Annotated in this window: 51 protein-coding genes (1 of these 51 cut by a window edge); 32 read left to right on the plus strand and 19 right to left on the minus strand. The window is 71.7% G+C overall.

Features of this window, described 5'->3' with window-relative positions; all coding sequences use genetic code 11:
• The first annotated feature begins 459 nt into the window (after nucleotides 1–459).
• Together cysC and A5481_RS08765 are read left to right on the plus strand one after the other, a co-directional pair.
• Nucleotides 460–1035 (plus strand): adenylyl-sulfate kinase, encoded by a 576-nt coding sequence (gene cysC, locus A5481_RS08760; RefSeq protein ID WP_048433900.1) that lies wholly within the window; start codon nucleotides 460–462, stop codon nucleotides 1033–1035.
• 109 nt (nucleotides 1036–1144) lie between these two features.
• On the plus strand, nucleotides 1145–1360 hold the full coding sequence (locus tag A5481_RS08765) for a hypothetical protein (protein ID WP_048433899.1): 216 nt from the start codon (nucleotides 1145–1147) through the stop codon (nucleotides 1358–1360).
• A gap of 15 nt (nucleotides 1361–1375) precedes the next feature.
• Here A5481_RS08765 and A5481_RS08770 read toward each other — a convergent pair whose 3' ends face one another.
• A complete protein-coding gene (locus tag A5481_RS08770; RefSeq protein WP_048433898.1) occupies nucleotides 1376–1624 on the minus strand; it encodes a hypothetical protein in 249 nt (82 codons plus the stop codon).
• A 401-nt stretch (nucleotides 1625–2025) separates the two neighbouring features.
• Between A5481_RS08770 and A5481_RS08775 the strand changes: the two genes are divergently transcribed.
• The 7 genes from A5481_RS08775 to A5481_RS08805 all read left to right on the plus strand — a co-directional run bounded on the left by A5481_RS08775 (nucleotide 2026) and on the right by A5481_RS08805 (nucleotide 9853).
• Nucleotides 2026–3528 (plus strand): ABC transporter substrate-binding protein, encoded by a 1503-nt coding sequence (locus tag A5481_RS08775; protein ID WP_048433897.1) that lies wholly within the window; start codon nucleotides 2026–2028, stop codon nucleotides 3526–3528.
• Entirely contained in the window at nucleotides 3528–4472 is a 945-nt protein-coding gene (locus A5481_RS08780) for an ABC transporter permease (RefSeq protein WP_048433896.1), read from the plus strand. Before A5481_RS08775 ends, A5481_RS08780 begins: the two co-directional genes overlap by 1 nt.
• On the plus strand, nucleotides 4469–5374 hold the full coding sequence (locus tag A5481_RS08785; protein WP_082173114.1) for an ABC transporter permease: 906 nt from the start codon (nucleotides 4469–4471) through the stop codon (nucleotides 5372–5374). The genes A5481_RS08780 and A5481_RS08785 overlap by 4 nt, the downstream gene beginning before the upstream one ends.
• Entirely contained in the window at nucleotides 5371–6387 is a 1017-nt protein-coding gene (locus A5481_RS08790; RefSeq protein WP_048433895.1) for an ABC transporter ATP-binding protein, read from the plus strand. The genes A5481_RS08785 and A5481_RS08790 overlap by 4 nt, the downstream gene beginning before the upstream one ends.
• Nucleotides 6384–7307: an ABC transporter ATP-binding protein gene (locus A5481_RS08795; RefSeq protein ID WP_048433894.1), complete on the plus strand. Its 924-nt coding sequence runs from the start codon at nucleotides 6384–6386 to the stop codon at nucleotides 7305–7307. Before A5481_RS08790 ends, A5481_RS08795 begins: the two co-directional genes overlap by 4 nt.
• Before the next feature lie 205 nt (nucleotides 7308–7512).
• Complete coding sequence (locus A5481_RS08800; protein ID WP_048433893.1) at nucleotides 7513–9090, plus strand: gamma-glutamyltransferase family protein; 1578 nt, start codon at nucleotides 7513–7515, stop codon at nucleotides 9088–9090.
• 7 nt (nucleotides 9091–9097) lie between these two features.
• Nucleotides 9098–9853 carry a 2-keto-4-pentenoate hydratase gene (locus A5481_RS08805; RefSeq protein WP_048433906.1) on the plus strand — a complete coding sequence of 252 codons (756 nt, stop codon included), beginning with the start codon at nucleotides 9098–9100 and terminating at the stop codon, nucleotides 9851–9853.
• A 437-nt stretch (nucleotides 9854–10290) separates the two neighbouring features.
• Here A5481_RS08805 and A5481_RS08810 read toward each other — a convergent pair whose 3' ends face one another.
• Together A5481_RS08810 and A5481_RS08815 are read right to left on the minus strand one after the other, a co-directional pair.
• A complete protein-coding gene (locus tag A5481_RS08810) occupies nucleotides 10291–11733 on the minus strand; it encodes a phosphatidylinositol-specific phospholipase C domain-containing protein (RefSeq protein WP_048433892.1) in 1443 nt (480 codons plus the stop codon).
• A 215-nt stretch (nucleotides 11734–11948) separates the two neighbouring features.
• Complete coding sequence (locus tag A5481_RS08815; protein ID WP_156311836.1) at nucleotides 11949–14354, minus strand: EAL domain-containing protein; 2406 nt, start codon at nucleotides 14352–14354, stop codon at nucleotides 11949–11951.
• A 285-nt stretch (nucleotides 14355–14639) separates the two neighbouring features.
• Here A5481_RS08815 and A5481_RS08820 point away from each other — a divergent pair, with 285 nt between their 5' ends.
• From A5481_RS08820 to A5481_RS08845, 6 genes are all read left to right on the plus strand, one after another.
• The gene (locus A5481_RS08820) at nucleotides 14640–15851 is read left to right on the plus strand and encodes an ABC transporter substrate-binding protein (RefSeq protein ID WP_048433891.1); all 1212 of its coding nucleotides are present in this window, start codon (nucleotides 14640–14642) and stop codon (nucleotides 15849–15851) included.
• Nucleotides 15848–17119, plus strand: coding sequence for a cytochrome P450 (locus tag A5481_RS08825; protein WP_048433890.1), 1272 nt, complete (start codon nucleotides 15848–15850; stop codon nucleotides 17117–17119). The genes A5481_RS08820 and A5481_RS08825 overlap by 4 nt, the downstream gene beginning before the upstream one ends.
• A gap of 115 nt (nucleotides 17120–17234) precedes the next feature.
• The gene (locus A5481_RS08830) at nucleotides 17235–18155 is read left to right on the plus strand and encodes an aldo/keto reductase (RefSeq protein ID WP_048433889.1); all 921 of its coding nucleotides are present in this window, start codon (nucleotides 17235–17237) and stop codon (nucleotides 18153–18155) included.
• Nucleotides 18145–18870, plus strand: a complete 726-nt coding sequence (locus A5481_RS08835) for an NADPH-dependent F420 reductase (RefSeq protein ID WP_048433888.1) — start codon at nucleotides 18145–18147, stop codon at nucleotides 18868–18870. The genes A5481_RS08830 and A5481_RS08835 overlap by 11 nt, the downstream gene beginning before the upstream one ends.
• Nucleotides 18867–20210: an NTP/NDP exchange transporter gene (locus A5481_RS08840; protein ID WP_048433887.1), complete on the plus strand. Its 1344-nt coding sequence runs from the start codon at nucleotides 18867–18869 to the stop codon at nucleotides 20208–20210. The genes A5481_RS08835 and A5481_RS08840 overlap by 4 nt, the downstream gene beginning before the upstream one ends.
• Entirely contained in the window at nucleotides 20203–20862 is a 660-nt protein-coding gene (locus A5481_RS08845; RefSeq protein WP_048433886.1) for a class II aldolase/adducin family protein, read from the plus strand. Before A5481_RS08840 ends, A5481_RS08845 begins: the two co-directional genes overlap by 8 nt.
• Nucleotides 20863–20889: 27 nt before the next feature.
• On the opposite strand, the gene A5481_RS08850 is transcribed toward A5481_RS08845, so the two are convergent.
• Both A5481_RS08850 and A5481_RS08855 read right to left on the minus strand, forming a co-directional pair.
• Nucleotides 20890–21114 (minus strand): hypothetical protein, encoded by a 225-nt coding sequence (locus A5481_RS08850; protein WP_048433885.1) that lies wholly within the window; start codon nucleotides 21112–21114, stop codon nucleotides 20890–20892.
• Nucleotides 21115–21350: 236 nt separating this feature from the next.
• Nucleotides 21351–22334, minus strand: coding sequence for an MBL fold metallo-hydrolase (locus A5481_RS08855; protein WP_156311835.1), 984 nt, complete (start codon nucleotides 22332–22334; stop codon nucleotides 21351–21353).
• A gap of 302 nt (nucleotides 22335–22636) precedes the next feature.
• On the opposite strand from A5481_RS08855, the gene hydA reads away from it, so the two are divergent.
• On the plus strand, nucleotides 22637–24133 hold the full coding sequence (gene hydA, locus A5481_RS08860) for a dihydropyrimidinase (protein ID WP_048433884.1): 1497 nt from the start codon (nucleotides 22637–22639) through the stop codon (nucleotides 24131–24133).
• A 58-nt stretch (nucleotides 24134–24191) separates the two neighbouring features.
• Nucleotides 24192–24596, plus strand: a complete 405-nt coding sequence (locus A5481_RS08865; protein ID WP_048433883.1) for a carboxymuconolactone decarboxylase family protein — start codon at nucleotides 24192–24194, stop codon at nucleotides 24594–24596.
• Nucleotides 24597–24745: 149 nt separating this feature from the next.
• Here A5481_RS08865 and A5481_RS08870 read toward each other — a convergent pair whose 3' ends face one another.
• Both A5481_RS08870 and A5481_RS08875 read right to left on the minus strand, forming a co-directional pair.
• Entirely contained in the window at nucleotides 24746–26068 is a 1323-nt protein-coding gene (locus A5481_RS08870; RefSeq protein WP_156311834.1) for an MFS transporter, read from the minus strand.
• Nucleotides 26069–26254: 186 nt separating this feature from the next.
• The gene (locus A5481_RS08875; protein ID WP_048433882.1) at nucleotides 26255–27610 is read right to left on the minus strand and encodes an NAD(P)H-dependent oxidoreductase; all 1356 of its coding nucleotides are present in this window, start codon (nucleotides 27608–27610) and stop codon (nucleotides 26255–26257) included.
• A gap of 136 nt (nucleotides 27611–27746) precedes the next feature.
• Here A5481_RS08875 and A5481_RS08880 point away from each other — a divergent pair, with 136 nt between their 5' ends.
• Nucleotides 27747–28187, plus strand: coding sequence for a bleomycin resistance protein (locus A5481_RS08880; RefSeq protein WP_048433881.1), 441 nt, complete (start codon nucleotides 27747–27749; stop codon nucleotides 28185–28187).
• A gap of 12 nt (nucleotides 28188–28199) precedes the next feature.
• Here the strand turns inward: A5481_RS08880 and A5481_RS08885 are convergent, their stop codons facing one another.
• Nucleotides 28200–30050, minus strand: a complete 1851-nt coding sequence (locus A5481_RS08885) for a potassium transporter Kup (RefSeq protein ID WP_245238802.1) — start codon at nucleotides 30048–30050, stop codon at nucleotides 28200–28202.
• Between the two features lie 421 nt (nucleotides 30051–30471).
• Here A5481_RS08885 and A5481_RS08890 point away from each other — a divergent pair, with 421 nt between their 5' ends.
• Entirely contained in the window at nucleotides 30472–32853 is a 2382-nt protein-coding gene (locus A5481_RS08890; protein WP_053082363.1) for a methyl-accepting chemotaxis protein, read from the plus strand.
• A 106-nt stretch (nucleotides 32854–32959) separates the two neighbouring features.
• On the opposite strand, the gene A5481_RS08895 is transcribed toward A5481_RS08890, so the two are convergent.
• From A5481_RS08895 to A5481_RS08915, 5 genes are all read right to left on the minus strand, one after another.
• Nucleotides 32960–33496 (minus strand): hypothetical protein, encoded by a 537-nt coding sequence (locus A5481_RS08895; protein ID WP_156311833.1) that lies wholly within the window; start codon nucleotides 33494–33496, stop codon nucleotides 32960–32962.
• 292 nt (nucleotides 33497–33788) lie between these two features.
• Entirely contained in the window at nucleotides 33789–34136 is a 348-nt protein-coding gene (locus A5481_RS08900) for a hypothetical protein (RefSeq protein WP_053082362.1), read from the minus strand.
• Between the two features lie 29 nt (nucleotides 34137–34165).
• Entirely contained in the window at nucleotides 34166–34435 is a 270-nt protein-coding gene (locus tag A5481_RS08905; RefSeq protein ID WP_053082361.1) for a hypothetical protein, read from the minus strand.
• A gap of 69 nt (nucleotides 34436–34504) precedes the next feature.
• Nucleotides 34505–35284: a 2-keto-4-pentenoate hydratase gene (locus A5481_RS08910; RefSeq protein WP_048433879.1), complete on the minus strand. Its 780-nt coding sequence runs from the start codon at nucleotides 35282–35284 to the stop codon at nucleotides 34505–34507.
• Nucleotides 35281–36099 (minus strand): SDR family NAD(P)-dependent oxidoreductase, encoded by an 819-nt coding sequence (locus A5481_RS08915; protein WP_048433878.1) that lies wholly within the window; start codon nucleotides 36097–36099, stop codon nucleotides 35281–35283. The genes A5481_RS08910 and A5481_RS08915 overlap by 4 nt, the downstream gene beginning before the upstream one ends.
• 159 nt (nucleotides 36100–36258) lie before the next feature.
• On the opposite strand from A5481_RS08915, the gene A5481_RS08920 reads away from it, so the two are divergent.
• A complete protein-coding gene (locus A5481_RS08920) occupies nucleotides 36259–36930 on the plus strand; it encodes an RraA family protein (RefSeq protein ID WP_048433877.1) in 672 nt (223 codons plus the stop codon).
• Here A5481_RS08920 and A5481_RS08925 read toward each other — a convergent pair.
• Entirely contained in the window at nucleotides 36927–37562 is a 636-nt protein-coding gene (locus tag A5481_RS08925) for a flavin reductase family protein (protein WP_048433876.1), read from the minus strand. The genes A5481_RS08920 and A5481_RS08925 overlap by 4 nt on opposite strands.
• Before the next feature lie 398 nt (nucleotides 37563–37960).
• On the opposite strand from A5481_RS08925, the gene A5481_RS33380 reads away from it, so the two are divergent.
• Nucleotides 37961–39250, plus strand: coding sequence for a BAR domain-containing protein (locus A5481_RS33380; RefSeq protein ID WP_156311831.1), 1290 nt, complete (start codon nucleotides 37961–37963; stop codon nucleotides 39248–39250).
• Here the strand turns inward: A5481_RS33380 and A5481_RS08930 are convergent.
• Complete coding sequence (locus A5481_RS08930) at nucleotides 39148–40104, minus strand: acetamidase/formamidase family protein (RefSeq protein WP_048433875.1); 957 nt, start codon at nucleotides 40102–40104, stop codon at nucleotides 39148–39150. The two genes, A5481_RS33380 and A5481_RS08930, sit on opposite strands and share 103 nt — an antisense overlap.
• A 122-nt stretch (nucleotides 40105–40226) precedes the next feature.
• On the opposite strand from A5481_RS08930, the gene A5481_RS08935 reads away from it, so the two are divergent.
• A complete protein-coding gene (locus A5481_RS08935; protein ID WP_064503886.1) occupies nucleotides 40227–41108 on the plus strand; it encodes a beta-keto acid cleavage family enzyme in 882 nt (293 codons plus the stop codon).
• A 10-nt stretch (nucleotides 41109–41118) separates the two neighbouring features.
• Here the strand turns inward: A5481_RS08935 and A5481_RS08940 are convergent, their stop codons facing one another.
• The 4 genes from A5481_RS08940 to dctA all read right to left on the minus strand — a co-directional run bounded on the left by A5481_RS08940 (nucleotide 41119) and on the right by dctA (nucleotide 47163).
• Complete coding sequence (locus tag A5481_RS08940; RefSeq protein WP_064503887.1) at nucleotides 41119–43959, minus strand: ATP-binding protein; 2841 nt, start codon at nucleotides 43957–43959, stop codon at nucleotides 41119–41121.
• Nucleotides 43960–44098: 139 nt separating this feature from the next.
• A complete protein-coding gene (locus tag A5481_RS08945) occupies nucleotides 44099–44512 on the minus strand; it encodes a DUF3830 family protein (protein WP_048436207.1) in 414 nt (137 codons plus the stop codon).
• Nucleotides 44513–44551: 39 nt separating this feature from the next.
• The gene (locus tag A5481_RS08950; RefSeq protein WP_048436208.1) at nucleotides 44552–45811 is read right to left on the minus strand and encodes an allantoate amidohydrolase; all 1260 of its coding nucleotides are present in this window, start codon (nucleotides 45809–45811) and stop codon (nucleotides 44552–44554) included.
• Nucleotides 45812–45828: 17 nt separating this feature from the next.
• A complete protein-coding gene (dctA, locus tag A5481_RS08955) occupies nucleotides 45829–47163 on the minus strand; it encodes a C4-dicarboxylate transporter DctA (RefSeq protein WP_048436209.1) in 1335 nt (444 codons plus the stop codon).
• Between the two features lie 181 nt (nucleotides 47164–47344).
• Here dctA and A5481_RS08960 point away from each other — a divergent pair, with 181 nt between their 5' ends.
• The 10 genes from A5481_RS08960 to A5481_RS09005 all read left to right on the plus strand — a co-directional run.
• On the plus strand, nucleotides 47345–48274 hold the full coding sequence (locus tag A5481_RS08960) for a LysR family transcriptional regulator (protein WP_156312041.1): 930 nt from the start codon (nucleotides 47345–47347) through the stop codon (nucleotides 48272–48274).
• 98 nt (nucleotides 48275–48372) lie between these two features.
• Nucleotides 48373–49500 (plus strand): D-alanine--D-alanine ligase family protein, encoded by a 1128-nt coding sequence (locus tag A5481_RS08965; RefSeq protein WP_048436211.1) that lies wholly within the window; start codon nucleotides 48373–48375, stop codon nucleotides 49498–49500.
• A 93-nt stretch (nucleotides 49501–49593) separates the two neighbouring features.
• A complete protein-coding gene (locus A5481_RS08970; protein ID WP_048436212.1) occupies nucleotides 49594–50496 on the plus strand; it encodes a PhzF family phenazine biosynthesis protein in 903 nt (300 codons plus the stop codon).
• Nucleotides 50493–51194, plus strand: coding sequence for an NUDIX hydrolase (locus A5481_RS08975; RefSeq protein ID WP_245239090.1), 702 nt, complete (start codon nucleotides 50493–50495; stop codon nucleotides 51192–51194). Before A5481_RS08970 ends, A5481_RS08975 begins: the two co-directional genes overlap by 4 nt.
• Nucleotides 51195–51297: 103 nt before the next feature.
• Nucleotides 51298–53256: an alpha/beta hydrolase domain-containing protein gene (locus tag A5481_RS08980; RefSeq protein ID WP_082984909.1), complete on the plus strand. Its 1959-nt coding sequence runs from the start codon at nucleotides 51298–51300 to the stop codon at nucleotides 53254–53256.
• Nucleotides 53257–53318: 62 nt separating this feature from the next.
• The gene (locus A5481_RS08985; protein WP_048435598.1) at nucleotides 53319–53702 is read left to right on the plus strand and encodes a hypothetical protein; all 384 of its coding nucleotides are present in this window, start codon (nucleotides 53319–53321) and stop codon (nucleotides 53700–53702) included.
• Nucleotides 53703–54356: 654 nt separating this feature from the next.
• Entirely contained in the window at nucleotides 54357–54671 is a 315-nt protein-coding gene (locus A5481_RS08990) for an ArsR/SmtB family transcription factor (RefSeq protein WP_048435599.1), read from the plus strand.
• The gene (locus A5481_RS08995; protein ID WP_048435600.1) at nucleotides 54668–55024 is read left to right on the plus strand and encodes an SRPBCC family protein; all 357 of its coding nucleotides are present in this window, start codon (nucleotides 54668–54670) and stop codon (nucleotides 55022–55024) included. The genes A5481_RS08990 and A5481_RS08995 overlap by 4 nt, the downstream gene beginning before the upstream one ends.
• 62 nt (nucleotides 55025–55086) lie before the next feature.
• A complete protein-coding gene (locus A5481_RS09000; protein ID WP_048435601.1) occupies nucleotides 55087–55707 on the plus strand; it encodes an ATP-dependent Clp protease proteolytic subunit in 621 nt (206 codons plus the stop codon).
• A 64-nt stretch (nucleotides 55708–55771) separates the two neighbouring features.
• Nucleotides 55772–56539, plus strand: partial view of an alpha/beta fold hydrolase gene (locus tag A5481_RS09005; RefSeq protein WP_048435602.1) — the 5' portion only. Its footprint extends 102 nt past the window's final position; the window shows 768 of its 870 coding nt (coding positions 1–768); it begins with the start codon at nucleotides 55772–55774; its stop codon lies beyond the right edge, outside the window.

The following is a 56539-nucleotide window of genomic DNA, read 5'->3' on the forward strand; positions in this document are numbered from 1 at the left end:
CCCGGCCGAAACCGGGGTATCGTCGGCGACAACGGGACCAGCGCCTGACCAAGGTCAGGCTCGCCGGCCCGGACTGTCTCGAAGATGGCTCAGCGCCCGGGCCGCTGTCGCGGCCGGCGCCGATGGGTGGTCGTATAGGCCCCGCGTTTCGGCCCGTCAACCGGTTTGTGAAGCCCTCGCGACAGCGGCATCGAGCAAGGAGGCCGGTGTCGGCCGGAACCGCGCGAGGTCCACAGCCAGCGCCTTGCGTCCGGTTCAGACGCGGCTCGGGCGACCACCGCCCGTCGGGTTCTTGACGGACGAACACAACTTCCCGATGAACACGCACGACTCTGCTGAACGGATTAAGCCGGACGGCCTGTTTTCCGCGCGAGAAAGTTTCCCGATCGAATGGCCCGCCCCGGAGACACCCCTCTCTCCCCGCCGTCCGGTGCTCCGGCGATCCAGCGGACCGTCCCCATGCTCGGGAAGCGCGCACGGGCCGAGCTGAAAGGCCAGAAGCCCCTGATCCTCTGGATGACCGGCCTGTCCGGCGCGGGCAAGTCGACGATCGCGGGCCGGGTCGAGGAGGCGCTGTGGCGCTGCGGCCATCATACCATGCGGCTCGACGGCGACGACCTGCGCTTCGGGCTCAACAAGGACCTGACCTTCACCGACGCGGCGCGGATCGAGAATATCCGCCGGACCGCCGAGGTCGCCAAGCTGATGCTGGAGGCCGGCCTGATCGTGATCTGCTCGCTGATCTCGCCGTTCCGGCGCGAGCGGATGCTGGCACGGCAACTGGTCGAGGCGGACGAATTCCTCGAGGTCTTCGTCGATACGCCCCTGGCGGAATGCATGCGCCGCGATCCGAAAGGGCTCTATGCCCGCGCGGTCGCCGGCCAGATCCCCCATTTCACCGGTCTCACCTCGCCCTACGAGCCGCCGGAGGCGCCCGAGATCCATCTGCGGACCGATGCGCACGACGCCGACGCGCTGGCCGGCCAGGTGCTCGAGGCGCTGCGGCAGCGCGGCGCGATCGCCTGCGCACCCTGAGGCCGCGACCGCCCGCACCGCATGAGGCGGATGCGCGGCGAGCGCTGGTCGGCGCCGCCCCCGGCGTCTATGTTGCAGTGCAGCATAGACGCCGGAGTGGAGCGGAGAGATGGTCGAGCTGGTACCCATGGCCGAGGCGGCCGGATTCACGGCGGGATGCTTCGTCCTCCACGCGGCCCGGGCCTCGGCCGAGGTCCTGACGCCGATCCTGGCCTACCTGGTCTTCGCCCTGGCGGTCTGCCTGCTGATCGTCGCGGGCATCCAGCACGCATCCGATCCGGACCAGCTCGTGGCGATGATGACCCAGGCCATGGCCACGTATTGAGATGACGTCGCGCGGTCAGGTGGAAGGGGGCGACGCCGCGGCCTTTCCCTCGTCGGCGCTCTTGGTCTCCTCCTTGGCCTCCTCGGCGCATTTGAGGCAGAGCTGACGCTTGGCGAGCAGGGCGGCGACGGCGTTCGCGCCCTCGAAGCTGACGACGTGGCCGCATTCGAGAACGTTGAGCACGCGCTGATCGGGATCGTCGCGCTCGCCGGACGGATAGCAGCGGATCGCCGTCACGCGGCGCATCGGGATCTCAGCCTGCATGGCGATGCCCTGGAACCTCGTCTCGAAGCACGACCGGAGCGGCCGCGCCGTGGCGCCCCGGCTCGCGTGCCGGGGTCGCGCCCGGGGCTCCATAGCACGGACGAGGACGGCACGCATGGGGCCGCCCCCGCGTCACGTCGCGGGGACCGTCCCCCCGGATGCAACGCTCGCGGCACCGGGACGCCCGGACGTGAAGATCTTACACCACGCCGCGCGCCCGGCATTGCGCCGCTCCCGGGAGCGGGCGCAGAGTAGCGGCGACGACCGTGCAGGCACAGGCGGGGCGGCTGGCACGGATACTGCCTGCCCGTAGGCGCGTCCCGGCCGGGGGAGGATCGAGCGTCGTGTTCCCGAGATCCTCGCGTCGAGATCCTCACCACGATCCTGCAGAAGGAAGCGCGATGCCGCGTCTGTTCACCGCCTGCCTGCTCGCGGGCCTCGCCCTCGCCGCCGCCCCGACGGCGGGGGCTCAGGCCCAGACCCTGCGCTTCGGCCTGATGGAGGATCCGGACGCCCTCGATCCGACGCTCGCCCGCACCTTCGCCGGCCGCATGGTGTTCGCGGCGCTCTGCGACAAGCTGGTCGATATCGGGCCCGACCTGAAGCCGGTGCCGCAGCTCGCGACCCGCTGGACCTGGTCGGACGACCAGAAGACCCTGACGCTCACCCTGCGGCCGGGCGTGCGCTTCCACGACGGCGAGCCGATGAACGCCGCGGCGGTGAAGTACTCGCTCGAGCGCCACCTGAAGCTGCCGGGCTCGCAGCGCCGCGGCGAGATCGCGCCGATCGACAGGGTCGAGGCGGTCGACGACCTGACCGTCCGGATCACCCTGAAGACGCCGTTCGCACCGCTGCTGGCGCAGTTCACCGACCGGGCCGGCATGATCGTCTCGCCCAAGGCCGCCGAGCGGCTGGGCGACAAGTTCGCCACCGCGCCGGTCTGCGCCGGGCCGTACCGGTTCGTCGAGCGGGTGCCGCAGGACCGCATCGTCGTGGAAAAATTCGACGAGTACTGGAACAAGGACGCGATCCAGATCAAGCGGATCGAGTTCCGGCCGATCCCCGATACGACGGTGCGGCTGACGAACCTGCGGGCCGGCCAGCTCGACCTGATCGAGCGCCTCGCCCCCACCGATCTGGCGCAGGTCAAGCGCGACCCCAAGCTGAAGGTGGGCCAGGCCTACGAGCTCGGCTTCTCCGGCATCGTGTTCAATACCGCCCGCGAAGGCTCGCCGGTGGCCGACCCGCGGGTGCGCGCCGCCTTCGAGGCCGCGATCGACCGCAACGCGATCACGCAGGTGGTCTATAACGGCGAGTACCTGGCCGGGAACCAGTGGGTCTCGCCGAAGAACCCGAACTACGTCGCCGAGTATCCGGTGCCGAAGCGCGACGTCGCCAAGGCCAAGGCGCTCCTGAAGGAGGCCGGGGTCGAGAAGCCCTCGATCACCATGATGGTCTACGCCAACAACGACGCGCCGCAGGTCGGCCAGGTGATCCAGGCGATGACCCGCGAGGCCGGCTTCGACGTGAAGCTCCAGGCCACCGACTTCACCACCTCGCTCGACCAGGCCGACAAGGGCAGTTTCGAGGCCTACCTCTACAACTGGAGCGGCCGGCCCGACCCGGACGGCAACACCTACAGCTTCCTCGCCTGCAAGACGCCGCTCAACTACTCGCGCTACTGCAACCAGGAGGCCGATTCGGCGATGAACGCCGAACGGCTCACCACCGATGCGGCCCAGCGCAAGGCGGCGTGGAAGCGGCTGGCCGACCGCGTGCTCACCGACAAGCCGCTGGTCTACCTCTTCCACCGCCGGCTGCTCTGGGCCTACTCGCAGAGGCTCACCGGGTTCGGCGAGTATCCGGACGGGCTGGTGCGCTTCACCGGCCTGAAGCTCGACTGATGCTGCGGTTCCTCGCGCGACGCCTGGCGCTGGCGGTCCCGACCCTGGTGCTGGCCTCGATGATCATCTTCGCCCTGCAGCAATTGCTGCCGGGCGACACCGCCACCGCCCTCTCGGGCGAGGAGCGCGACCCGGAGGTGATCGCCTTCATCCGCGCCAAGTACCACCTCGATCGGTCGCTGCCGGTCCGCTACGCCTACTGGGCGACCGGGGTGCTGCAGGGCGATCTCGGCGAGTCGATCCGGCTGCAGAAGCCGGTGATCGAGCTCATCCGCGAGAAGCTGCCGGTGACCCTGGAGCTTGCCTGCCTGGCGATGCTCGTGGCCCTCGTCATCGGGGTTCCGATGGGGATCCTCTCGGCGGTCCGGCCCGGGACCTGGATCGACGGGCTCGCTAACGGGGTCGCGCTCTGGGGCCTGTCGGTGCCGAATTTCTGGCTCGGCATCCTGATGATCCTGCTGTTCTCGGTGCAGCTCGGCTGGCTGCCGGCCTCCGGCTACGTCCCGCCGGGCGAGAGCCTGGCGGAGAACCTGCGCTCGATGGCGATGCCGGCCTTCGTGCTCGGCAACGCCATCGCGGCGGTGATGATGCGGCACACGCGGGCGGCGATGCTCGGCGTGCTGCAATCCGACTACGTCCGCACCGCCCGGGCCAAGGGCGTGCCGACCGCCCGGGTGGTCCTGCGCCACGCGCTGCCCAACGCCGCGATCCCGATCATCACGCTCGGTGCGCTCGAATTCGGCCAGCTCCTCTCCGGGGCGGTGCTGACCGAGCAGGTGTTCTCGGTGCCGGGCTTCGGCAAGCTGATGGTGGATGCCGTGTTCAACCGCGACTTCGCGACCGTGCAGGGCGTCGTGATCTGCACCGCCGCGACCTACATCCTGCTCAACCTGGCGGCCGATCTCGCCTCGGCGCTGGTCAACCCGAAGCTCAGGCGCGCATGAGCGAGGCCGGTCTCTCCACCCCGGCCGGGCTGGCCGTGCCGGCCGCCGCGCTGCCGCCGGAGCCGGGGGCCCTTCGCGCGTTCTGGCGCCGCTTCCGCCGCCGCCGCGGCGCGCTCGCCGGCCTCATCGTCGTGGTGCTGCTCAGCCTGCTGGCCCTCGGCGCCGAATGGATCGCGCCCTACGATCCCACCGCCACCGACTGGGGCGCGGTGCGGGCCGCGCCCGACCTCGCCCACCTCTTCGGCACCGACGAGGTCGGGCGCGACGTGCTCTCGCGCATCGTCTTCGGCACAAGGGCCTCGCTCGGGGCCGGCCTGACCTCGGTGGCCCTCGCCGTCGCCCTCGGCCTGCCGCTCGGGATGCTGGCGGGCTATGCCGGCGGCGTCATCGACGGGGCGATCATGCGCCTCACCGACGCGCTGCTCGCCATCCCCTTCCTGATCCTCGCCATCGCGCTCGCCGCCTTCCTGGGCCCGAGCCTGACGAATGCCATGGTGGCGATCGGGCTCTCGGCGACCTCGATCTTCGTGCGGTTGACCCGCGCCCAGGTGCAGGCGGTGGCGGCGGAGGAGTTCGTCGAGGCGGCGCGCGCCGTCGGCAACCCGCCCTGGCGGATCGCGCTCCACCACATCCTGCCCAACATCGTGCCGGCGATCCTGGTCCAGGCCACCCTCACCATCGCGGCGGCGATCATCGCCGAGGCGAGCCTGTCCTTCCTCGGCCTCGGCCAGCAGCCGCCCGAACCGTCCTGGGGCTCGATGCTCAACACCGCCAAGAACTTCCTCGACCAGGCGCCCTGGATGGCGATCTGGCCCGGGGTGTCGATCTTCCTCGCGGTGCTCGCCTTCAACCTCGTCGGCGACGGGTTGCGCGATGCCCTCGATCCGCGGGAGCGGCGATGACCGGGTCCCCTCCCCTGCTGGATGTCCGCGACCTCGCCGTCGCCTTCGACAGCGACGGCGGCACCGTCCACGCGGTCAACGGCGTGAGTTACGGCTTGCGCGAGGGCGAGACCCTCGGGATCGTCGGCGAATCGGGCTCAGGGAAAAGCGTCCACGTGCTCGCCATGCTCGGGCTGGTCCCGCGCCCGCCGGGCCGGATCACCGGCGGTCAGGTTCTCTTCGAAGGCCGCGACCTGCTGGCGCTGCCGGAGCGGTTCTTGCGCCGGGTGCGGGGCCTTGAGATCGGCATGGTGTTCCAGGACCCGATGAGCTCGCTCAACCCGGCGATGACCGTCGGCGCCCAGATCGCCGAGCCGCTGCGTCTGCACCGCGGGCTCGACGCGCGCGAGGCGAAGGCGCGCGCCCGCGACCTCCTCGACCTCGTACGCATCCCCGACGCCGCCCGGCGCCTGGACCAGTACCCGCACGAATTCTCCGGCGGCCAGCGCCAGCGGGTGATGATCGCGATCGGGCTCGCCTGCCGGCCGAAACTCCTGATCGCCGACGAGGCGACCACCGCCCTCGACGTCACCGTGCAGGCCGAGATCGTCGCCCTGGTGCAGGAACTCAAGCGCGAGATCGGCATGGCGATCATCTGGATCACCCACGATCTCGGCGTGGTGGCGGGCATCGCCGACACCGTGCAGGTGATGTATGCCGGCCGCATCGTCGAGCGCGGGCCGGTCGACGCAGTGTTCTCCGATCCGCGCAACGCCTACACGCTCGGGCTGCTGCGCTCCCTGCCGGATCTCAGCCGCGGCCGGGCCGGGCGAGGGCGCCTGCGCCAGATCGAGGGCAGCCCGCCCGACATGCGTCATCCCCCGCCGGGCGATCCGTTCGCGCCCCGCAACCCCTACGCCACCCCGCGCTGCCGGGCCGAGGCGCCGCCGCTGGCGCAGGTGGCGGGCAGCGTGCCGGGCCACCTCGCGGCCGCCTGGTACGACCTGCCGGCGCTGCTGGGAGCCGGGCGATGAAGCCGGTGAAGCCCGAGCCGCTGCTCTCGGTGAAGAACCTGAGCAAGCATTATCCCTTGCGCCACTGGTGGGGTGGCCGGTCGTCCGTCTTCCGCGCGGTCGAGGGCGTGAGCTTCGACATCGCGCCCGGCGAGACGCTCGGCCTCGTCGGCGAATCGGGCTCCGGCAAGTCGACGATCGGCCGGGCGGTGACGATGCTGAACCCGCCGAGCGCCGGCACCGTCGCGTTCGAGGGCATCGACCTGCGCACCCTGCCGGCGCCGGAGATGCGGCGGATGCGCCGGCGCATCCAGGTGATCTTCCAGGACCCCTACGCCGCCCTCAATCCGCGGATGAGCGCCGGCGCCTACGTCGCCGAGCCGTTCCGGCTCCACCGGTCCGAGATGGGCTCGTCCGAGCGTCGCGACGCGGTGGCCGGCCTGTTCCAGCGGGTCGGGCTCGATCCGCGCTTTTCCGGGCGCTACCCGCACCAGTTCTCCGGCGGCCAGCGCCAGCGGCTCTGCATCGCCCGGGCGATCGCGCTCAAGCCCAGCTTCATCGTCGCCGACGAGCCGATCGCGGCGCTCGACGTGTCGATCCAGGCCCAGGTGGTCAACCTGCTGCAGGACCTCCAGGAGGAGCTGGGGCTGTCCTACCTCTTCATCTCCCACGACCTCAGGATGGTGCGCTACCTCTGCCACCGGGTCGCGGTGCTGCGCCGCGGGCGCATCGTGGAACTGGCCGACAGCGACACCCTGTACGAGGATCCGCGCCATCCCTACACCCGGGCGCTGCTCGGCGCGGTGCCGGTGCCCGATCCGGCGGCCGAGCGGGCCCGCCTGCAGGCGACGCGCGCGGCGCCGGCCGCCGTCATCCCGGAGGCCGGGGCGCTGGAGGAGGTCGCCCCCGGGCATTGGGTGGCGCGGGCGGCGGATGCGTAAGAGCTTGCCTGGTGCGTTGCCGGATTTCATACCCGCGTTGGTGTTCCGCACGGGAGGCTGCGCGCATGCCGTCGCTCCCGTCCCCGCGCCGCCGCCTGTGTCGTGTCCCGTGGTCATTCCGGGGTCGCGAAAGCAGAGCCCGGAATGACGGGGAAGCTGTCAATTTCGTCGATCGACCCGATCGACCTCATGAGGAAACGTCACGGTGAGGGATTACTCCAGGCCCGGGCGCTCGCCCGTCTACGCCGCCAACGCCGCCGTTGCGACGTCGCACCCGCTCTCGACCCTCGCGGCGATCGAGGTGCTGCGCTCGGGCGGCAACGCGGTCGATGCCGGCATCGCCGCGGTGGCGGTGCAATGCGTGGTCGATCCGCTGATGACCGGCATCGGCGGCGATTGCTTCGCCCTCTACGCGCCGAAGGGCGCCAAGGCCCCGATCGCCCTCAACGGTTCCGGCCGCAGCCCGGCCGCGGCGCACGATGCCTGGTTCCTGGAACGCGGCATCACGCTCGAGCCCACCTCGCCCCACGCCGTCACGGTGCCCGGCGCGGTCGCCGCCTGGGGCAAGCTGCTTCAGGATCACGGCACCCGCAGCCTCGGCGAGGTGCTGCAGCCGGCGATCCGCTACGCGGAGCACGGCTACCCGGTGCAGCCGCGCGTCGCCCTCGACTGGTCGCGCAGCGTCGAGCGGGTCGCCGGCGATCCGGCCTCCGCCGCGACCTACCTGATCGACGGGCAGGCGCCGGGCGTCGGCACGATCATGCGCCACCCGAAGCTCGCCGCCACGCTCAAGCGCATCGCGGCCGAGGGCCCGCGCGGCTTCTACGAGGGGCCGGTGGCCGAGGACATCGTCGCGCGCCTGCGCGATCTCGGCGGCCTGCACACGCTCGACGACTTCGCCACGGCGGCGCCCGAGGTCGTGACCCCGGTCACCACCCGCTATCGCGGCTACGACGTCTACGAGTGCCCGCCGAGCGGCCAGGGCCTCGCGGTGCTGATGATGCTCAACGTGCTGACGCATTACGACATCGCGGCCCTCTCGGAGCTCGACCGGGTCCACCTCTTCGCGGAAGCCTGCAAGCAGGCCTATCACCACCGCGACGCGCTGTTCGCCGATCCGGTGCTCAACCGGGTGCCGGTGGAGCACCTTCTGTCGGAGGCCTGGCGGGCGAGCGCCCACGGTGCCATCGACATGACCCGCGCCCAGGAGCCGGTGATCTGGCCCGAACTGCTCCACAAGGACACGGTGTATCTCAGCGTCGTCGACCGCGACGGCAACGCGCTCTCGCTGATCAACTCGATCTTCCAGGGCTTCGGCAGCGGCATCACCGCGCCGGAGAGCGGCGTGCTGCTGCACAATCGCGGCCTGTCCTTCCGCGTCGATCCCGGCCACCCGAACACGATCGGGCCGAGGAAGCGGCCGATGCACACCATCATCCCCGGCATGCTGATGCGGGACGGCGAGACGGTGGCGCCGTTCGGCGTGATGGGCGGGCATTACCAGGCGATGGGCCATGTCGAGCTCTTGACCGGCATCATCGACCGCGGCCTCGACGTGCAGGAGGCCCTCGATGCCCCGCGCAGCTTCGCCTATGGCGGCGGCATCGAGATGGAGCCGGGTTTCCCGGACGGCGTCGTCGCCGGGCTCGAGGCGCGCGGCCACCGCATCATCCCGGCCTCCGGCCCGATCGGCGGCGGCCAGATCATCTGGATCGACCGGGCGCGCGGGGTGCTCGCCGCGGGCTCCGACCCGCGCAAGGACGGCAGCGCGCTCGGCTATTGAGGTGACCATGCCCCCCTTCGACATCGACGCTGCCGTCGCAGCACTCCTCGACGCCCGCCGCACGGGCACCCGCCTCGACGTCCTCCCCGAGGGCGCCCGGCCGGGCAGCGAGGCGCAGGCCTACGCGGTCCAGGACGCGGTCGTGCGCGCGCTCGGCCCGGTCGCCGGCTGGAAGGTGGGGGCGCCGAGCGCTACCGCAACCCCGGCCCGGGCCGCGCTCAACGCCGACACCATCTTCGAGACCGAGACCCTGCCGGCCTCGCTGTTCCACCTGATCGGGGCGGAGGCCGAGATCGCCTACCGCTTCGGCCGCGACCTCCCCCCGGAGGCCGGCCCCTACGACCGGGACGCGGTGCTGGCGGCGGTGGAGACCCTGCACCCGGCGATCGAGATCGCCGATACCCGCTTCACCGTGTTCGGCGCGGTCGATCCCCACAGCCAGCGCGCCGACCAGCAGAACCACGGCGTCCTGGTGCTCGGGCCCGGGCTGCGGGACTGGCGCCACCTCGACCCGGTGACGCAAGCGGTGCGGCTCGCCATCGACGGAACCGTTCTCCACGAGAAGGTCGGCGGCAACTCGGCGGTCGACCCCGTGCGCCTGCTGGTCTGGCTCGCCAACGAGGGCGCGCGGTCGCTCGGTGGCCTCAAGGCCGGCCAAGTCGTCACCACCGGCTCCTGCACGGGCACGGATTTCGTCACGGCACCGACGCGGATCGCGGCGGAGTTCCCGGGATTGGGGAGCGTGGCGCTGGCGATCGGGTGAGCGTGGACGGCCGCTTGCGGCAGGGGGGCCGGAACACGGTGCTGGTCGATCGAGCGCCGCGCCCGCCCTCCACCGGCGTCGCCAGCGCGGGCGCGCCCACGGGGCGATGGCGGTCGTCATGGGTTCCCGGCCGGGTACGTCGCAATGCGGCACCCGGTTTCGCAACGTGATGACTCGCCACGTGATGAAATCCGGGAGGAGACTTCCGGATTTCCTCTCATGACGGTTTCCGGCTGATCGCTTCGCGATGCGGAAACCGGCTTCGCTCAGGCGTGCGAAGCCCGCGGCTTCACCGCGCGGGCCGATGCACCGGACGCATCCGAAGGCGCGGCGGTATCATCCAGGGTCGATCCATCGCCCGATGGCCGAATGGACGATCTCCCTGCGCCGGCCGACGGGCACGCGACTCCGCCCTGCTCGCGCCGCAACATCCATCGTCAGAACAGCGGAAGGTCGTTATTCGCTCGATACCCCTTGAGCAAGTTCATCGGGACGGCGCTGATCAAGGCCGAGAAATTCGGTATGTCCGTCTCAAGCTGAAGTGGCGTCGAATTGACTCTGTTCCACCAGTCGGTCGAGATGACATTTGCGCGAAGGCCGTTTTTGCCAGCAAAGAAATTAGAAATCTCTACAGGAGCATTTGCAGGCATACCGGGTCCAGGGGCATAATAATTATATTGTGACATCAATGCCCAAACATGATCCCGGGGCTTTGCCAGCGCGTCCAATTGCTGCTGCATATATCCTGCGATCGTACCCCACTTGGCGACACTCGTGCCCGCCCAGTATTGCTCGACGGCGTCGGCCCAGAAGGTCGTGTTGTCGCGCAACCAGGCGCGCACGCCGTCGGTGATGGCGCCGCCGGAATGCTGCCCCATGCCGACGACGACCCGGCCGGGCTGACCGAGGAGTTCCGACACCGTGTGAGCGCTGGCAGAGCGCGGGATCTGCAAGTCGCCGATCATCGCCTGCGTCAGCGCCGCCAGATCGTGGAAATCGGCCTCGCTCCAATCGCCCTCGAACCGGTGATAATCCAGGATGACGAGTTCGCTGCGTACCTCCGCCAGGAAGCCCAGGACCTGACCGAGACCGTCCTTGTACGAGAGATTGGTCAGGTAATCGCCATGACAGAACTGGAACCTGTCAGTGCCGCTGCCGTCGATGCGCAACCGGATGTCGAGCGCCCGGATTCCCTGCTCCAGTTGCTCCTGCAGGCTGAGGTACTGGGTCTGCACCCACTGCTGCGATACGCCGGTGGCCGCATAGGTGCCGGCATCGTGCGTTCCCGGCAGGGTGAGCTCGGGGATTGTGAGATTCTGCAGGCAGACGGAATACGCCTCCATCCAGTTCTTCGACCAATGCTTGACGGATGACCGCAGAGCGGACCAATCCGACGTCGTTCCGTCCGGGCCGTAGACGGGGACCGGGTACGCGGATAAGGGCTTCTGCTCGAAGCCGGGAAAGTATCCGATTGCGATCGTGACGACACCATCGTGTATCCACCCGACCGGCGAGTGGTTGCTGCCGTCCCGCGGCGGATAGACGGCGTAGCCCGGGGGAACGCCGACCCATTCCACCGAGAACCCATATCCTGCCTCGGACGGTGGATACGGGCTCGGCAGGTTGTTGACCCCGTTCTTGGCGACGTGAATCCTCACCTCGAAATGTTCGACACCGTCCAGGACATAGATCGCATCGGCAGCATCGTCGATGCTGTATGTGAACGCACCCTGATCGAATTCACTATAGAATTGCGCAAAATCGTTCGCCCTGACGCGATCGACGGGAGCCCACCCCATCTGATATTTTGACTGTCCGATCAACTTGAGATCATGTGGCGTTGCGTTGACGATCTGAAGAGAAAATCCAGTGGTTGTCACACTATGGCTCCGAATCTCGAATCACCGGGATCAAGTCGGAATGTATATTCTATCGCCCCTGCGTCAATGCATGACGGCAGCACGCGATCGAGAAGATGATTTTTAAAATTGCGTAGATTGCCGAAAAACAAGAGACCTAGTAATTTATACAGCCGGTTTTCGAATCGGCGGCGCTCATCGACGCTCCTCCGCGGACCGGCCCCGCCTCCGGCGGGTCACGGGTCCGCGCGTCGTCCGCCCGCGTCCAGCGCCGCCGGCCGCCCGATGAGGTAGCCCTGCACCTCCGTGCAGCCCTCCCGCCGCACCGCCGCGAACTGCTCCTCGGTCTCGATGCCCTCGGCGGTGACGGTCGCGCCGAGCTGCGCCCCGATGCCGACCACTGCGCGCACGATGGCGGCGGTGCCGGGATCGGCAATGTCGGCGACGAAGGACCGGTCGATCTTGATCGTGTCGAAGGGAAAGCGGCGCAGGTAGCTCAGGGACGAGTAGCCGGTGCCGAAATCGTCGAGCGCGATCCGCACCCCGAGGCGTCGCAAGGCCCGCAGCCGGTCGGCCGCCTCGCCCTCGATCGGCACGGTCTCGGTGATCTCGATCTCGAGGCGGTGCGGCGGAAGCCCGGATGCGCGCAGGGCGCCCCGGACGGTGGCGACGAAGGGGCCGTGCCGCATCTGCACCGCCGAGACGTTGACGGCGACCCGGGCGCCGTCGGTCCAGGCCGCCGCGTCGTGGCAGGCCCGGCGCAGGATCCAGGCGCCGAGGCGGTCGATCAGCCCGGTCTCCTCGGCGAGCGGGATGAAGGCCCCGGGGGGCACGAGGCCGCGGGTCGGGTGGCGCCAGCGCACCAGCGCCTCGCGGCACACGGTCCGCCGCTCCGCCGCGGTGACGATCGGCTGGTAGTGCAGCGCGAACTCAGCCCGCTCGAGGCCGAGGCGCAGATCGAGCTCGAGGCCCTGCCGCTCCTCGGCCGCCGCGTCCATCGCCGGGTCGTAGAGCCGGAAGGTGTTGCAGCCGGCGGCCTTGGCGCCGTAGAGTGCCCGGTCGGCCCGGGCCATCAGGGTGTCGGCGTCGCCGCCGTGCCGGGAGCTCAGCACCACACCGATGCTGACGCCGACATGCATCGGCCGGCCGGCGACCGTGATGGGGGCCTGCATCGCCTCGACGAGGGCGGCGGCGGCCTGCGAGGCCGCCAGGGCATCGGATTCGGGGAGCAGCACCGCGAACTCGTCGCCGCCGAGCCGCGCGATCGTGTCGCGCGGGACGAGGACCGCCCGCATCCGCCGGGCGACCTCGCGGAGCAGCGCGTCGCCCGCGGCGTGGCCGAGCGTGTCGTTGACGACCTTGAACCGGTCGAGGTCGAGCCATAGCAGCGCGCAGCCGCCCGCCGCCAGCAGGGCGTCGAGGCGCTCGCGGAACAGGACCCGGTTCGGGAGGTCGGTGAGCGCGTCGTGGCGCGCCATGTGGGCGATCCGCCGCTCGGCCTCGCGGCGCGCCGTGACGTCCTCGACCTGCAGCAGGGTGGAAGGGGGCGAGGCGGCGACGGGATCGGACGGCAGGTGCAGGCGCACCGCCGAGACCCGGGCCCAGAGCGTGCCGCCGTCCCGGCGGCGAAAGCGCAGCTCGGCCGTCGCCGGCCCGTCCTCCCCGGCCGCGCGGGCCAGCACGTCGCCGAGGAGGCCCGCCTCCTCGGGCGGGACGAGGGCGGCGAGCGGCCGCCCCAGGAGACCGGCCGCGTCGATGTCGAGCGCGTCGCGGAAGGCGCGGTTCGCCTCGACGAGCAGGCCCTCGGCATCGACCACCAGCATCCCGGACGGGGCGTGCTCGAGGATGCCGCGGAAATGGCTCGCGCTGCGGCGCGCCTCGGCCTCGGCGGCCCGGAGCGCCGCCTGCTCGCGCTTGAGCCCGGTGATGTCGAAATGGGCCCCGGTGCGGGCGCCGCCCGCGCGCGCATGCTCGATCACCCGGATCCAGCGCTCGCCCGGCAGCGGCACCTCGAACGGCGCGCCCTCGAAGCGCAGGGATTCGCGCAGGCGCGCCAGGAGCTGGTCCGGGGGCGCCTCGGCGGCCTGCTGCCAGGCCCGCACGACCACCGCCTCGAAGGTCAGGCCGACGGCCTCGGCCGGGGCCACGCCGTAGAGCTGGCCGAACTGCCGGTTGGCCGAGACGATGCGCCCGTCGGCATTCGCCGCCGCGATGCCGTCCGGCGCGCCCTGGGCCGCCTCCGCGGCGGCGCGGGAGCCTGCGGGCGCGGCCTCCCGGGTGATCGGCCGCCACAGCCGCACCCGGCCGAGGCCCGGGATGGTCTGGGTCGAGACCCGCAGCCAGGTGCCGCGATGCTCGAACTCGTAGGGACGGGTCTGGGCCTGGTGGCGGGCGATCCCGCTCGCGACGTATTCCTCGATGTAGGGCAGCTCGTCGGAGGTCAGGCGGGTGCGGTAGAACCGCAGCAGGTTCTCGCGGTAAGGCTCGCCGGCCCGCACGAACCCGTCATGCTCGGGGAAGAGGTACAGGAAGGTCTGGTTCCAGCCGAGGGTCCGGTCGTCGGCGTCGAAGGCGCACAGGCCGATGTCGAGGCCGTCCAGCAGGTCGGCGAGGAGGCCGAGGCTCGGCCTGGGCTTCAGCATGCGGGCGACCTCGATGGCACGATGCGTCGCGACCGGTCGCGGCGACCGGTCCTCCGGGACGTGCGGATCGACGGCGGCCCGCTCCACGTCCCGCTCACCGTAGCCGCAACCGGGCTGACGCTCCCTTAACGTCAGGCGTGTCGCGCGTCGGGGCTCCGCCGGGCCGCGCGGGGCATCGGTGCGCACGCGGCGCTTGCCTCGCGGGCCCGGATAGGCTGTGAAGGGCGAACAGACGACAGGGCGACCTCGCGCGGGAACGACGCGGGCGCCCGGGAGGAGCCCACGATGATCCGTTTGACCGCCGCCCTGACCGGAGCCGCCTTGACGCTCGCGGCGCTCGCCGCCCCGGCCGCGGCGCAGATCTCCGACGACAGGGTGCGGATCGGCGTGCTCACCGACCTCTCGGGCCCCTACGCCGACAGCGGCGGGCGCGGCTCGGTGGCGGCGGCCGAGATGGCGGTCAAGGATTTCGGCGGCAGCATACGGGGCAAGCCGGTCGAGATCGTCTCGGCCGACCACCAGAACAAGCCGGACGTGGCGTCCAGCATCGCCCGGCGCTGGTACGACGTCGACCAGGTCGACGCCATCGTCGACCTGCCGGTGACGGCGATCGCGCTCGCCGTGCAGGCGGTCGCCAAGGAGAAGAACCGCACGGTGATGATCACCGCGGCGGCGACCTCCGACCTCACCGCCAAGACCTGCTCGCCCGTGAGCTCGCACTGGACCGACGACACCCACGCGCTCACCGCCGGCACGGCGCGGGCGGTGTTCGAGCGCGGCGGGAAGTCGTGGTACTTCATCACCGTCGACCACGCCTTCGGCCACGCCCTGCAGAAGGAGGCGACCACGGTCGTCGAGTCGCTCGGCGGCAAGGTGGTCGGCACCTCGCGCCACCCGATCAACACCGCCGACTACTCCTCCTTCCTGCTCCAGGCCCAGAGCTCGGGGGCGGACGTCGTCGCCTTCGCCAGCGTCGGCGACGACTTCACCAAGGCGGTCAAGCAGGCCGACGAGTTCGGCCTGACCGGGGGCCGCCAGACGCTGACGGGCTTCCTCGTCTACGTCACCGACATCAAGGGCCTCGGCCTGCCGGTGGCGCGCGGCCTGACCTTCTCCTCGGCGTTCTACTGGGACCAGAACGACGCCGCCCGGGCCTTCGCCACGCGCTTCCACGAGCGCACCGGCGCGATGCCGACGAAGAACCAGGCGCTGATCTACGCCGCGGTGACCCACTACCTGAAGGCGGTCGACAAGGCCGGCACCGACGAGGCGGTCGCCGCCAACGCCGCCATGCGCAGCCTGCCGGTGGCGTTCTTCGACCACCCCGCCACCTTGCGGGCCGACGGGCGCCTCCTCTACGATCCGGTGCTCTACCGGGCCAAGGAGCCCGCCGCCTCCAAGGGCCCGTGGGACCTCTATGAGGTGCTGCGCACCATCCCGCAGGGCGAGGCCTTCCTGCCGATGAACCCGGCCTGCGCCCCGAAGGAGCGCGGATGAGCGGTGCGAGCCGGACGGGCGATCCCGCCCTCGCCGCGGGGTTCGACCTCAGGCGCCTGCCGGAGGGGTTCATCGCGAACCCCTACCCGGCCTACGCGGCCCTGCGCGCCCACGCGCCGGTCCACCGGATGGGCCGGGGGCCTTCGGGCGAGGACCAGATCCTGCTCACGCGCTACGCCGACCTGGAGCGGGTCTACAAGGACGCCGCGACCTTCAGCTCGGACAAGACCGTCGAGTTCGGGGCCAAGTTCCGGATCGACTCCCGGGGCGAGGCCGGGCCCTCGCCGCTCTACCGGCACCACACGACGAGCCTCGTCTTCAACGATCCGCCGCGCCACACGCGGGTCCGGCGCATCATCGCGGGGGCGTTCACGCCGCGGGCGATCGCCGCGATGGAGGCCGGCATCGTCGCGCTGGTCGATCACCTCCTCGACGCCGCCGAGGCGCGGGGCCGCATCGACCTGATCGAGGACTTCGCCGCCGCGATTCCCGTCGAGGTGATCGGCAACCTGCTGGGCGTCCCGCGGAGCGAGCGCGGGCCGCTGCGCGACTGGTCGCTGGCGATCCTCGGCGCCCTCGAGCCCGTCCTGTCGCCGGAGGTCGAGGCCGCCGGCGACCGGGCGGTGACGGGGTTCCTGGCCTATCTCGAGCACCTCGTCGCCGACCGTCGCCGCCGGCCGGGCGATCCGGACAAGGATATCCTCACCCGCCTGATCCAGGGCGAGGTCGGCGGCGAGCGGCTCTCGCCCGAGGAACTGCTGCAGAACTGCATCTTCATCCTGAATGCCGGGCACGAGACCACCACCAACCTGATCGGCAACGGCCTCCACCTGCTGACCGAGCATCCCGACGCCCGCGCGCGGCTCCTCGCCGAGCCGGAGCTGATGCGAAAGGGCGTCGAGGAGGTGCTGCGCTTCGAGAGCTCGAACCAGCTCGGCAACCGCGTGGCGACGACGGGCTTCGCGATCGAGGGCCAGGACTTCCCGGCCGGGACCCAGATCACGCTCTGCATCGGCGCCGCCAACCGCGATCCGGCGCAGTTCCCCGATCCCGACACCTTCGACGTCGCCCGCGATCCCAACCGCCACCTCGCCTTCGCGAGCGGCATCCACCAATGCGTCGGCATGGCGGTGGCCCGGCTCGAGGGCCGGATCGCGCTGTCGCGCTTCCTCGCCCGCTTCCCGGATTACCGCCTCGACGGGATGCCGGAGCGCTCGCAGCGGGTGCGCTTCCGCGGCTTCCTGCGGCTGCCGGCGCGGCTGGGATAGGCGCTTCCCTCAAGCACAAGCGACCTCAAGCGCTTGTGTGCGGGCGGGGCGTGGGCAGGCCTCCCGCCGCGCCCTACTCTCCCGCCGGCGATCGACGAGCCGAAGGGATCTTTGCATGACGCTCCACCGCCGCGCCGTGCTGGCCGGCTCCTTCGCCTGTTCCCTGGCGGCCGGCCTGGCCTCCGGCCGCGCCTCTGCGCAGGGCGACGGCCTGATCCGCCGCCCGATCCCCTCCACCGGCGAGACGGTGCCGGCGATCGGCATAGGCACCTCGCGGCGCTACGACGTGGCGCCGGATTCGGACGCGATGGCGCCGCTGCGCGAGACGGTGGCGCGGTTCGTGGCGCTCGGCGGCACGGTGATCGACACCGCGCCGGATTACGGCCGGGCCGAGGAGGTGCTGGGCCGGATCCTGACGGACACGGGCTTGCGCGAAAAAGTCTTCCTGTGCAGCAAGGTGGCGGCGCGGGGACGCGAGGCGGGGCAGGCGCAGATCGCGCAGTCGTTCCGCCGCCTCGGCACCGACCGGATCGACCTGATCGCGGTCCACAACCTGATCGACCCGGCGGCGCAGCTGCCGCTCCTGCGCGAGCTGAAGGAGAGGAAGCGCATCCGCTACCTCGGCGCCACCACCTGGGCCGAGGGGCAGTACGGCGACCTCGAGGCCCTGATGAAGGCCGAGACGCTCGACGTGATCCAGGTCAACTACGCGGTCGACGCCCGCCGGGCCGCCGAGCGCATCCTGCCGCTGGCGCGGGACCGCGGCGTCGCCGTGATGGTCAACGTGCCGTTCGGGCGCGAGCGGCTGTTCAACCTGGTGCGCGGCCGCGACCTGCCGCCTTTCGCCGCCGAGTTCGACTGCGCGAGCTGGCCGCAATTCTTTCTCAAGTACGTCCTGTCGCACGAGGCGGTGACCTGCCCGGTGCCGGGCACCGCGCAGGTCCGCTACGTCGAGGACAATCTCGGCGCCGCCCGCGGGCGCCTGCCCGACGCCGCCACCCGCCGCAAGATGGAGGAACTGATCGATGGCCTGTGATCGCCGCACGCTGCTGACCGGGGCGCTCGCCCTCGCGCTCGCCGCCGCTCCCGCCGTCGCCGGGACCGCCCTGGCGCAGGAGTCGAAGATCCCGATCGCCGTGATCGGCGGCGGCAACATCGGCGGCACCATCGGGGGCCTGTGGGTCAAGGCCGGCCATCCGGTGATGTTCGCCTCGCGCCACCCGGAGGAGCTGAAGCCCCTCGTCGAGACGCTCGGACCGCCGGCCAGGGCCGGCACGGTCGAGCAGGCGCTCGCCTTCGGCGACGCGGTGCTGATCGCGGTGCCGTACCGGGCCTATCCGGAGCTGGGGAAGACCTACGCCGCCGCCCTGAAGGGCAAGGTCGTGCTGGATGCCGGCAACGCCACCAAGGCGCGGGACGGCGACCTCGCGGCGGAGGCCGAGAGCGCCGGCATCGGCGCCACCTCGGCCAGGTACCTGCCCGGCGCCCGGCTGGTCCGGGCCTTCAACGCCGCGAACTACAAGCTCTTCGCCCAGAACGCCCACCGCAGCGGCGCCCCGATGGCGGTGCCGATCGCCGGCGACGACAAGCAGGCCCTGGAGGTCGCCGCCGCGCTGGTGCGCGATGCCGGCTTCGACCCCGTGGTGGTCGGCGGCCTGGATGCCGCGAGGAAGTTCCAGATGGGCAGCCCCGGCTTCCAGCGCGACGCCACCGGCCCAGAGGCCCGCAAGGCCTTCGGGGTCGCCGAATGAGCGCTGCGCCCGGCGCCGCGGGGGCGGCGCGCGGCGGCCTCGCGGTGCCGGCCTGGCTGCGGCGCCTCACCGACGTGCGGCCGGAGGAGGTGCCGGCGCTCGGCTGGGCCTGGCTCTACATCTTCGCGCTGCTCTCGTCCTACTACGTGATGCGGCCGATCCGCGACCAGATGGGGCTCGCCGGCGGGCTCGAGAACCTGCCCTGGCTGTTCACCGCCACGCTGGTGGGCATGCTGGTGCTCAACGTGCCGTTCGGCTGGCTGGTGCGCCGGCTGCCGCGGGCCCGCTTCATCCCGATCACCTACCGCTTCTTCGCCGCCAACATCCTGGTCTTCGCGGTCGTCCTCTACCGCAGCGGGCCCGAGGAGGCGGTGTGGATCGGCCGGGTGTTCTTCGTCTGGCTGTCGATCTTCAACCTGTTCGTGGTCTCGATCTTCTGGGCCACCATCGTCGACGTGTTCGACACCGAGCAGGGCAAGCGGCTGTTCGGCTTCATCGCGGCGGGCGCGACGCTCGGCGCCATCACCGGCTCGGCCTTCACCGCCGTGCTGGCGCGGGACGTGCCCACCCCGTTCCTGCTGCTCGCGGCGGCCGCCCTCCTCGAGCTCGCCGTCGTCAGCATGCGCGGGCTCTCGCGGATCTCGGACGCGCTGTCGCGCGAGCCGGGGGCGGCGACCCAGGCGATCGGCGGCAGCCCCTTCGCCGGCATCAGCCGGGCCCTGCGCTCGCCCTACCTCATCGGCATCAGCCTGTTCCTGCTGCTGTTCTCGATCACCACGACCTTCCTGTACTTCGAGCAGGCCGGCATCGCGAAGCGCACCTTCCCGGACCGGGCCTCGCAGACGACGTTCTTCGCCTCCGTCGACCTCGCGGTGAACGTGCTGACGCTCGGCGTCCAGCTCTTCCTCACCGGGCGGATCGTGCGCCGGCTCGGCGTCGGGCTCACCCTGGCGATCCTGCCGCTCGTCAGCGCGCTCGGCTTCGGGCTGCTCGCGGTGGCGCCCACCATCGCCAGCGTGGTGGTGTTCGGCGTGCTGCGCCGGGCCGGCAACTTCGCCATCGCCCGGCCGGTGCGCGAGGTGCTGTTCACCGTGCTGCCGCGCGAGGACCGCTACAAGGCCAAGGCCTTCATCGACACGGTGGTGTACCGCCTCGGCGACCAGGTCGGCGCGTGGTCCTACGCCCTCGTGGCCTGGCTCGGCCTGAGCGCCACCGCTCTCTCGGTGGTGGCGGTGCCCCTGTCGCTCGCCTGGCTCGTCAACGGGCTCTGGCTCGGGCGCCAGCAGGAGGCTATGGCGAGGGAGAGGGCACCGGCACCGGCGGAGGCGGGCGATGGCTGAGACCGAGGCGGCATTGCGCGAGGCGATCGTCGAGACCTGCCGCAGCATGGCGGCCCAGGGGCTGAACCAGGGCACCTCCGGCAACGTCTCGGCCCGGTTCGGCGGGGGCCTGCTCGTCACCCCGTCGGGCCTGCCCTACGAGGAGATGACGCCCGACGACATCGTGCCGATGACGATGGACGGCCGGGCCGACCATCGGCTCCCGCCCTCCTCCGAATGGCGCTTCCACCGCGACATCCTGCGGGCCCGGCCCGACGTCGCGGCGATCGTCCACGCCCACCCGACCTACTGCACCGCCTTCGCGATGTGCCGCAAGGACATCCCGGCGGCCCACTACATGATCGCCGCCGCCGGCGGGCCGACCGTGCGCTGCGGCGGCTACGCGCTGTTCGGGACGGAGGAGCTGTCGCAACGCGCGCTCGAGGCGCTCCAGGACCGCACCTGCTGCCTGCTCGCCAACCACGGCATGATCGCCACCGGGCCGAATCTGGCGAAGGCCCTGTGGCTCGCGGTCGAGCTCGAGACCCTGTGCCGGCAATACGCCGTGGCGCTCCAGGTCGGACGGCCGCACATCCTGAGCGAGGCCGAGGTGGCCGAGGCGATGGAGCGGTTCAAGTCGTACGGGCCGCGGCCCAAGACGGACCGGACATGAGACGGACCGGACATGAGACGGGCGAGCCTACCGGACGCGCGCCGGGATCCCGACCTCGCGCTGCACCTCGACGCTGTCGACGCCCGGCACGTCGCGCAGCTTTCCGAGCGCGCTGCGGCTGATCGATCCGGTCGCGACGCCGAGGATGTCGAGCTTGTCCTGCACCTTCAGGCCGATCGCGCTCGCGGCCTGGACGGTGCTCTCGAACCGGTCGGAATCCGGGATCGAGACGCTGACCTGCACCTCACTCATGGCGAACTCCCACGCTCATCGAGCACGATATAGGTAGCGCGCCGGCGAGGACGAAGCCAGGCAAGGCGACGGCGCGGGCGCCGTCCGGTTCGAAGCCCCCGGATGGTGCTGCGGCCGATCGGGCCGGCGCGCCGTCATACCCTCGCGCCGTGGCATCAGGGCCGAGGCGAGGAAATGGAGACCGTGCGAGCTCGAGCCAGCGCCTTCGGACGGGTCCGTTCGAAGGCGCTGCGGTGTTACAGTTCCATCTTCATCGCCTGCGGATAGTACCGGAACCCGCCCTGCCCGTTCTCGGCGACGTGGCCGATGCCCGGCCAGGCGAAGTGGTAGGCCAGCACCGGGATGCGGTTCTTGGCCAGCATGGTCAGCATCCTGAGCCGCGTCTGGGCCGACTGCTTCGGGTCGGTGTCGTAGGCGAACTCGGTCAGCGGCTTCTCCATCAGCAGCACCGGGTGATGCGTCAGGTCGCCGAGGTAGCAGAGGCTGTCCTTGCCCGAGGTGATCATGAACATCGTGTGGCCGATGCTGTGGCCCGGCGCCGCCAGGGCCTGGATCCCGGGCAGGAATTCCTGGCCGTCCTTGACGAAGACGAGGCGGTCGCGGATCGGCAGCAGGTTCTTGCGCGCCGTGTCGAGGAAGGCGCTGAACGAGGCCGGGACCTTGGCGGGATCGGTCCAGTAGTCGAAATCGGCCTGCGAGATGTAGTACTGGGCGTTCGGAAAGTGCGGCGTGCCGTCGTCGGCGACGCAGCCGCCGCAATGGTCGACATGGGCGTGGCTCATCACCACGGCGTCGATGTCCTTCGGGTCGATGCCGGCCTGGCGCATCGTGGTGAGCAGCTTGCCGGTGGTCGGCCCGAACAGCTTGAGCGAGCCCATCCCGGTATCGAACAGCACCAGCTTGCTGCCGGTGTTGAGGATCAGGATGTTCTGCTCCAGCACCGCGTTCGAGAGCGGCAGGAAGTTGTTGTTGAGCTGCGCATCCATCTCGGCCGGGGTGAGGCCGAGGAAGTTGGCATGGGGGTCGCCGAGCGGCAGGGTGCCGTCGGAGACCATCGTGGCCTCGGCGTCGCCGAGGGCGAAGCGGTAGAAGTAGGGGCTCTGGCTGCGCAGCATCGGCGCCTTGGCGCCTGCCGCGCCGGGGAGACCGGCCGTGACCGCGGCCGCCGCCGCGCCGAGCATGAGGCCGCGCCGGCTCGGAGCATCCAACCGAATCGTCATCGAGATTTCCTCCACGGGTGAGCCGCGGGCGCTCTTGTGCGCGCGCGAAGCCGGGGGATCTCCGTCGGCTCGGCGCGGCCGGAACCTCTGCGGTACCATCGTTGTCCGTCGGCCCGGAAACATTGTCAAACCGGTCTTCCGGCGGAACCGGCCGCTCGCGCCGGCTGCCGCCCGAGCGGGCACGGCCGGGGTGCCGGCGCCCAAATAGCGGGCCGGCTGCCCACGGCGCCGGCATCCGGCCGGGACCGGAATTGACAGCGTTTCAAGGCACTTCCTACACCCGCCGGCAGGGAGGACCTCCGATGACGAGCCACGATTTCGACTACGACCTGGTGGTGCGCGGAGGCATGCTCGCCGGTCCGGCCGAGGTGTTCGAGGCCGATCTCGGCGTGCGCGACGGGGTGATCGCCGCGGTCGGCCGGTCGCTGCGGCGCGGGCGCGAGGAGATCGACGCCAGGGGCCTTATCGTCACTCCGGGCGGCCTCGATCCGCATTGCCACATCGAGGAGCCGTCCGAGGACGGCGGCGTGCAGGAGGAGAGCTTTGCGAGCGGCTCGGCCGCGGCGCTCGCCGGCGGCACCACCTCGTTCATCTGCTTCGTGCCGCAATGGAAGGGGCACCCGATCGCCGCGACGGCAGCCGGCTACGAGGCCCGGGCGCGCGCCTCGCGGGCCGATTACAGCTTTCACCAGATCATCACCGACCCGACGCCCGACGTGCTGGAGCGCGAGGTGCCGGCGCTGGTCGCCCGCGGCATCCGCAGCCTCAAGGTCTTCCTCACCTACGATCCCCTGCGACTCACCGACGGCCAGTTCCTCGAGGTGCTGGCGACCGCCCGGCGCCTCGGCGCCTTCGTGACGGTGCATTGCGAGAACTACGACGCGATCGGCTGGCGCATCCGCGCGCTGCTCGACGCCGGACTCACCGACCCGCTCCAGCACGCCTGGGCCCGCCCGCCGGTGGTCGAGCGCGAGGCGACGCACCGCGCCATCGCGCTCGCCGAGCTCGTCGACCAGCCGATCCAGGTCTTCCACGTCTCCTGCGACGAGGCGGCCGAGGAGATCGCCCGGGCGCGGACCCGCGGCGTCAAGGTCTGGGGCGAGACCTGCCCGCAATACCTGACCCTCTCGACCGACGACCTCGCCCGGCCCGATTTCGAGGGCGCCAAGGTGGTGTGCTCGCCCGCCCTCCGGGCGCCCGGCGAATCCGAGCGGATCTGGTCGCGCATCCGCGAGGGCACCCTCGACGTCGTCTCCTCCGACCATTGCGGCTTCTCCTTCGCCACCGCCAAGCGCGATCCGGGCAGCAGCGGCTACGGCCAGGGCGGGGCCAAGGCCCGCCCCGACGGGATGCCGGCCTTCAACGCGATCCCGAACGGCGTGCCCGGCATCGAGACCCGCCTGCCGGTGCTCTTCTCCGAGGGCGTCTCTTCCGGGCGCATCGATCTGCCGACCTTCGTGCGCCTGACCTCGACCAACGCCGCGCGCCTGTTCGGCCTCGCCGGCCGGAAAGGGACCCTGGCCCCCGGGGCGGATGCCGACCTCGTGCTGTGGAACCCGGATGCCGAGCGGGTCCTGACCAATTCGGACCTCCACCACGCCATCGACTACACGCCCTGGGAGGGGATGCGCCTGAAGGGCCTGCCGGTCACGACCGTCCGGCGCGGCGAGATCGCGGTGCGCGACGGCAAGGTGCTGGCCGAGCCCGGCTCCGGCCGCTTCCTCGCCCGTGGGCCTTACGCGCTCGCCACCCCGTCGGGTCGGGTGCCGGACGGCTTCGACGCGGCGGCGCGGCGCTGAGGCCCTCGACGTCGGCCGCGGCCTGGCCGACCATGCCGGCTTCCTCGGGAGGACCGGCATGGCGACCGTGAGACTATGGACCGACGCGGAGGCGGATGCCGATCCCCGCGTCAAGGCGGTGTTCGACGACATCCGGGCTTTGCGCCGCTCGGACTTCATCAACAATTTCTGGCGCGCGCTGGCCAACCAGCCGGCCGTCCTGGAGCGGACCTGGGCCGACCTGAAGCAGGTGATGGCCGCCGACGGCGCCCTCGACCCGCTGACCAAGGAGCTGATCTACATCGCGGTCTCGACCGCCAACGGCTGCAGCTACTGCATCCATTCCCACACCGCCGCCGCGCGGGCCAAGGGCATGACCGAGGCCCAGCACGGCGAGCTGCTGGCGGTGATCGGCATGGCAAGCACCACCAACGCGCTCGTCACCGGGATGCAGGTGCCGGTGGACCGGGAGTTTCAGGTGTAGGACACCCTCGCCTCTACGGCTTGCAGATACACAACACGAAGCCCGACCCCGTGTAGAAACGAGCGCTTTCCCCTCCCCCTTGCGGGGAGGGGAGGCGCGCGATCGTTGAAGGGGAAGCGCTCGAACCGAGACGTGTGACTGCGATAGCCTCAAGCGGCGAGCGCCGCCTCCTTCGTCTCGGGGGTGGCGAGCATCGCGGCGGCGCCGAGGAGGCTCGTCGCGATGACGTACCAGGCGGGCGCGAGCGGATCGCCGGTGACGCCGATCAGCCAGGTCACCACCAGCTGGGTCGTGCCGCCGAACACCGTCACGACGAAGGCGTAGGCCACCGAGAGGCCGGCGCTGCGCACGCTGCGCGGCAGGAGCTCGGGGATCGCCACCAGGCTCGCCGCGCCGCTCATCGCGCCGAGCGCCGCGATCAGGGCCGACATGCTGAGCAGCGTCGCCGGGCCGGGATCCCGCGTCATCAGCAGGAAGGCCGGGTAGGCGACGAGCAGCAGCAGGATCCGCGGCACGATCATCACCCGGCGCCGGCCGTAGGCGTCGGCGAGCCGGCCGGCCAGCACCGAGAACACCAGGACGCAGGCGCCGACCACCGCCGTCGCGGCGATCGACAGGCTCGCCGGCAGCTTCAGCGTCGTGATCGCGTAGGTGGTCATGTAGTTGCCGACATAGGTCGAGACCGTGCCGCAGAGCAGGATCGGCACGACCAGCGCCAGCGTGCGGCCGTGCTCCCGCAGCAGACGGGCGAGCACGGCGCCGGCGGTGGCCTCCGCGTGGCCGGTGCTCTCGCCGGCGGTCTCCGGCATCGCGCGGCGGATGTAGATCCCGACCGGGATGATGAGCAGGCCGAGCAGGAACGGGATCCGCCAGCCCCAGGCCTGCATCTGCTCAGGGCTCAGGCCCAGCGACAGCACGACGCCGATCGTGCCGGCGCACAGGGTGGCGAGGCCCTGGCTGGCGATCTGCCAGCTGGCATAGAGGCCGCGCTTGCCCGGAGGCGCGCTCTCGATGAGGTAGGCGGTGGACGGACCGACCTCGCCGCCGAGCGCGAAGCCCTGGATCAGGCGCCCGATCACCACGAGGATCGGCGCGGCCATGCCGATCGTGGCGTAGCCGGGGGTGAGCGCCAGCATCAGCATGCCGACCGCCATCAGGGCGATGGTCAGCATCATCGCGGGCTTGCGGCCGGCGCGGTCGGCATAGGCGCCGATGACCACGCCGCCGATCGGCCGCGTGACGAAGCCGATGCCGAAGGTGGCGACGGAGGCCAGCAGGCTGACCCAGGCGTCGCCGGCCGGGAAGAAGGTCTGGCCGATCGTGACGGCGAAGAAGGCGTAGGTGGTGAAGTCGTAGAATTCGAGGGTGTTGCCGATCACCGCGGCGACGACGCCGCGCCGGCGCGCCGCCTCGTCCGCGGCGGCGGGGGGTGCCTCGATTTCTGCCTCGTCGAGAGTGGTGGTGGCGGTCATGGTCGCTCCTCCGGGGCGCTTCGCAGGCCTCACGCGGGAGCGGGGTGCCCCCGGTGCGCGTCGGGCCGGGGCCGAGCCCCGGCCCTCCCCCGGCCTGTCGTTGTTTCGTCGAGCTTGGAGACCGGACGCATCCGTGTCCAAGACCGTTCGGGAACGGAAGCATTCCCGCGAGGAATGACGCCGGGGTCAGGCGCCGCCCGCCTCCCCGCGAAACACCTCTTCCATCTCGCGCCGGAACCGGATCGCCGGATCGTCGGCTGCGAACGACACGTCCTCCCACGACACCGGCGTCCCGGCGGCGACGGGCCGAGTGAGGGTGAGGCCGTGGGCGAGGCCGATCGGCAGGCCGCCGGCCGCAAGCGAATCGCGCGCCGGCATCAGCCGGCCGTAGACCGTGTAGCCGCCCTCCCCGTCGAGGCGCTCGCCGGCCTTCAGGTCGCGCTTGGCGGTCGCCACCACGTCGCCGGAGAAGCCCCGTGTGGTGCCGGTCGCCTCGCCCCTGACCGCGATGCTGGCGACCGAGAGCCCGAGCTCGAGCCCGATCAGGTGATAGGGCTTGTACATCGCGCTGTAGGTACCGCTCGAGTCGGTCTTCAGGCCGTATTCCGAGAAGCACTTGCGGACGTAGTCGGAGGGCGCCTCGAAGGTGGCGTAGACGCCCCAGCGCAGGTCGCGGAACACCGGGCGGCCGTCTCGCTCCAGCGACGACACCACCTCGACCGTGCCGTCCACCGGCAGGATGCCGCCGGCGGATTCGGGGCGGAGCAGGGTCGGCAGGTCGTCGACGCCGCAAGGTGGAAAGGCGAGGCCGGCCGGCGGCGGGGTCAGGTCGCAGGCATTGGCGACCGCCGCCATCTCCAGCGCCGACTTGGTGCCGTCGAGGAAGGAATTGAACATCTGCGGGTTGAAGTCGCCGCCGGCGACCTGCTCGGGCGTGAAGCCGTAATGGCCCCAGACCGTCTCGGGGGTCGAGGCGTGGTAGACCGGCAGGTACTTGGTGCCCTTGCCGGCGCAGACCACCCGGAAGCCGGCCGTGCGGGCCCAGTCGACGATCTCGGCGATGAGCGCCGGCTGGTCGCCGTAGGCGAAGGAATAGACGATGCCGGCCTCCGCCGCCTTGCGGGCGATGAGGGGACCGGCGAGCGCGTCGGCCTCGACGTTGACCATCACGATGTGGCGCTTGTGCCGGCAGCAGGCGAGCGCGTGGCGGATGCCGGCGCCCGGGTGCCCGGTCGCCTCGACGATCACCTCGATCCCGTCGGCGGCGATCAGCCCTTCCGCGTCGTCGGTGAGGAAGGTCGTGCCGTTGCGCATCGCCTCGGCCGCGCTCTTCGCCTCATGGCGCTCCGCCGGCCAGCCGACCCGCGCGAGCGCCGCCCGCGCCCGCTGCGGGTCGAGATCGGCGATGCCGACGACGTGCAGGCCCGGCGTGCGGGGCACCTGCGACAGGAACATCGAGCCGAACTTGCCGGCCCCGATCACCCCGATCCGCACCGGATTGCCGGCCTCTGCCCGCGCCGCGAGCTTGTGGTACAGGCCCATCTCGTCCTCCCGGGCGGCGCAGGGGCCGCCCTGCCCTTCCCTCGGCGCGCGTTCCGGGCGCCGTTGCGTGAACCGTCACGGATCGGCAGCATGAGGTCAACCGGCGCGGAAGGCCGGGCGGGGATGGGGTAGGGGCATGGCATTCACCTTCGCGCGGCTGACGCCGGAACTGCTGATCACCGACCTGGCGGCGAGCCTGCGTTTCTGGGTCGACCTGATCGGCTTCCGGGTCGCCTACGACCGGCCGGAGGAGGGCTTCGCCTATCTCGACCGCGACGGGGCGCAGGTGATGCTGGAGACGCGCAACACCGCCTCGCGGCAATGGCTCACCGGTCCGCTGGAGGTGCCGCTCGGCCGCGGCATCAACTTCGAGATCGGGGTTGCGGCGGTCGAGCCGATCCTGGGACGGCTGGAGGCGGCGGGCTGGCCCCTCTACATGGCGGTCGAGGACGCCTGGTACCGGGCCGGCGAGGTCGAGGTCGGGCAGCGCCAGTTCCTGGTGCAGGACCCGGACGGCTACCTCCTGCGGCCGGCCGCGAGCCTGGGGCGGCGGCCCGCGACCGGGAGGGCGTCGTGACTGCGACCCGCCTCAGATCTCGATCTCCGTCCCCACCTCCATCACCTGCCGGGTCGGCACGCAGAAGAAGGCGCCGGTGCGCTCGCCGTTGCGGGCCATGAAGGCGAACAGGGTCTCGCGCCAGCCCGCCATGCCGCGGTGGTTGTGCTTGGGGATGACCGTCTCGTGGCCGATGAAGACCGTGACGTCCTCGACGAACTCGGCCGGCAGGCCGCGATGCGCGACCGCGCAGGCGAGCCCGTCGGGGATCGAGGCGTCCTCCATGTAGCCGTAGCGGAGCGTCACCCGGTAGAGGTCGGGGGCGATCCGGATGACCTCGGCGCGCTCGGTCTCCGGCACCACCGGCTTCTCCTCGTAGAGGGCGGTGACGATGGTGCAGCGGGACGGCAAGGCGTGGCTGCGCTCCACCAGCCGGCTCATGTGGAGCGGGATGCCCTTGGTCGCCGCCGACAGGAAGGCCCCCGCCCCCGGCAGCCGGATCGGCGGGTCGGCCCGCAGGCGTGCCAGGAACGCGCCCTCGTCCTGGCGGGCGCCGACCCGGTAGGCCTCGATCAGCCGCGTGCCCTGGAGCCAGGTCAGCATCGTCACGGCGACGATCGCGGTCAGCACCAGGGGATACCAGCCGCCCTCGAACACCTTCACGCTGTTGGCGGCGAGGAAGACGAGGTCGATCGTCAGGAACAGCCCGTTGACCAGGAGGACGAGCAGCAGGTTGTAGCCCCAGCGCCGGGCGATCAGGGCGGCGAGCAGCGTGGTGATCGCCATCAGCAGCGACACCGCGATGCCGTAGGCGCCGGCGAGCGCGTCCGAGGTCTCGAAGATCAGGACGGCGCTCAGGGTCGCGGCGGCGAGCAGCCAGTTGACGATCGGCACGTAGATCTGGCCGCGCTCGTCCCGCGCCGTGTGGATGATCCGGATATAGGGCAGGAAGCCGAGCTGCACCGCCTGCTGGGTGAGCGAGAACACGCCCGAGATGATCGCCTGCGAGGCGATGACGGTGGCGAGCGTCGCCAAGCCGATCAGCGGGTAATGCGCCCAGTCCGGGCTGAGGCGGTAGAACGGGTTCTCGATCGCGTCGGGCTCGGCGAGGAGAACGGCGCCCTGTCCGAAATAGTTGATGACGAGGGCCGGCAGCACCAGGCCGAACCAGGCGAGCCGGATCGGCCGGGCGCCGAAATGCCCGAGATCGGCGTACATCGCCTCGCCGCCGGTGACGGCCAGGAAGGCGGCGCCGAGCATCGCGAAGCTGACGCCCCAGCCCGCATGGGTGAGGAAGTCGATCGCCTTCAGGGGGTTGAGCGCCGCGAGGATCTGCGGCGATTGCAGGATGCCGCCCAACCCCAGCAGGGCGAGGACGAAGAACCACACCAGCATCACCGGCCCGAAGATCCGCCCGATGAAGGCCGCGCCCTTGCTCTGGATCAGGAACAGACCGACCAGGATCACCATCGTGATCGGCACCACCGCGCGGGCGAGGCCGGGCGCCTCGACCTTCAGGCCCTCGACGGCGCTGAGCACCGAGATCGCCGGCGTGATCGCCCCGTCGCCGTAGAGGAGAGCGGCGCCGATCAGCCCGACGACGAGGAGCAGGCCGGCCCAGCTGCGCGGCTCGGCGTGGCGGGCGCCGAGCAGCGCCAGCATCGCCACGATGCCGCCCTCGCCGTGATTGTCGGCCCGCAGGATCAGCACCGCGTACTTGAGCGAGACGACGACGATGAGCGCCCACAGGATCAGCGACACCGCGCCGATCACCGCGGCGGGCTCGGCGTGGCCGTGGCCGGCCGCCCGCACCGCCTCCTTGAAGGCGTAGAGCGGGCTGGTGCCGATATCGCCGTAGACGACGCCGAGCGCGCCGAGGAGCAGCGCGGGCTTCAGCGGCCGCGCCGGCTCCCGCTCGTCCGTCCTCGACGAAGTTTCCTCTTCCGTGCCGATGAGCTGGCCCACGGGTCGCCTCCGCCGGCACGCCCGGGCGCTTCGGCCCCGCTGCCGCATCCAGCAACGCGGATCCCCGCCTCGGGCTCCGTCGCGTCAGCGGCCTAGGCGAAGAAGCCATGCCGCCGCAGCGGCGCCCGGCCCGGCAGGGGACGTCGCGGCGCGACGCATGCCGGGCTCGGCGACCGTCCGGGGCGGGACCGATCGTCCGGACGAGCGGCGTGACGGGGCGGCGGACCCGGCGTGGCCGCCATGGAGATATCATGCCGATATCAACCACCGATTGTATAATTATAGTAGGAATTGCTTCACGTCTCGCTGTTAGTGATTGCCACTGCGAGGAGACGACAGAATGTCCATCAGGGCGCGCGTATTCGGGGGGTTCGGGCTGATCCTCCTGCTGACGGTCGCAGTCGCGGCGATCGGGTGGCACAGCCTGACGGGCTTCGCCCGGCGGGTCGACACGGCCAACGCGGCGCAGCTGCTGGCCGGCGAGATCGGCGATCTCGCGCTCGCCACCGACCGCGCCCTCAAGAGCGACGATGCGCGCCGGGACGACGCCCTGCGGGCGGCGATCGGCCGGGTGCGGGCGAGCGCCGGCGCCTTCTCGGGCCGCCTCGCCGACGACCCGAAGGCGGCGTCCTCCGCCGCCGGCATCGCCGATGCGCTGGACGGGTTCGAGGCGGCGGTGACGGCCTTCGGCGCCCAGAAGGCGACGACGCGCGCGCTCCAGGACCGCCACGCCGCCCTGATCGCCGAGCTGCAGAACACCGTGACGGGCATCGGCACGGCGCAGGAGCGCCAGCTCGCCCGGGCCGGCCAGGCCCTCGACAGGGCGCTCGCCGACCAGAAGAGCGCCACCAACACGGCCGTCGTCGTGGCCTTCGCGATCCGCTCGGCGCTCGAGATGCAGGTGCTGCAGGTCGGCTTCCTGGCCGGCGACGGCGAGGACGGCAAGCTGGAGATCCAGTCGAAGGTCAATTCCGTCGCCGTGCTGCTGCGCCGCCTCGGCGCCATGACCTCGATCGAAACCGTCCAGCCCGCGCTGACGGCCCTCGAAGCCTACCAGGCCAAGGTCGAGGAGCCGTTCGGGGCCGGCGGCAAGGCTGAGCGCGGCGAGGAGCTGGCGCCGCTGTTCGGCGGCCTGATCGTCGGCCTGCGCCAGATCGAGCAGGCGCAGAACAACGCCCAGACCGCCGCCCAGGTGACCCTGCGCCAGCAGCAGGACAAGGTCTCCTCGGGCACGGGTCTGCTCATCGCCAGCGGCAAGGCGATCTCCGCCGCCAAGGAGGCGCAGATGCAGGAGCAGCGCCTGATCCTGGCCCGCGACGCCGAGGCCGCCCAGGCGGTCGACGCCGCCGCCGACATCCTGATCGACCAGGCCGAGACGATCCTGTACGGCGACATCGACGCCGCCGCGCAAGGCGTGCTGCGCGACCTGACCGCGAAGGTGCGCGGGTTCAAGGACAGCATCCCGGAGATCGTCAAGGCCAACGCGGCGCAAGGGCAGATCTTCGCCGACCTCGACCGCCGCTCGGCCGAGCTGGTCTCGGCCGCGCAGGGCATCGGCGCGAACGAGCTGACCCAGCTCGCCGCCGAGCGCGACCGCGCCCTGTGGCTGCTCGCCGGCGGCGTGGCGCTCGCCTGCGCCATCGGCGGTGCCCTCGCCCTGCTCATCGGGCGCGGCATCACCCGGCCGATCGACCGGCTGTCGGGCGCCATGCGGGCGCTCGCCGGGGGCGATCTCGCCACCGAGGTCCCGGCCCTGACGCGCCGCGACGAGATCGGCGCCATGGCCGGCACCGTGCGGGTGTTCCGCGAGGCGCTGGTCGCCAAGGCGGAGGCCGACCGCGCCGCCGCCGCGGAGGCCGCCGCCAAGGCCGAGCGGGCCGCCCGCCTCGACGCGGTGACCCGCACCTTCGAGGCCAACGTGGTGGCGATGACCGCGACGCTCGCCGAGGCCGCCACCGGCATGGAGGCGACCGCCCGGACCATGACCCAGGCCGCCGAGACCACCAACGGCCGCTCGACCGAGGTGGCGGGCGCCGCCGAGCAGACGCTCGCCAACGTCCAGATGGTGGCGGCGGCGAGCGAGGAGCTCTCGGTCTCGATCGGCGGCATCGCCGCCCAGGTGGCGCAATCCTCCGGGATCGCCCGCGACGCGGTCGACCAGGCCCGCCGGACCGACGAGACGGTGCAGCGGCTGGTGAAGTCCGCCGACCAGATCGGCGACATCGTCAACCTGATCTCGTCGATCGCCGGCCAGACCAACCTGCTGGCGCTCAACGCCACGATCGAGGCGGCGCGGGCCGGCGAGGCCGGCCGCGGCTTCGCGGTGGTGGCCGCCGAGGTCAAGGAGCTGGCGAGCCAGACGAGCCGCGCCACCGCCGAGATCGCCCAGCAGATCGGCCACATCCAGGAGACCACCGGCGGCGTCGTGCTGGCGATCCGGGACATCTCGGGGGTGATCGAGCGGATGTCGGAGATCGCCGAGGGCGTCGCCGGCGCGGTCGACCAGCAGGGCTCGGCGACCCAGGAGATCGCCCGCAATGTCCAGCACGCGGCGCAGGGGACGCAGGCCGTGACCACCGGCATCGTGGCGGTGCAGCGCGAGGCCGGCAGCACCGGCGCGGCCGCGACGGAGGTGCTCGGCGCCGCCGACCGGCTCGGCCGCTACGCCGGCGAGCTGGAGCGCGAGGTGGCGGTGTTCCTGGAGGGGGTGAAGGCGGCCTGACCGGGGCGGACGCGGAATGCGGACGGTGCGAGGGGGCGGATGGGGGAGAGACCCCGTCCGTCCCCTCGCTGCATCGGGACGCCCGAAGCGAGTCGATGACGGCCGTTCAGCGGCCCCTCGCGGGCGGCGCCGCCCTCATGCCGAAGGTCTTGCGCGGGCCGGGACCGCCCTGCCCCGCCCGGCCCGGAGCCGGGCCCGCCTGAGCCGGACGATCGGGCGCCGCCGACGCATCGGCGCGGGGCCCGCGCCGCCCGGCCGGTACGACGATCCTGAACAGGGCGAAGAGCCAGAAGGCCATGACGGCCCAGCGGCCGAAGAGGCCGTCCGCGGCCTGGCGCAGGGTGATCACGTCGGGATCGTCGGCGGATTGGACGAACTCGACGGCCTCGCCGCCCCAGCTCGCGAACGAGCTGTAGTCGAGATCGCGCGTGCCGCTCTCCGGAGCGGAGCGCCGCGCCGCCGTGACGGAGCAGAACGAGACCAGGAACGCATAGCGCGTGCATCGGGCCTCGGTAGCCGTCCAGTCCGTCGCCGGGACCCATTGCCCGCGATGAGCGGTGTCTCGCAGCAGGACGGGCCCGGGCAGGACGATGGCGTAGAGCGCTGCCCCGCCCAGCAGCAATCGAGCCAGCAACGTCTTCATGATCGCTCCATTCCTGCGCGCGCCGGCCGCTTCCGCACCTATGCGCCGCCCTCCTGCGAGAGAGGGAACCCGGGCCGTCCGGCCATGCCGATACCGTCGCGCAACTCCATCGCTCCGCGATGGTCCCATCGAATCCTGAACATCCTACTTGCATGACCTAGAGAAATTATCGTCAAAATCGGGTTATCTTCGCGAAGATATAACGTATTTGAACAATGAGCGGCGTCGATTTAAGTGGTATAAGATCTTATTTTGCGTCTTTATGCAGTAAATCATTAGAACAGACTTATATTCACGATGCTTCTTCGAATGCCAACCGCAAGTCCAAAGGCTCCTCCCCGGAGCGCGATGCGGGGCCGGTCCAGGCCCGAGGCCCACCGGACGACGAGAGGCGAACGCCGTCCGGCATGAGGGAACGCGGGGACCGACGACGCGGCCGCGCATCACTGCGAGCGCGCAGCTGGCGCGCATCGTCGCGGAAGCGGCCGTAGGCGACGACGTCCGCCGGGGCGCCGCCGGCGGCGTAGGCCGCGTGCATCGCCCGCCAGGTCGTGGCCGGAACGAGCGGGTCGTTGTCGCCGTAGAGCCAGAGCGAGGGCACGCGGCTGCGGGCGCCGAGGCCGCGCACGGCCTCGACCATGGAAGCCTCCCAGCCCGGGCTCGCGGTCCTCACGCCGCCGAGGACATTGACCATGGCCCGGACGCGCCGGCCGCGAGGGCGTTGAAGCCGCCGAAGCCCGCTCCCGCCACGATCACCCGACAGGCGTCGAGCATCGGGTCGCGCCGCATGATCGGAGCCGCGGGCCAGAGGGGGTCCGGCGCCTGCATGCCGGATGTCCGCATCGTCTCCGCCGCCCGTCCCGGAACGCTGCCGAGCGCGAGGACGGCGCAGAGGGCGAGGCGCAGCGGCAGGAGGGCGGACCTGCGCGGAACGATCACGCCCGTTCGCCGCAAGGCCCGCCGGCGGAGGAGCGGTCGAGGGCCGCCACGACCCGGGTGCTCCGCAGGCTACGCCCCGACCCGCACCGTCAGCGCACCCAGGTCCCCGAGCTCCGCCCTCACCACGTCCCCCGGCGCGACCGGGAGCGGCACCGTGGTGGTGCCGGTGGTGACGATCTCCTCGGCGCGCAGGGTGATCCCCTGGCCCGACAGGGCATTGGCGAGCCAGGTGAGCGCGAGGCGCGGGTCGTCGAGGGCGTTGCCGCCGCGGCCGTCATGGGGCGCCCTCCCCTCCGCGGCGATCCGGGTCGGCATGGCGGCGAGGTCGAGGCTGCGCCAGCCCTCGGGCGCGGGCGGGCCGAGGACGAAGAGGTGGGCGCAGGCATTGTCGGCGATCAGCGCCGCCTCCCCTGCCCTCTCGAAGGCGGCGAGCCGCGAATCCGGGAACTCGATCGCCGGATGGGCCGCCTCCACCGCCGCCATCACCTCCTCGACGGTGTAGGGCTCGGGGCGAGGCGGCAGGTCGCGGCCGATCCGGAACGCCACCTCGGGCTCGGCCACCCGCATCTGGTTGCCGGCGAGCGGCACCACGTCGTCCGGCGACAGGACCTGCTCGGCGAGCAGTCGCCCGGCGAGCGGCCCGTCGGCGCCGATATGGCGCTGGCCGGCGAGGCTCGTCGCGGCGATCTTCCAGCCGTAGAGGGTCGAGGCGCTGCGCGGCTCCAGCAGCGCCTGGATCCGGTAGGCGGCGGCGCGATCGGCAGGCGCGAGCTCGGGCGGCAGGGCGTCGAGCAGGCGGCCCTCGCGCCAGTGCTGCCAGAGCAGGTCGGAGGCGGCCTGGAGCGTCACGCGACCCTCCCGGTCAGGCCGCCGTCGACGGGGAGCGCCACGCCGGTGATGTAGGCCGCCTCGTCGGAGGCGAGGAACAGGGCGGCGTTGGCGACGTCCCAGGCGGTGCCCATCCGGCCCATCGGGCAGGCGGCGTCGCGGGCGCGCACCATCTCGTCCGGGTCCTGGTACTGGCCGGAGATCTGCTGGTGGATCAGCGGCGTGTTCATCAGCCCGGGCATGATCGCGTTCGCCCGGATCCCGTCCTTCGCGTATTGCAGCGCGAGCCCCAGGGTGAAGTTGTTCACCGCGGCCTTCGCGGCGTAGTACGCCGCGTAGGGGTATCCGGTGTAGCGGATCGCCGCCGCCGACGAGATGTTGACGATGCTGCCCGCGCGCTGCGCCAGCATGTGCGGCAGCACGTGCTTGCAGGTGAGGAAGCAGGTGGTGAGGTTGAGGTCGAGGGTGCGGTGCCAGTCGGCCTCGCTCAGCTCGACCGGCCCGCCCATCTGGGCGTAGCCGACGTTGTTGTGCAGCACGTCGATGCGGCCTTGCGCAGCCATCACCTCGGCGACGAGGGCCGCGACCGCGCCCGAATCGGTGGCGTCGCAAGCGGCCGCCGTGGCGGCGCCGTCCTCGCGGCGGATGATCTCGGCGGTCTCCTCCGCCGCCTCGCGCCGCACGTCGACGCAGACCACCCGGGCGCCGTGGCGCGCGAAGGTCACCGCCGCGGCCTTGCCGTTGCCCCAGCCCGGCCCCGCCGAGCCGGCGCCGAACAGCAGCGCCACCTTGCCCTCGAGCCGCCGCGAGCCCGGGGCGCTCCCGCCCTCCGCCATGGTGATCCTCCCTGCGTCGTTCGTCGTTCGCGCCCGTCGGCGCATCGAATTCTTGCTTGCTCCGCGCCTGTCGGCGCGGTGCCCGGCACCCTATAGAGATCGGCGAGCGGCCGCAAAGCGAAGACGGCCAGAGCGACGACGGTCCCAGGAGGAGACGCCATGCCGACCCGCATCATCGCCGAGACCCCGCCCCGCCTGCCCGCCGACCTGATCGCGCGGTTTTCCGCCGTGCCGGTCGCGGTGGTGGTCGACCTGCTGGAGGGCCGCACCCAGGTCGATCCGGCGATCCGGCCGCTGCGGCGCATCGCCGGCGGGCCGGCGCTCCTCGGCAGCGCCGTCACTGCGCTGTGCGAGCCGAAGGATTACGGCGCCGTGCACCACGCCATCGCGGTGGCCGAGGCCGGCGACGTGGTGGTGATCGATGCCGGGGGCCGGGGCGACGTCGCGATGATCGGCGACCTGCTCTCGACCGCGGCGCGGCGCAAGGGCATCGTCGGGCTCGTCGCCGACGGGGCGGTGCGCGACACCGGGATCCTCGGCGGCTGGGGCGACTTCGCGGTGTTCACCCGCCACGTCACCGCCCGCGGGCCCGCCTCGAAGGACGGCGGCACGGTCAACGCGGCGGTCACGATCGGCGGCGCGCCGGTCCGCCCCGGCGACCTGATCCTCGGCGACGACGACGGCGTCGTGGTGATCCCGCGCGAGGCGGCGGACGGCCTGATCGCCAAGGCCGAGGAGCGGGCGCGCGCCGAGATCGGCTGGGAGAAGCGGCTCTCGGCCGGCGAGACGACGCTCGCCGTCTTCGCCGTGCCGGACGCGGTCCGGGGCTAACGTCCCGGTTCCTGCCCCCGCGCTTCCTCGACCGTGACCCGGGGCACCGCGAAGCGGTCCCCGGTGCGGGCGTAGAGGTCGCCGTAGAGCCGGCCGACCGGCAGGAAGGCGCCATCGCGCAGGTGGCGCCCGTCCGGGGTGAACAGGTCGGGGTTGGCCTGCAGCGACACCACCTGCCCGAGCACGATCCTTCGCTCGGGGGAGAGGTCGATCACCGTGTGGGTGCGGCAGCCGAGGCTCGCCGGCGCCTCGGCGATCCGGCGGGGCGCGACGCCGGTGCAGGGCAGGAGCGTCAGCCCCGCCGCCGGGATCTCGCTCTCGCCGGGCGGGAACTCGGCGGCGCAGACCGTCATCGCCGCGACCAGCGCTTCATCCACGAGGTTGACCACGAATTCGCCGGTCTCGGCGATGGCGCGGGGCGTGTCCTTGAGCGTCCCGTCGGAGCGCAGGTTGAAGCTGAGGGCCACGATCGGCGGCTCCTCGGCCAGCACCTGGAAGAAGCTGATCGGGGCCGCGTTGTCGATGCCGCTCCTCGAGCGCGTGGTCACCAGCGCGATCGGCCGCGGGGTGACGAGGGCGGTGAGCAGGCGGTAGCGGTCGCGGGCGGGCAGGTCGTCGAAGCGGAGGTCCATCGGATTCCGTTGAGGGTGAGGCAGCGTCGGAGAGGCGCGCGCAAGTTGCAGGCCACGCGCCGGAGGACCGAGACCGTGCGGGACGGCCCGGCCGACCGACCCTCCCGCCTCGCACGATCGAGCCGACGACGCGCCGCCTCCTGCCTCACGCGGAAGGCCTCTCCCTCGATCATACGCCGACCACGGCCAGACTTCGACGATAGAACTTCGGTGCCGCAACCGTCGATCCGGCCTGCCGCCCTGGCGCATCCGTGAACTCACGAGCGGTATCGTAACGCCTTCAGATCATCCATAATATACTTGCAATATGTTATCATGTTTACGAGTTAGTGCTTAAAAAATTTGATCCGACGAGGGTCGCGTGCAAATTCACCCCCCCTCGACGACGGATCGATCCCATGCAGGGTGCGATGGACGCATTCTTCAACCCGGCGCTGACGAAGATCATCCTGACGAGCTTCGTCTGCGGCTCCTTCGGCGGACTCGTCGGCCACCTCATCAACAACGAGAAATCCAGAGCCCTGAGATCGGACAATCCGGACACGACCTGGTTCGCCTATCCCTCCAAATTCCAGAGCTGCCTGATCGGAGCGGGCGGATCGATCGCGTTCCTGTTCTTCATCGCCGCGATCGGCGGATTGAACGAGTTCAACACGCTCAACGAGTATCTCCGAGTGATCTCGGTCAGCGTCATCGCGGGCTTCGGCGCACAGAGCCTCCTGCCTCGCATGGTCGGCAACCTCGAAAGGCAATTGTCCGAGGTTGATAACAAGATGTCCCGCGTCGGACATCAAGTCGAGGAGGTTCGAGACGAAGCGCAATCCGCCGTCAGAAGCGCGCAGGAAGCGATCACGCAGGCGAACAATGCCAGGATCGAAGCCGAGCAAAGATACAATGAACTCAGGGATACGATCAACCTGAACAACGAACTGATAAAAGCCTGCGCGAAAGATACAGATCCTCAAGATTGGGCAAGTCAGCTCAAGCGCGCCGAGGATCTGGCGAGACAAGGTACCGCCACGAGCGCACTCTGGATCAACATCGCCAGATTGCAGAGGTTCAAGATTTCACTCGACAGCGCGATCGTCACGCTCGACATGCTGATCATGAAATACGAAAACAAGGAAATGCCGAAAGATCACAATTTCATTGCCGCCTATTTTAACAGAACGTGCTATCATGAATTGCGATTTTTGAAAAACAGCAACGCCGCGGATCGGCAGCTGGCCCTCGCGGATGCCAGGGCATGCCTCATGCACGCGAGCGACCCTGCATTTGAGATCAATCAGATGCGGGGCGACGAAGACTTATCAGAACTTGTCAAAACCGATGAGTTCAACTCGATTGTCAGTGCGCCCACTCCGCCCCCCCTTGATCTAAACTCCAATTCTATCGAGCATCCGCATCGACTCCTCCTTTCGCCGTCGAAATATCTCGACCGAGCCTTTCAAATATGGCCGTGGACGAGCCTTTCGTCAAGGAAAGGATGGTCGAGATCACTCCGGCAACGACGTCGGAGCGCATCATCGCCTGTTAAAGACCGATTAAGAAAGACCTGGGCGCGTGGTCCCTTCGCGGCCTCGCGTCATGACGGCAGCGCAGCTTTCGGCAGCAGCATGTGCACCCCCTTGTTGCCGTCCACCGTCTGCGTGATGCGCAGGTTGCCGGCGAGCGAGCACAGCATGTAGGCTTGGTTGCGGGTGAGCGCGGTGCGGGCGCAGACGTGGCGGATCATCTCGCGGACCGCCTGGCGCATCGCCTCGTCGAGGCTCTCGTGCAGGCCGATCGACATCAGGTCGGTCGGCGTCTCGGCGAAGGGCCAGTCGAGGGCCAGGTCTTTCGCCAAGTCCTTGCGCACCGTGAGCCGGAACGTGCCGGTGAGCCCGGTCTCGAGCGCGGTGATGCAGACCTCGCCGTCGCCCTGCACGCCGTGGCCGTCGCCGGCATAGAACCCCGCCCCCTCCGCGAAGACCGGCAGGTACAGGGTGGTGCCGGCCTTCAGCTCCTTGTTGTCCATGTTGCCGCCGAAGCGGCGCGGCACCGGCGAAGTCACCCGGCCCCAGGCCGGCGGCGGCGATGTCGCCAGGATGCCGAAGAACGGGTCGAGCGGCAGTTCCGTGCCCCAGGGCAGCACCGCGACGCCGCGCGCGGCATCGATGTCCGGGTGGATCGTCTCGTAATCCTCGAACTCGTCCGGCAGCGTACCGAGGAGCGGCAGGATCGCCACGAAGCCCCAATCCATCCGGAACTTGAGGTCGAGGATGTCGACCTGCAGCACGTCGCCCGGCACCGCGCCGCGGACATGGACCGGCCCGGTGACGAAGTGCGGGCCGATGCCGGGCGAGAGCGCGTCAAGCGCCTCGAGGTAGTCGGCCGGGTGGCGGGCGGGATCGGGATGGAGCGAGGCTCGCCCGCCGGCCGGGTGGGAATGCAGCGTGACGGTGTCGCCGGACTCGACCGTCAGCACCGGCGGCAGGGCGGCATCGAAATAGCCCAGCACCATCGTGTCGGGGGTGGCGGGGATCTCGTGATGACGGGACATAGATCCTCCCGGAGGCGGGACCGGAGTGTGTCAGCGCCTGGCGGGCTTGCAAGAGCCGAGCCGGACCGCAGACAGGAGCGCGCGTCCGGCGCATGATGCCCCAAAACCGGCGGGAGGCAGTCATGGCGGAGACCTGGATCGAGGCGGCCCTGAACGGGCCGTGGGGGCGCGAGCGCCAGCCCGGCATCCCGATCACCGTCGACGAGGTGGTGGCCGACGGGCTCGCGGCGGTGGCGGAGGGCGCGGCGATCGTCCACGTCCACGCCTACGACGCGCAGACCGGGCGCCAGAACGACGCCTGGGAGACCTATGCCCGCATCATCGAGGGCATCCGGGCGAAGTCCGACGCGATCGTCTACCCGACCATTCCCCTCGCCGGCTCCGACTATGCCGCCAGCGCGGCGATCCGCTACGCCCACACGGAAGAGCTGGCCCGGCGCGGCCTGATCGAGTGGGCGGTGTGCGATCCGGGCTCGACCACCTTCCTGCGCCACGACGAGGCGTCGGACGAGGAGAGCGGCTTCATCTACCAGAACCCGATGGCCGACATCCGCGAGGGCCTGCGCATCGCCCGCACCCACCGGATCCGGCCCGGCTACGCCATCTACGAGCCGGGCTTCACCCGCCTGGGCGCGGCGCTGGCCGACCTGGAGCCGCGCCCGCCGGTGCCGGTCTACCGCTTCATGTTCTCGGACGAGTTCGCCTGGGGCTTCCCGCCGCGTCCGGGCTACCTCGACGCGCACCTGGCGCTGCTCGCCGAATGCGCGCCGGGCGCCCCCTGGATGGTGGCGGGCCTCGGCGTCGACATCCTGCCGCTGGTGCCGGCGGCGGTCGCCCGCGGCGGCCATGTCAGGGTCGGGCTCGAGGATGCGCCGTGGGGATCGGAGCGGGGCAACCGCGACTGGGTCGCGGCGGCGCGCCGCGCGATCGAGGCGGCGGGCGGGACGGTCGCGGGGGCGGAGGCCGTGCGGCGGGATCTGGCGGAGCGGGACGGGGCGGGTTGACCCTCCGCTCTCACGCCGCCCGCAACGTCTCGATCTGCGCCAGCGCCGCCGCCCGGGCCGCCTCGATCCGGCGCTGCAGGTCCGGCAGGTCGGCGCCGGCGAGGCAGGCTTCCTCGATCTCGCGGCAGAGGTCGGACAGGCCGGTGAAGCCGAGGAGCCCGGCGGCGGAGATCATCGCGTGGGCGTCGTGGGCGAGGCCGGCGCGGTCGCCGCTGCGGGCGCGGAAGCGCTGCTCCAGCTCGGCCGCCAGCATCCCGAGCAGGCCGTCGATCCGCTCCGGGCCCATCAGCGTGCGGGCCTGCGCGAAGGCCTCGACGTCGACCAGCGCCGGGACCGGGACGGGGCCGCCGCCGTCGGCGCGGTGCCGGGCGATCGCCGCGGCGAGCTCGGCACGCTTGAACGGCTTGCCGACATGGCCGTCCATGCCGGCGGCCCGGAAGGTCTCGAGCTGGGCCGGCAGCACGTTGGCGGTCATCGCGACGATCGGCACGCGCCCGACCGGCGCGGGCATCGCCCGGATCATCTTCGTGGCGGTGATCCCGTCCATGCCGGGCATCTGCACGTCCATCAGCACGAGGTCGTAGGGGCGCGCCCGCACCGCCTCGATCGCCGCCGCGCCGTCGCCGGCGACGTCGACGCCGTGGCCGTCGGCCTCCAGCACCGCCCGGGCGAGGTCCTGGTTGATCGGCACGTCCTCGACGAGGAGGAGGCGGGCCGGGCGCACCGGCGCGGGCCGTCCCTCGGCCTCCTCCGCCGCCGGGGCCGGGCAGGCCGGCAGCCTCACCCGGAACCAGAAGGTCGAGCCGGCGCCCGGCCGACTGTCGACGCCGATCGCGCCGCCCATCAGCTCGACGAGGCCCTTGCAGATGGCCAGCCCCAAGCCGCTGCCGCCGTATTGCCGGCGGATCGAGCCGTCGACCTGGCTGAAGCGCTGGAACAGGCGGCCGTGCTGCTCGGGGGCGATGCCGATGCCGGTGTCGGAGACCGAGAAGCGCAGGGCACCCCCCTCTGCCTCGACCTCGACCCGCACCGCGACCCGGCCGGCGGGGGTGAACTTGACCGCGTTGTTGAGGAGGTTGAGCAGGATCTGGCGCAGGCGGTCGGGATCGCCCCGGACCCAGTCCGGCACCGCGGAATCGAGGGCGACGTCGAGGGCGAGGCCCTTGGGCTCGGACAGGCCGCGCACGATCGAGGCGGCGTTGTCGACCAGCGCCGCGGGGGCGAAGGGCACCTCGGCGAGCGCGATGCCGCCGGCCTCGATGCGCGAGAAGTCGAGGATGTCGTCGACGACGGTCAGCAGCGCCCCGCCCGCCGCGGCGATCCGGTCGACGTAGCGCCGGTGCCGGCCCGGCAGGGTGCGGTCGGCGAGCAGGAGGTCGGCATAGCCGATGACGCCGTTCAGCGGCGTGCGGATCTCGTGGCTCATCGAGGCGAGGAAGTCGGTCTTGGCCTGGCTCGCCCGCTCGGCGGTGATCCGCGCCTCCTCGAGCGCGCGGGCGTGGCGCTGGCGCTCGCCGACGTCGCGGAAGGTCGCGATGATCGCGGGCTCGCCGGGCGCGGCGCCGGGGATACGCCGGAACGCCCCCTCGACCCAGACCCACCCCCCCGTCCGGTGACGGGCGCGGCAGACCACGCTGACCTGCGGCTCGCCGGCGGCGAGGCGACGGGCCTGGGTCACCAGCAGGGCGAGGTCCTCGCGGTGGACGCCGTCGCGCAGGCGCATCGCGACGGCCTCCTCCGGCGTGTAGCCGAGGAGGCGCCGCACCGCCGGCGAGACGTAGCTGCGCCGGCCGTCGTCGTGGGCGAGCACGATCAGCTCGCTGGTGTTCTCGGCGAGCAAGCGGTAGCGCGCCTCGCCGGCCGAGAGCATGCCGGCGGCGCGGCGCGCCTCCGCCTCGAGGTCGCGGTGGCGCGTCAGCGCCCGGGTCAGCCCGAAGCCGAGGCCGACCAGCACGGTGCTGATCCCGAGCACCACCGCGGCGTCCTGCCGGACGCCGTCGCGCCAGGCCGCGAGCGTCTCGTCCTTCGAGACGCCGGTGGTGACGAGGAGCGGCGCGCCGGAGACGCGCTGGAAGCTGCCGTAGCGCGGCACGCCGTCGATCGGCGAGGCGCTGCCCTCGTAGGTGCCGCCGGCCGCCCCGGCCGCCGCCCGCATCAGGGTGCCGCCGGCGACGCTCAGGCCCACCTTGTCCGGCACGTAGGGATGGCGCACCAGGATCACGCCGTCGCTGCGCAGGAGGCCGATGGCGCCGTTCGGCCCGAGGTCGAGCTGGCCGTAGAGCCGCTGCAGCTCGGTGAGCGAGAGGTCGGCCACCGCGACGAGGGGCGTCTCGCCCGGGCGCGGCATCACCATCCGGGCGACGCTGACGAACCAGGAATCGGCCGGCCCGATCCGGGTCGGCCAGCCGATGGCGAGTTCGGACTGGCCCACCGCCAGGGCGGCGCGCACCAGCTCCGCATCGGTCGAGCGGCCCTCGGCGCCGACCCCGCCCTGCCCGAACAGCACGCCGGCGGTGGTGCCGTCGAGCACCCGCACGGCCATCACCGCCGGGATGTGGGCCATCAGGCCGGAGAGGAGCTGGCGGGTATAGGTCGGGCTCGCCCCGAAGGTGTGCGCGTCGACCCGGGCGGCGGCGGCGCTGAGCAGCATGTCGACCGAGGAGACGAGGCGGTTCGCCTCCTGGCCCAGCGCCTGCACCACCGCCTCGGCGGTGCTGCGGGCGTCGCGGATCGTGCGCTCGTAGTCGCGGGTGTCGGTCCAGACCGTGACCGTGGCAAGCCCGAGGCAGGTCGTCAGCACGCCCGCCCAGACGCCGACGACGAGACTGCGGTAGGACCGTTTCAGGTTCATCTCTCAAGCGCCCCGCGCGCCGTCCGGGAGCCGCGCGAGGGCTCCCGGGCGGGCTGCCCGTCAGGCGTACGAGGCGGGCCGCCCCGCCGCAAGGGGATCTTGTCAGAGCAAGCGTGGCGGTGGGACGGCGATCGGGCCGTTACATCGCCTCGAACCGGATCGGCTGGGCGCCCTTGAGCAGCGTCATGCGGCCGAGGTCGTAGACGTGCTCGATGCCGGTGGTGATGGTCAGGAAGTGGTTGCCGGCGAGCTGGCCGACCTTGCTGGCGAAGTGGACGCCGCCATAGGCGAGCAGGATCTCGGTCTCGCTGATGCCGCCCGGATAGAGGATCATCTGGCCCGGCGCCGGGTAGCTGGTGTGGTTCTCGTAGCCGACGCCGAAATCGAGGTCGCCGAGGGGCATCCACACGCCCTCGCCGCTCCAGCGCACGTGGATGACCTCGCTGACGAAGGGCAGCGCCTTGAGGAAGGCGGCGCAGGTCTGGGGCGCCTTCTCGAGCTCGAGCCGGCCGACGAGGTCGAACGGGCCGGCCTTGATCTTCAGTTCCGTCACGGGGATTCTCCTGGTTGGGTGTGGATCGGGGGCCGGCCTCTAAAGCGAGGACCGGGCCAAGGAATCCGGCCGCAGATGCCGCAGCACGTCGACGAGCAGGCGCGTCGCGACGTCGACGTCGGCCTCCGTGACCGATTCGGCCGGGGAGTGGCTGAGCCCGCCGGCGCAGCGCACGAACAGCATCGCGATCGGGCACAGGCCGGCGAGCGCGAGGCCGTCATGGCCGGCCCCGCTCGGCAGGCGCAAGGGGCCGAGGCCCAGCCGCGCGATCCCGTCGGCGAGCGCGTCCGTCAGCCCGGGCGCGCAGGCGGCGGCGAGCTCGTCGTAGCTGCCCTGCGCACTCACGCTCACGCCGCGGCGCGCGGCGATCGCCTCCCAGGTCTCGCGCAGGCGCGCCAGTGCGGCGTGGCGCACGGCGTCGCTCGGGCTGCGCAGGTCGAGGCTGAACCGGGTGCGGGCCGGGATGACGTTGACGGCACCCCGCGGCACCTCGATCTGGCCGACCGTGGCGACGAGGTCGGGCGCGGCGTTCGCCTCGGCCTCGACCGCCAGCACCATCTCGGCGGCGGCCGCAAGGGCGTCGCGGCGCAGACGCATCGGCACCGTGCCGGCGTGTCCGGCCCGGCCCTCGACGGTGACGACGAGGCGGCTCGCCCCGGCGATCGCCGTGACGATGCCGACCGGCAGCCCCGCATCCTCCAGGACCGGTCCCTGCTCGATATGGACCTCGAGGTAGCCGAGCGTCGCGGCGGGATCCCGGGCGAGGGCGGGAAGGCCGGCGGGGTCGCAGCCGAAACCGGTCAGCGCCTGCCCCAGGCTCACCCCGTCGGCGTCGCGGGCGTCCAGGAAGCCGGGTCCGACCAGCCCGGCGAGCGCCCGCGAGCCGGTGAGGGTGACGGGGAAGCGCACCCCCTCCTCGTCGCCGAAGGCCAGCACCTCGATCGCGAAGGGCAGGCGCTCGGCCGTCCGGTGCAGCGCCTCGACGGCGGCGATCGCCACCACGACGCCGAGGTTGCCGTCGTAGCGGCCGGCATCGCGCACGGTGTCGATGTGCGAGCCGAGGAGCAGGGTCGGGGCACCGGGGATCGCCGCCTCGTAGCGGCCGATCACCGTGGCGGCGGCGTCGCGCCGCACGCTCATCCCGGCCTCCTCCATCCAGGCCGCGACCTGCCGGGCGGCGGCATCGTGGGCGGGGGTGAGGTAGAGGCGGGTGAGCCCGTCGGGATCGGCGCTGTGGCGCGCGAGTTCGTCGAGGCGGGCCATCACGCCCGCGCCGAGGGTCGTGCCGGTGTGCTGCATGGCGGTCCCGTGTCCGATCAGTGCGCCCGGGGTATGGCCGGGGCGGAGGGCTGTCCAGCCTCGACCGGCGCGGCCAGCACGGCGTCGGTCGACGCAACGACCTCGCCGTCGAGGACCCGGCGGGCGCGCTCGCGGTCGATGTCGCCCTCCCAGGCCGCCACCACCACGGTCGCCACGCAGTTGCCGACGAGGTTGCCGAGCGCCCGGGCGATGCCGATGAACCAGTCGACCGAGAGCACCAGCACGAGGCCGATCACCGGGATCGCCGGCACCGCCGAGAGCGTGGCGGCCAGCACCACGATCGCCGAGCCCGGGACGCCGTGCGCGCCCTTCGAGGTGAGGAGCGAGATGCCGAGGATCAGCGCGAGGTCGTGGAACGACAGGGCCGTGCCGGTGGCCTGGGCGATGAACACCGTCGCCAGGGTGAGGTAGAGCGAGAAGGCGTCGAGGTTGAACGAGTAGCCGGTCGGGATGACGAGGCCGACGGTCGAATCGCGGATGCCGAGCGCCTCGAGCTTGCGCATCACCTGCGGCAGCACGCTGTCCGACGAGGCGGTGCCGGCCACCACCAGCAATTCCTCGCGCAGGTAGGCGAGCAGCTTGAACAGGCTGAAGCCGGAGAGCCGCAGGATGCCGCCGAGCACCACGACCACGAACAGGGCGACGCCGACGTAGAACGTCATGACCAGCTTGGCCAGCTGCAGCAGCGAGCCGGCGCCGTAGCGCCCGACCGTGAACGCCACCGCGCCGAGCACGCCGAGGGGCGCCAGCCGGACGATGAGGCCGATCATCTTGAACAAAACCGCGGTGATGCGCTCGATCGAGGCGGCGAGCGGCCGGCCGCTCTCGCCGATGAGCGACAGCCCGGCGCCGAACAGCACCGCGATGATCAGCACCTGCAGGATGTCGCCGCGGGTGAACGCATCGAAGATCGTGGTCGGGATGAGCTTGAGCAGGAACCCGGTGGTGTCGGTGACCTGGCCGACATTCGCCGTGTAGCCGGCGAGCAGCCTGGCATCGAGGGTGGCGGGGTCGATCCCCATGCCCTCGCCCGGGCGGACGAGGTCGGCGAGGACGAGGCCGAGCAGGAGGGCGATCGTCGTCACCGCCTCGAAGTAGACCAGCGCCTTCAGGCCGACGCGGCCGACCTTGCGCAGGTCGCCGGCCCCGACGATGCCGTGGACCACGACGCCGAAGACCAGCGGCGCGATCGCCATCTTGATGAGCTTGATGAAGCCGTCGCCCAGCGGCTTCAGCGCCACCGCGAGATCCGGCCGGACGATCCCCAGCGCCACGCCGAGCACCAGGGCGACGACGACCTGACCGAACAGCGAGCGGAGGAAGCGGGGCATCGGCGGTCCTTCCCGGGGGATGTCGGTCCCGGCGGGGGCGTCCCAGCCCTCTTTCCTGCCCGGACCGAAGACCAACCGTTGGGGCGCCGCGCCCTGGACGTCCAATATTCCGTTGCGTATGGTCCAGTCGTCTTTCGTCTGGATACGGTCCGGAAACGTCCCCTCTCGGAGTCGGTCGCCCGTGGAGCTGCGGCACCTGCGCTACTTCGTGGCGGTGGCGGAGTCCCTGAGCTTCACCGCGGCGGCGGAGCGGCTCGGCGTGTCGCAGCCGCCGCTCAGCCAGCAGATCCGCGACCTCGAGGCGGAGCTCGGCACGCCGCTCCTCTGGCGCACCAGCCGCAGCGTCGCCCTGACCCCGGCGGGCAGCGCCTTCCTGTCCCGGGCCCGCGCCGTCCTGGCGGAGGTGGAGGAGGCCTGCGCCGAGGCCCGGGCCGTCGGGGCCGGACGCACCGGCACCCTCGATATCGGCCTCACCGGCTCGATCCTGGCCGGGCCGCTGGGGCGGCTGATCCGCCGCTTCGGCGAGCGTTATCCCGGGGTGCTGGTGCGCCTGCACGAGATGCCGCCGGGCGAGCAGCCGGCGGCGCTCCACGCCCATCGCACCGATCTCGGCTTCCTGCGCCGCCCGCCGGACGACCCGACCCTGCGGACGGTGCGGGCCTGGCCCGAGGCGGTCGGCGTCGCCCTGCCGGCGGGGCACCGCCTCGCGGCCCGCGCCGAGATCGCCCTGGGCGATCTCGCCGGGGAGGCCTTCGTGTCGCTGCGCCTGCGCGATTCGCGCTTCGCGACCTACCTGCGCGACGCCTGCCTCGCCGCCGGCTTCGCGCCGCACCTGGTGCAGCAGGTGGTCGAATCGGCCTCGCTGGTGAACCTCGTGGCGGCGGGCCTCGGCGTCGCCCTGGTGCCCGAGTCGATCGGCACCCTGGCGCGGCCCGACATCGCCTATCGCCGCCTCGCCTCTCCCGCCCCGGTCGCCGACGTCTGCGCCCTCTACCGGGCGCCGGCGAGCGCCGTCACCGGCAACTTCCTCGCCCTGATGCGGGACGAGCTCGGCCCGACCGGCCCCGCCGCATCGGGCTCGCCCGGCTCCGCCTCGTCGATCCGCTCGTAGGGTTTCTGAAATCTTCCCCGGGCGATAAGCAGGGTCCCCGCGCGGGGCCAGGCGGTCCGCGGGATCGGGGCTGCTTGAGGGAATCCGAGGGTTCGCGCATGACCGAGAAGACCCGCGTCGCCGTCCTGTACGGCGGCAGATCCGGCGAGCACGAGGTCTCGCTGCGCTCCGCCGCCTCGGTGGTGCGCCACCTCGACCGCACCCGCTTCGAGGTGATCCCGGTCAGCATCGACAAGGCCGGGCGCTGGCAGCGCCACGACCTGCGCCGGATCGAGCAGACCGGCGACGAGAGCCTGAGCATCCCGCCCGAGAGCCCCGAGGTGCGACTGGCGCAAGGATCCGGGGAAGGGTCGGGCGGACGCGCCGCCGTGGTCGGCCTCGACGGGGATCGCGCGCGCACCGAGATCGACGTGGTGTTCCCGGTCCTGCACGGGCCGCTCTGCGAGGACGGGACCCTGCAGGGCCTGCTGGAGCTGACCGAGACCGCCTATGTCGGCTCGGGCGTGATGGCCTCGGCGGTCGGCATGGACAAGGACGTCACCAAGCGGCTGGCCGGGCTCGCGGGCATCCCGATCGCGCCCTACCGCGCCTTCACCCGGCGGGCCTACGAGCGCGGCGCGGTCTCCCTTGACGAGATCGCCGCGACCCTGTCGCTGCCGGTCTTCGTCAAGCCCTGCAACATGGGCTCGAGCGTCGGCATCCATAAGGTCAAGGACTGGGCCGCCCTGCCGGCGGCGCTCGCCGATGCGTTCCGGTACGACGTCAAGGTGCTGGTCGAGCAGGGCATCGACGCCCGCGAGATCGAGGTGGCGGTGCTCGACGGCGACCCGCCTTTCGTCAGCGTCGCGAGCGAGCTGAATCCGCAAGGACACCACGACTTCTATTCCTACGCCGCCAAGTACCTCGACCCCGAGGGCGCCAGCGTCGACCTGCCGGCCGGCATCTCGCCCGAGCAGATGGAGCGGGTGCGGGGGCTGGCGCTCCAGGCGTTCGAGGCGCTCGAATGCAGCGGGCTCGCCCGGGTCGACTTCTTCCTCGACCGGCAGAGCGGCGCCTTCACCCTCAACGAGGTCAACACCCTGCCGGGCTTCACCTCGATCAGCATGTACCCGAAGATGATGGAGGCCTCGGGGGTCTCGTATCCGGAGCTCCTGACCCGCCTCGTGGACCTCGCCCTCGACCGGCACCGGACGCGGCGGGACCTGAAGCGCGAATTCGCCGATTGATCCCGGATCTCCCCGGCGGCGCCCGCCGCCGGGGCTTGCACCGGCCCCCCGATCCGTGCTGCCTCGCCGCACGCTTCGGACAAGGACGGATCGATGCCTGGACGCCGCTACGCCACCCTGGACGTGTTCACCGACACCGCGCTCGCCGGCAACCCGCTCGCGGTGGTGCTCGAGGCCGAGGGGCTGGACGAGGCCGCGATGCAGGCCATCGCCCGCGAGTTCAACCTGTCGGAGACGGTGTTCGTGCTGCCGCCGGCCGAGAGCCGGCACCGGGCGCGGCTGCGGATCTTCACGCCGACCCAGGAGCTCGCCTTCGCGGGCCACCCGACGGTGGGCACCGCGGTGCTGCTCGCCCTCGGCGACCGGCGGGCGGAGGTCGCCGACGCGGTGGCGTTCGGGCTCGAGGAGCAGGTCGGGGTGGTGCCCTGCGTCGTCGAGACCGGCGAGCGCGTCGGCCGAGCCCGCTTCCGCCTGCCGCGCCTGCCGGAGAGCTGGGGCGAGGAGCCGGACGCGACGCGCCTCGCCGGGGCGCTCGGCCTCCTGCCGTCCGAGATCGGGTTCTCCCGCCACCGGCCGAGCCGCTACAGCGCCGGCACGCCGTTCCACCTCGTCCCGGTCCGGAACCTCGACGCCCTGGGGCGGGCGCGGGCGAGCGCCGATTCCCTGACCGAGGCCCTCGGGCCGGGGGCCAAGGTCTTCCTCTACACCGGCGAGACCGGGGATCCGCGCCACAGCTTCCGCGCCAGGATGTTCGCGCCCGCCGCCGGCATCGCCGAGGACCCGGCGACCGGCGGCGCGGTCGCGGCCTTCGCGGGCGCCCTGATGCAGCACGAGCCGCTCGGCAGCGGCACCCACGACCTCACGATCGCGCAGGGGTTCGAGATGGGCCGGCCGAGCGAGATCGCGCTCCAGCTCACGATCGAGGACGGGGCGTTGCGGGCGGCCGAGATCGGCGGCAGCGCCGTGCTCGTCTCCGAGGGCGAGCTGCACCTGTGACGGGGATCACGGTCACCCCGGCGCGCCGCGTCGAGGCCCGGATGGTCGCGCATGACTGGGCCTGGGCGCGGGAGAACCGGGCGCGGATCGCGGCGCATTGGGAGGCGCGCCGGGCGGCGCGCCCGGCGATGTTCAACGGCACGGTGCTGATGCTGCGCCGCTGGGATCTCGCGGACGGGGTTCTCACGGCCGAGCTGTTCGAGGCCGAGTACGCCGCCCTCACCGCCCTCAAGGACTGGGGCTTCCCGGACGCGAGCGTGCTCAACGTCTTCGCCGCCGTGGTGCCGCGCACGTCCGACGGCACCTACATCCTCGGCGAGATGGGCCCGCACACCGCCGCCGCGGGCCGGGTCTACTTTCCCTGCGGCACGCCGGACCCGACCGATATCGGCGCGGATGGCCGCGTCGACCTCGCGGCGAGCGCGCTGCGCGAGCTGCGCGAGGAGACCGGCCTGACCGCCCCGGACGGGCCGGATCCCGGCTGGGCGATCGTCCGCGACGGCGGCCTGATGGCGCTCCTGCGCCCGGTGCCGCTCGGCCGGGACGAGGCGGCGGTGATGGCGACGATCAACGCCCACCTCGCCGCGGAAGCCGAGCCGGAGCTGTCGGCGATCGTCCCTGTGCGGGCGGCGGCGGATCTCGATTCCGCCCGGATGCCCGGCTTCGTCCGGCACTACCTCGCCGGCGTGCTGGCCTGAGCGGAGACCCGCGCGACAGGCCCCGCCACGGTTCACAGCCGACCCCCGTCCCGCTACGCTCGCCCGAACGGCGCCCGGACGCGGCGCCCCCGGGGGGCCAGCCATGAAGACGATGCCGACGATCGCGACCCTGGCGCTCCTCGGGGGCGGCCTCGCCGCCGGGCCGGCCGGGGCGGAGGTGACGCGGTTCGAGACCGTCGCGGCCGAGACGCCGGCCCTCCAGGGCCGCAGCTTCGGCGAACGCGGCCGGGCCGAGAAGATCACCGGGCGGGCGACCATCGCCCTCGACCCCGCCGATCCGCACAACGCGGTCATCGCCGACATCGCGCTCAGCCCCCGCAACGCGGAAGGCCGGGTCGAGGCGACGGCCGACGTGGTGCTGCTGCGCCCCGAGCACCCGAACGGCCTGCTCCTCGTCGAGATTCCCAATCGCGGCCGCAAGCTGATCGGCCCGCTGGTCGAGGGCTCCTCGACCGAGGCGTCGGGCCGGCTCGAGCAGGCCGACGATGCCGGCCGGGGCTTCCTGCTGTCGCGCGGGTACACGCTCGCCTGGATCGGCTGGCAGGGCGACATCGCCCCGAATGCCGGCAAGGCCGGAGCCGGGATGGGCATCCGCCTGCCGGTGCTCGCCGGGATCACCGGGCCGTCGCGCGAGGAATGGAGCTTCGACAACACGAAGTCCCCGGTCGAGGCGCCGCTGACCTGGCCCGCCGCCGACCTCGATCCGGGCAAGGCCCGCCTCACCGTGCGGGCGCGCCCCGAGGACCCGCGCACCACGCCCCCCGGCCTGTCGTTCCGCTTCCTCGACGCGACGCGCATCGAGATCACCCGGCCGGCCGGGTTCGACGGCAGCGCGCTCTACGAATTGAGCTACACCGCCCGCGACCCGGCGGTGATGGGCTTGGGGCTCGCGGCGATCCGCGACGTCGCGACCTTCCTGCGCCACGACGCCAGCGACCGGAACCCGCTCGCCGCGAACGGGCGCAGCACCATCGACCGGGCGATCGGCTTCGGCATCTCCCAATCGGGCCGGGTCCTGCGCGACGTGCTCTATCTCGGCCTCAACGAGGACGAGCAGGGCCGGATGGTGTTCGACGGGATGATGCCGCACATCGCCGGCAGCCGGCGCAGCTTCACCAATGCCCGCTTCGCCCAGCCCGGCCGCAATCCCGGCCCCCATCTCGACCGCACCTACCCGGCCGACCAGTTCCCCTTCGCCTACGCGACGACGACCGACGCCCTGACCGGCCGCCGCGACGGCCTGTTCCTGCGCTGCCGGCTGACCAGCACCTGCCCGAAGCTGATGCATGTCGACAGCGAGTACGAGCTGTGGGGCTCGCGCGGGGCGCTGGTGACCACCGACACGCGCGGCGCCGCGCTGGAGCAGCCGCCGGAGGTCCGGGTCTACATGGTCACCGGCGCGCCGCACTTCGCGAACCCGGACGCCCGGACGACGGACGATCCCGGTTGCGCCCTGCCGGTGAGCCCGCTCCATGCCGGCGCCGCCTCGCGCGCGCTCCTCGCCGCCCTCGAGTCCTGGATCACCGACGGCGTCGCGCCGCCGGCGAGCCGCTACCCGTCGCGGGCCGACGGCACGCTGGGCGCGCCCGCCCATCTCTACCCCCCGATCCCCGGCCTGCCCTATACCGGGCTCTACAACCCGGCCCAGTGGATCGAACCGGGCAATCCGCCGGTGGTGCGCGGCTCCTACCCGCTGCTGCTGCCGAAGGTCGATCCCGACGGCAACACGCTGGCGGGCATCCGCCTGCCGCTGATCGAGGCGCCGCGGGCGACCTACACCGCCTGGAACCCGACCCGCGGCGTCGCCGCCGACACCCTGTGCAACCAGAAGGGCGGCGTGCTCCCCTTCGCGGCGACGAAGGCGGCGGCGGAAGCCGCCCACGACCCGCGGCCCTCGCTGGAGGAGCGCTACCCGGATGCCGGCGCCTACGCGGCGGCCGTGAAGGCCGCGGCCGACCGGATGGTGGCCGAGCGGACGCTGCTGCCGGCGGATGCCGCCGAGATGGCGCGGGACGCGGCCGAGGGACGGCTGGCGCGCTGAGGACGGGACCCGCGGGGCGTCTCGCGGGTTCCCGCTCCGGATATCCTCACAGCGGACACGCCATGGTCGCCCAGCTCGTCGCACTCGTCCGGGAGGCCGCCGCGCAGGCCCGCCTCGTCGCCCGGGGCTACCCCGCGGGTTGCGGCGCCGACGCCCTGCCCTGGACGGTGATCAAGCCGTTCGACGACCACGTCCGCGGCCATGTCGAGCGCGACCCGCGGATCGAGGACGGCCGCGACCAGGTCCTGATCGCCGCCGTGAACCTCGCCGAGGCGAGGCCGGGGGACGAGGACGACGTCCCCGAACGCGAGCGCCTGGTCAAGGCGATCAACGACCTCGAATGGGTGGTGTTGAGCCGGGGCATCGCCAACCGCGCGGCGGCTGCCGCGGGCTACGGCGAAGCAGGGGCGCGGCTGCGGGAGGCGGCGGACCGGCCGTCGCCCTGAGCGGCGCGAATGGGCGGCCTGGCCGTGCATCCGCGCGACTCGTGCGAGCCTTCCCTCAAGTCCGAGCCTTCCCTCAAGTCGAAGTCTCGTCGTCCGAAATGCACCGGATGGCAAAACCGGTGCGTTGGTCGATCGCGCCGATTGTTTTGAACCCCATCATCGTCCTCCTGGGCCCTTCGGCCCCAGGAGGACGACGCCGATGACCGAGGCTCGCGTCGGCGAGATCGCGCCGCCCGGCGGACCATCTGCCCGATCCGCAAACCTCCCTCTCCCGGCATCCGCAGGGCTGTCCGGGGAAAGTTGTAACGCGCCTCCCCTCTCCCGTGTGGGAGAGGGGCCGGGGGTGAGGGTGCTACGGTTCTGAGTCAGGCTCCAAGCGCAGAGCTGCCAGCACGAAGGTTGGAGTTCTACGCGGAAGCGTAGCACCCTCACCCCTACCCCTCTCCCACACGGGAGAGGGGATCCCGCGCTTGACTCTGAAGGAGATTTTCTCCGGACAGCCCTGCCGCCCGCGGGGAGAGGGGAAAGCTCGCGATTCGTTGTTACCCGGACAGCCCTGCGGCGGCCGTGCCGTGGCCGTGACACCCAAGGTCCGGGGCCCGTCGCCTGCATTCCGGGCTTGCGCATCACATAAGCGTCTGCTTATTTGTTGCCATGATCGAGGACGACATCTTCCGGGCCCTGGCGGACCCGACTCGACGCGCGATCTTCGAGAAGCTCGCGGGCGGGCGCATGAACGCCAGCGCACTCCGACAGGGCATGGCGATCAGCCAGCCCGCGATGTCCCAGCACCTCGCCGTGCTGCGGGGCGCCGGGCTCGTGCGCGAGGCGCGGCAGGGCCGTTTCGTGAACTACGACGTCGATCCGGAAGGGGTGGCGCTCATCGCGCAATGGCTGGCGAAGTACCGCGCCTACTGGCCCGCCCGCATCGACGCGCTCAAGGCCGTGCTGAAGGAGATGGACCAATGAGCGACGCGGCGTGCGACGAGCCCTGCCCCGGCATCGAGCAGGCCTACGACCTGGGCGAGCCGCTCGAGAAGGTGTGGCGCGCGCTCAGCATCCCGGCGCTTCGCGAGCATTGGCTGCCCGGGTCGGCGCTGGCCGCGCCCGAGCCGGTCGCCGTCACGCCCGGGGAAGAGGTCAGCTACCGGATGCGCGAGGCCGCCCCGCCCTACCTCGAGAGCACGGTGACGTTCCACATCGCCCCGAACGGGACGGGCGGCACCTGCCTGCGCATCGTCCATGACCTGACGGATGCCCGGCTCGCGCCCCCGACGACGGCCGCCGCGAACGGCAACATGCCGATGCTGCGCGCCGCCTGACGCGGCTCGTCTCGACGTCCCACCCTGGAAGATTCGCCATCCCGGAAGATCGGAGGTCGCCGATGCGCGACGCGATGCAACTCGTCCCCATGGTCGTCGAGCAGTCCAGCCGCGGGGAGCGGTCCTTCGACATCTATTCCCGCCTCCTGCGCGAGCGCATCGTCTTCCTCAACGGGGAGGTGAACGACACGGTCTCGGCGCTGGTCTGCGCCCAGCTGCTGTTCCTGGAGGCGGAGAACCCGACGCGGCCGATCCACCTCTACATCAACTCGCCGGGCGGCGGCGTCACGAGCGGCTTTGCGATGTACGACACCATGCGCCACATCCGCGCGCCGGTGCACACGCTGTGCATGGGGGTGGCCTACTCGATGGGCTCGTTCCTGCTCATGGCCGGCGAGCCCGGGGAGCGGTCCGTGCTGCCCAACGCCAGCATCCTCGTCCACCAGCCGCTCGGCGGATACAAGGGACAGGCGTCCGACATCCTCATCCACGCCGCGGAGACGCTGCGGGTGAAGCAGCGCATGACGCGGCTCTACGCCGACCATTGCGGGCGGTCCTACGAGGAGTTCGAGCGCGCCATGGATCGCGACCGCTTCATGACGGCGGAGGAGGCGCTCGACTGGGGCCTCGTCGACCGCATCCTTCCCCCCGCGCGGACGGGCGGCCCCGCATCGGTTGCCTGACGCACGAGGGCCGAGCCGGCGTCGTCCGTGTCGTCGCAGAAACCAACCATGGAGGATCGTCGCGATGCTCGTCTCGGTGAACGGTGTGCGGCTCTTCATGGATGTCGCCAATTTCGGCCTCGTGCCGGACGGCGACACCATGCGCGAGAAGCCGGTGCTCCTCATGCTGCACGGTGGGCCGGGCTGGGATCACACCGGCTTCAAGGAGGCGTTCGCAACCTTGAGCGACGTCGCCCAGGTCGTCTTCTGCGACCTTCGCGGCAACGGTCGCAGCGAGGGAAACGATCCCGCGACCTGGAACCTGGCGCAGTGGGCCGACGACGTGAAGGGCCTCTGCGACGCGCTCGGCATCGTCCGCCCCGTCGTCTGCGGTCTCTCGTTCGGCGGCTTCGTTGCGCAAGCCTACGCCACCCGCTACCCCGAGCACCCGGGCAAGCTCATCCTGCTCGGCACGGCCGCCAGGATCGACTTCCCGACGATCTTCGCCGCGTTCGAGCGTGTCGGCGGCCCGGACATCGGCGCGCTGGCGGAGAGCTACTGGACGAACCCGACCCCGGAGGGACGGGCCCGCTACATCGAGCGATGCAGGCCGTTCTACCGACACCGCCGCGACCGGCCGCCCCCGAACTTGTCGCGCATCATCATGCGGACGGAGGTGGCGCTGCACTTCAACGGCCCCCGCAACGAGCAAGGACGGTTCGATTTCCGCGGCGACCTCGCGACCTTGCGCTGCCCCGTGCTGCTGATGGCGGGGGAGCACGACCCCATCGTGCCGATGCCCCTGGCCGAGGAGACCGCCGCGGCCATTCCCTCTCACCTCCTGCGCTTCGAG

Origin of the sequence: Methylobacterium platani, from assembly GCF_001653715.1 — a bacterium.
Classification (GTDB): domain Bacteria; phylum Pseudomonadota; class Alphaproteobacteria; order Rhizobiales; family Beijerinckiaceae; genus Methylobacterium; species Methylobacterium platani.

Bases quoted from the DNA above. Each gene is read 5' to 3' on its own strand.
- cysC (WP_048433900.1), top strand. From the start codon at position 460: ATGCTCGGGAAGCGCGCACGGGCCGAGCTGAAAGGCCAGAAGCCCCTG.
- A5481_RS08765 (WP_048433899.1), top strand. From the start codon at position 1,145: ATGGTCGAGCTGGTACCCATGGCCGAGGCGGCCGGATTCACGGCGGGA.
- A5481_RS08770 (WP_048433898.1), bottom strand. From the start codon at position 1,624: ATGCAGGCTGAGATCCCGATGCGCCGCGTGACGGCGATCCGCTGCTAT.
- A5481_RS08775 (WP_048433897.1), top strand. From the start codon at position 2,026: ATGCCGCGTCTGTTCACCGCCTGCCTGCTCGCGGGCCTCGCCCTCGCC.
- A5481_RS08780 (WP_048433896.1), top strand. From the start codon at position 3,528: ATGCTGCGGTTCCTCGCGCGACGCCTGGCGCTGGCGGTCCCGACCCTG.
- A5481_RS08785 (WP_082173114.1), top strand. From the start codon at position 4,469: ATGAGCGAGGCCGGTCTCTCCACCCCGGCCGGGCTGGCCGTGCCGGCC.
- A5481_RS08790 (WP_048433895.1), top strand. From the start codon at position 5,371: ATGACCGGGTCCCCTCCCCTGCTGGATGTCCGCGACCTCGCCGTCGCC.
- A5481_RS08795 (WP_048433894.1), top strand. From the start codon at position 6,384: ATGAAGCCGGTGAAGCCCGAGCCGCTGCTCTCGGTGAAGAACCTGAGC.
- A5481_RS08805 (WP_048433906.1), top strand. From the start codon at position 9,098: ATGCCCCCCTTCGACATCGACGCTGCCGTCGCAGCACTCCTCGACGCC.
- A5481_RS08815 (WP_156311836.1), bottom strand. From the start codon at position 14,354: ATGCTGAAGCCCAGGCCGAGCCTCGGCCTCCTCGCCGACCTGCTGGAC.
- A5481_RS08820 (WP_048433891.1), top strand. From the start codon at position 14,640: ATGATCCGTTTGACCGCCGCCCTGACCGGAGCCGCCTTGACGCTCGCG.
- A5481_RS08825 (WP_048433890.1), top strand. From the start codon at position 15,848: ATGAGCGGTGCGAGCCGGACGGGCGATCCCGCCCTCGCCGCGGGGTTC.
- A5481_RS08830 (WP_048433889.1), top strand. From the start codon at position 17,235: ATGACGCTCCACCGCCGCGCCGTGCTGGCCGGCTCCTTCGCCTGTTCC.
- A5481_RS08835 (WP_048433888.1), top strand. From the start codon at position 18,145: ATGGCCTGTGATCGCCGCACGCTGCTGACCGGGGCGCTCGCCCTCGCG.
- A5481_RS08840 (WP_048433887.1), top strand. From the start codon at position 18,867: ATGAGCGCTGCGCCCGGCGCCGCGGGGGCGGCGCGCGGCGGCCTCGCG.
- A5481_RS08845 (WP_048433886.1), top strand. From the start codon at position 20,203: ATGGCTGAGACCGAGGCGGCATTGCGCGAGGCGATCGTCGAGACCTGC.
- A5481_RS08850 (WP_048433885.1), bottom strand. From the start codon at position 21,114: ATGAGTGAGGTGCAGGTCAGCGTCTCGATCCCGGATTCCGACCGGTTC.
- A5481_RS08855 (WP_156311835.1), bottom strand. From the start codon at position 22,334: ATGACGATTCGGTTGGATGCTCCGAGCCGGCGCGGCCTCATGCTCGGC.
- hydA (WP_048433884.1), top strand. From the start codon at position 22,637: ATGACGAGCCACGATTTCGACTACGACCTGGTGGTGCGCGGAGGCATG.
- A5481_RS08865 (WP_048433883.1), top strand. From the start codon at position 24,192: ATGGCGACCGTGAGACTATGGACCGACGCGGAGGCGGATGCCGATCCC.
- A5481_RS08870 (WP_156311834.1), bottom strand. From the start codon at position 26,068: ATGACCGCCACCACCACTCTCGACGAGGCAGAAATCGAGGCACCCCCC.
- A5481_RS08875 (WP_048433882.1), bottom strand. From the start codon at position 27,610: ATGGGCCTGTACCACAAGCTCGCGGCGCGGGCAGAGGCCGGCAATCCG.
- A5481_RS08880 (WP_048433881.1), top strand. From the start codon at position 27,747: ATGGCATTCACCTTCGCGCGGCTGACGCCGGAACTGCTGATCACCGAC.
- A5481_RS08890 (WP_053082363.1), top strand. From the start codon at position 30,472: ATGTCCATCAGGGCGCGCGTATTCGGGGGGTTCGGGCTGATCCTCCTG.
- A5481_RS08895 (WP_156311833.1), bottom strand. From the start codon at position 33,496: ATGAAGACGTTGCTGGCTCGATTGCTGCTGGGCGGGGCAGCGCTCTAC.
- A5481_RS08900 (WP_053082362.1), bottom strand. From the start codon at position 34,136: ATGGTCGAGGCCGTGCGCGGCCTCGGCGCCCGCAGCCGCGTGCCCTCG.
- A5481_RS08915 (WP_048433878.1), bottom strand. From the start codon at position 36,099: ATGGCGGAGGGCGGGAGCGCCCCGGGCTCGCGGCGGCTCGAGGGCAAG.
- A5481_RS08920 (WP_048433877.1), top strand. From the start codon at position 36,259: ATGCCGACCCGCATCATCGCCGAGACCCCGCCCCGCCTGCCCGCCGAC.
- A5481_RS08925 (WP_048433876.1), bottom strand. From the start codon at position 37,562: ATGGACCTCCGCTTCGACGACCTGCCCGCCCGCGACCGCTACCGCCTG.
- A5481_RS33380 (WP_156311831.1), top strand. From the start codon at position 37,961: ATGCAGGGTGCGATGGACGCATTCTTCAACCCGGCGCTGACGAAGATC.
- A5481_RS08930 (WP_048433875.1), bottom strand. From the start codon at position 40,104: ATGTCCCGTCATCACGAGATCCCCGCCACCCCCGACACGATGGTGCTG.
- A5481_RS08935 (WP_064503886.1), top strand. From the start codon at position 40,227: ATGGCGGAGACCTGGATCGAGGCGGCCCTGAACGGGCCGTGGGGGCGC.
- A5481_RS08940 (WP_064503887.1), bottom strand. From the start codon at position 43,959: ATGAACCTGAAACGGTCCTACCGCAGTCTCGTCGTCGGCGTCTGGGCG.
- A5481_RS08950 (WP_048436208.1), bottom strand. From the start codon at position 45,811: ATGCAGCACACCGGCACGACCCTCGGCGCGGGCGTGATGGCCCGCCTC.
- dctA (WP_048436209.1), bottom strand. From the start codon at position 47,163: ATGCCCCGCTTCCTCCGCTCGCTGTTCGGTCAGGTCGTCGTCGCCCTG.
- A5481_RS08965 (WP_048436211.1), top strand. From the start codon at position 48,373: ATGACCGAGAAGACCCGCGTCGCCGTCCTGTACGGCGGCAGATCCGGC.
- A5481_RS08970 (WP_048436212.1), top strand. From the start codon at position 49,594: ATGCCTGGACGCCGCTACGCCACCCTGGACGTGTTCACCGACACCGCG.
- A5481_RS08980 (WP_082984909.1), top strand. From the start codon at position 51,298: ATGAAGACGATGCCGACGATCGCGACCCTGGCGCTCCTCGGGGGCGGC.
- A5481_RS08985 (WP_048435598.1), top strand. From the start codon at position 53,319: ATGGTCGCCCAGCTCGTCGCACTCGTCCGGGAGGCCGCCGCGCAGGCC.
- A5481_RS08990 (WP_048435599.1), top strand. From the start codon at position 54,357: ATGATCGAGGACGACATCTTCCGGGCCCTGGCGGACCCGACTCGACGC.
- A5481_RS08995 (WP_048435600.1), top strand. From the start codon at position 54,668: ATGAGCGACGCGGCGTGCGACGAGCCCTGCCCCGGCATCGAGCAGGCC.
- A5481_RS09000 (WP_048435601.1), top strand. From the start codon at position 55,087: ATGCGCGACGCGATGCAACTCGTCCCCATGGTCGTCGAGCAGTCCAGC.